This is a genomic window from Roseibium sp., assembly GCF_039982295.1.
Lineage (GTDB): Bacteria > Pseudomonadota > Alphaproteobacteria > Rhizobiales > Stappiaceae > Roseibium.
In genome coordinates, this window is record NZ_JBDWYP010000064.1 from 169,803 (window position 1) to 225,477 (window position 55,675).

Genomic DNA, 55,675 nt, shown 5'->3' on the forward strand with positions numbered 1-55,675 from the left:
AAGGTCGCTGCGAGATTGTCGCCGCCAGATTCGATCAATATGAGATCGAGATCGGGAAACGCCTGATTAAGATCAGCCACGGCCGCCAGATTGATGGAGGCGTCTTCACGAATGGCCGTATGCGGGCAACCGCCGGTCTCCACGCCGCGAATGCGATCGCTGGAGAGCGCCTGGGAGCGCATCAGCGCCTCGGCATCCTCACTGGTGTAGATGTCATTGGTTATGACGGCGAGCGAGTACTGATCGCGCATCGCCTTGCAAAGCTTGTCGGTCAAAGTGGTCTTGCCGGATCCGACCGGGCCGCCAATTCCAACACGCAAAGCACCGTTTGAAGAACTCATGAGCGGAACAACCTCGAGTATTTTGTTTCATGGGCCATGGACGCAATGTCGGCCAAAAAGCTGCAGGTGCCGAGATCGTCCAGACCGGCACCGAGTGCCTCCCCGGTCACTTCAGCGATTGTTTCTTCCAGTGCCGCCAAAATGCGCTGACCGTCAGTTTGTCCAAGTGGAACCGCCCGAACGGCGGCTGAAATGATGTTGGCACTGAAGGCGTGAAGCAGTCCGGTCGCTGTGGCGTCAGTGGGAAGACGCCAGGCGGCTGCAGTCAGTCCGACTGCGACTGGATAAGGCCAGGACTTTGGTGCGCTACCGGACGACAGGTCTGTAAGGTTGTTGAATACGCGAGAGGCTGGGCTGTCGTCCTCTGGTCGCCAGGCCTGCACAACCGCACCGATAAAGGCTGTGCCCTGTGCGCTGGTTTCCAGATGGCGCTCCCTGGAGGGCTGCAGGGCGAGGCCAAGATCGTTCAGGTCGCGAACAGCTGCCTCATCGCCGCGCGACGCTGCAAGCATCGTTTCCTTGGTGAGGATGATGTCGCTGCGGCCTGCGCCAAAGCGCAAGACGTCTTCCAGCCAGGTCTTGAGGCCTTGTGCGTCCGTGACCTCTCCCTCCTCGATCACCTGCTCCAGACCGTGGCTATAGGTATAGGCACCAATCGGAAACGCAGGAGAGAGAAAGGCGAGCAGGCGATAAAGCGCTGCGGAAGACACTGCATCAGTGGTCATGAGAGTGTCCATGATGGTGGCTTTCGTGCCCGTGATCATGGCCCTGGGTCTGACCATGGCCATAGGCACCGCCCTCCGGATCAAACGGCGCGCGCAGGACCGTCAATTTGCCACCAAGGCGGACAACAAGATCTTCGATGACATGATCCCGGCGTATCCGCAGGGTTTGCCCCATCAATTGCGTCGGCAGATGCCGGTTGCCCAGATGCCAGGCGATCTTGACGAGATGACCCATGTCATCCGCCTCGATCTCGACGAGATCTTCGGACGCGCCAACAACCTCGATGATGCGGCCGTCCTCCAGCTCAAGACCGTCACCATGATGCAGATGAACTGCATTGGGCTGGTCGAGCAGGAACGCGGTGCCGCCTGACCCTGTCAGCACGGCCCGGCGCCGATGCCGGTCTTCCCGGTCCAGAGTGATTGTGTCTGAGGGGTTACCTTCCCAGGTTCCAGCAGCAAGAATATCAGCGACGCGGATCATGAACCCTCTTTGAGTTTGGCCATCATTGCCTGGAACGCGGGCCGCTCACGCAAGCGCTTGAAATAGGCAGCGACAGGTCCTTCTCTGGGCTGATCGAACTTTGCGGCTACGGCCCAGCCGGAACAATGCCCGAGAATGATATCGGCAATGGTGAAGGTCTCACCCATGACATAGGGGCCGTCGCCCAGGCGGGTTTCCAGCGTCCTGAGTGCCTGGGAGAATTCGGCCTTGCAGACGGCTTTGATGTCCGGGACACGCACGTCTTTCGGATGAATGAAAGAGTTTTTGGCCGCGGTCCAAAGCGCTCCTTCCAGCTCATCAACGGCGAACTGGGTGAAGCTGTCCTGCCGTGCCCGGTCAATGGTGCCTGCCGGAAAGGTTATCTTGCCGTGTTTGTCCGAAAGGTACGTGCAGATGGCGATCGAATCCGTCAGCACTGTATCGCCATCGATCAGCGCCGGGATCTTGCCGGCCGGGTTGACGGCACGGATGGCATCAGACTGTGGATTGGTCGGATCATGGACATAGGCTTCCCCGAGCTCCTCCAACAGCCAGAGAACCCGCAGTGCTCGCGACTGCAGTGCCCCGATTACCTTGTACATCCTAGTTCTTTCCACACTTGTGTGTTTCGGCATTTGGATCCTCGGGACTTCGCCCGAGGATGACCACGGAGAGGCGCGAATTAAATGCGAGATTTAATCGCATGATCGTTTCAGTCATCTCGCTCGGCACAATCTTATGCAGTAGTGTCGAGAGTATCTGGCGTCATCCTCGGGCGAAGTCCCGAGGATCCACCTAGTGGTTTAGTTGCTCATAGAGATCATGCCATTCCGGGTTCATCTCGTTGATCAAATTGAGCTTCCAGGTGCGGTAGTAGCGTTTGATGTTTTTTTCACGTTGGATGGCACGCCCGATCTCATCGTGAACTTCATACCAGACAAGCTGCTTGCAATTATATTTGCCTGTAAAGCCTGGCACCGCTTCTACCTTATGCTCGTAAACCCTCCTGGCCAAATCCGTGGTGACGCCTGTGTATAGCGTTCCATTTCGGCTCGACGTCAAGATGTAGACAAACGCTGTCACTCGTCCGTTCTGTCAGATTGTTAGAAAAGGAAGTAACGCTGGGCCATGGGGAGCACTTCGGCGGGTTCGCAGGTGAGCAGCTCGCCGTTGGCGCGGACCTCATAGGTCTCGGGATGAACCTCGATCTCGGGCGTCGCGTCGTTAAGCACCATGGATTTTTTCGAGATACCGCCGCGCACGTTTTTGACCGGAAGGACAAGACTGTCGAGTCCTGCCTTGTCCTTGACGCCGTTGTCGAAGGCAGCCTTCGAGACAAATGTCACGCGGCTTTGGGTCATCGCCTTGCCGTACGCACCAAACATGGGACGGTAGTGGACCGGTTGAGGCGTCGGGATGGAGGCATTTGGATCGCCCATGGGTGCGGCGGCAATCGTGCCGAGCTTCAGCACCATGTCCGGCTTTACCCCGAAGAACTTCGGATCCCACAGCACCAGATCGGCAAGTTTGCCGACTTCAACCGAGCCGATGTGCTCATCAAGACCGTGGGCAATTGCCGGGTTGATTGTGATCTTCGACATGTAGCGTTTGACGCGATGGTTGTCGTTCTCGCCGGTTTCTTCGCTCAGACGGCCTCGTTGTGACTTCATCTTATGGGCGGTCTGCATGGTGCGGATGATAACTTCGCCCACGCGACCCATGGCCTGACTGTCGGAGGCGATGATAGAGAACGCACCCATGTCATGCAGAATGTCTTCAGCTGCAATTGTCTCGCGCCGGATCCGGCTTTCGGCAAAGGCAACGTCTTCTGGAATGGAGGAATCCAGATGGTGGCAGACCATCAACATGTCGAGATGCTCGTCGATGGTGTTGACGGTGTAGGGCCGGGTCGGATTTGTCGAAGACGGGATGACATTCAGCTCGCCGCAAACCTTGATGATGTCAGGCGCATGGCCACCGCCGGCGCCTTCGGTATGAAACGCATGAATTGTGCGGTTCTTGAACGCTGAAGTGGTGTTCTCGACGAAACCGCTTTCGTTCAGCGTATCCGTATGGATCATCACCTGGATGTCATATTCGTCGGCGACCGAGAGGCATGTGTCGATGGCCGCCGGGGTTGTGCCCCAGTCCTCATGCAGTTTGAGTGCGCAGGCACCTGCGAGGATCTGTTCTTCCAGGCCGGCTGGAAGTGAGGCGTTGCCCTTTCCGGCGAAGGCCAGGTTCATGGGGAAGCTGTCCGCCGATTGCAGCATGCGCGTGATGTGCCACGGGCCGGGTGTACAGGTGGTGGCGTTGGTGCCTGTGGCCGGACCGGTTCCACCGCCGAGCATCGTCGTGACGCCGGACATGAGGGCTTCTTCGATCTGCTGCGGGCAAATAAAGTGAATGTGCACGTCGAGGGCGCCTGCAGTGAGGATCTTGCCTTCCCCTGCGATGGCTTCCGTACCTGGTCCGACGATGATGTCGACATCCGGCTGAACATCCGGGTTGCCTGCCTTGCCGATGGCGACGATGCGACCGTCCTTCAGGCCCACATCTGCCTTTACGATGCCCCAGTGATCAACGATCAAGGCGTTGGTTATGACGGTATCAACGGCCCCAGCCGAACGTGGGTGCTGGGACTGTCCCATGCCGTCGCGGATCACCTTGCCGCCACCGAATTTTACTTCTTCTCCATAGGTGGTGAAGTCCTTCTCGACTTCGATCACAAGGTCTGTGTCTGCGAGCCGAAGGCGGTCGCCGGTGGTCGGTCCGAACATGTCCGCATAGGCGGCGCGGGGCATTTTATAAGGCATTTATGTCCTCCTGGGCGCAGCGAGAGCTTTTGGGCTCCGCGCGGATCTTCAGTTGCCGAGGCCTTCGGCGAGTTCACTCAGTTCATCGGTGCGCTTGACGGTCAGCGTTGCCAGGCAGCCGTAAATCAGCAATGGCTCCATGGAGCCGCCGCGCGCCAGGAAGCCGTATGCCTCGCACGCCTTGTCGCGATATGGGATCCACGAGCGCTGGGCGTCACGGAGTGCATCCGCCCCGCCCTGCATGTGGTCAGGGAGACTGGCATCGAGGCTGCGCATGGTCGCCATGGCGGCCTGGTAGGTGGCATTCAGCTCAGCGTCGTACTGTTTCCAGGCTTTTTGGGCACAATAGGTCCTCTCCATCTGGTTCAGCGGATAGCCGCAATCGATGTTGTCCTGCGCGCTGAGCCCATCCGTTGATGTCACGAGCGCCAGACTTGCCAGTGCAAGAAGCCGATTTTTCATGATGACGCCCTCCCCGGATCGCCGTCTGCCGCCTAGAGCGAGCCCATGACTTTCTGGTTGAAGCCGTAAACGGCGCGATCGCCGCGATATGGCACAAGCGAGACGGACCGGCTTTGTCCGGGTTCGAAGCGAACAGCGGTTCCGGCCGGAATATCCAGACGCATGCCGCGAGCAGCTTCCCGATCGAAGGAAAGACCTTCGTTGGTTTCGGCGAAGTGATAGTGGCTGCCGACCTGGATCGGACGGTCGCCGGTGTTCGAGACTTCGATGGAAATGGCCTCAAGGCCTGCGTTCAGCTCGATCTCGCCGTCTGCGGGGAAAAGTTCTCCAGGGATCATTTGTCACCTGCCAGGCTGCGGCGGGCCCAGGCAATCGCGCCGACGAAAGACAAGCCGAGTGCGACGATGACCAGTGTCTCGGTCGTGATCATGCCCGCGGCATCCGTGTGCGGGTGTGCATGTTGCTGGGCGCTTGGATGGGCCAGCGCAGAGCCTGCTGATGCGACCAAGGCAGCCGTGAAGAGAGCAATCTTTTTCATGAAAATCTCCTTTGAAACACTAGCGGATAGGTTCGTGAACGGTGACGAGCTTGGTGCCGTCCGGGAAAGTCGCCTCAACCTGAACATCATGGATCATTTCGGCGATGCCATCCATGACCTGGTCGCGTGTCAGAACCTTCGCACCGGTTTCCATGAGATCGGCGACCGAGCGTCCATCCCTTGCGCCTTCAACGACGAAGTCGGTAATCAAGGCGATGGCTTCAGGATGGTTCAGCTTGACGCCACGCTCCAGGCGTCGGCGGGCGACCATGGCGGCGGTGGCAATCAGCAATTTGTCTTTTTCACGTGGCGTGAGATTCAAAGTAACCTCCCCTGAATGATGATTATGGTGTGTTCAGCAGTGCCAGACTCGTGGCAGCGGTGCTGAACGATAGGTTTCAAGAAATGACATCAGCGCGTCACGCAGGGACCGTCCATCGGCTGCAACGAAACGCGCTGTTAGAACTCCGTTCCAGGCGCTGGTGGCGGCTCTGACAGGCGCATCCGGGCTGCAGCCTTCGAGTGCGGTGCGGGCACGATCAAGTCGGGCCTCGGCGTTTGGATCGCAATCAATCAGCGTTGCGAAGGCAAGACCACCTGATGTGGTCGCGGCGCCCTTGAGAATGTCCCTCGTGTTGCCTTCAAGGCGCGCGTCATCGGCAAAGACAAGTTTTCCATCCCGGTGAATGCGCCATCGGTCTCTGAAGGAGACCGTGTCGATCGTTTCACCCATGGCGGTGCGACCAAGGACGATCGACTCAATGCCGAGAAAGCGGGCGTTGTCTTGCAGGTCGACCGTCATCGAGCGATGCAAGGCCGATGCGTTGAACAGGATTGTCTCCTGAGGAAGCCATTCAACAAATGCATCTGCTTCTGCCATCAGCCGTGTCGTGATCGTGCCGTTTCCGGTGGACCGGCGATAGGCGCGCTCGGCGGCCTGGCTTGTAAGGATCGCGTGGCCACCTGCGGCAACTCGGGCAGAATATGTATACTCATCGCCTCCGGTCACACCTCCAGCGGTGTTGATCAGAACAGCGACAGGTATGTTGTCATAGACCCTTGGCAGGCGGAATTTGGCTGAGCCGCGTTGATAAAGGTCATCCAGCCGTGTTTGGGATCCCACCTGTTTGAATGAGATGCGTGCCTCCCCCCGGGCGCGCTGCATTGGCGCGTCCTCCACCTGCGGCGGGGTTGAAACAGCAACGTCAAACATTCGCGAGATGTCTCCCTTTCGAGAATCTGGATGGTTGCCCCGAACCAGGGCGAATGACCGGGCCAACTTGAAACCGCTTCAGGCCGGATTGCAAGCGTCTAGCTCAGACATCAGAAAGCGCTGGGATGCAAACTCAGGGCCACACGACCCGTCTAGCGCGGAACCGGCAGGCGGGTCGTTGCGGGTGCCTTTGTGGACGCACGAAAGGTCCCCGGGAAATCTGTGGTCGATTAAATTTTAATCACATGCACATTTGATGAGCTTGTCGTGACGACAAATGTGAAGGCGAATTTTTTGCAAAGCCGCCCACGTATCGGTTATGCATACGCTCAACATGGGCATCGGAATGTGGGTTTTTGGGCATCGACCAGCGAGGGTATCGTGTTCGCAAGTTTATTTTGCCAAATTTTACGCCGCTTTGGGCTCCTAGGTCTTCTTCTTGTCAGCTCCGCCGCCTTCGGTCCCGCTCTTGCGGATATTGGCGCCTATATCGTCGTGGATGCGAAAACTGGCTCAGTGCTGGATGAAAAGGATGCGACCCGAAAGTGGTATCCAGCCTCCCTGACCAAGATGATGACAGCTTATGTTGCCTTCAAAGCTGTTCGCGAAGGCCGTGCAACGCTGACGTCGGCCGTCACCCAATCGCAGAATTCCCTCTCCGAACCCCCGAGCAAGATGGGCTTCAAGGTTGGCACGCAGCTGACACTTGATGCGGCCCTGAAGATTATCCTGATCAAGTCGGCCAATGATGTTGCGGTTGCGATTGGTGAAGCGATCGCCGGGTCGGAGGCTGGCTTTATTGCGATGATGAATGCCGAAGCGCGCCGGCTTGGCATGCGGGACACAGTGTTCGTCAATCCACACGGATTGCCGGACAACCGGCAGGTTTCGACTGCGCGCGACATGGCAATCCTTGCCATGGCATTGCGGGCAGATTTCCCGGAGGCGCGATCCTACTACAAGCATCCGGGAATCAAATTCGGAAAGAAAACCCTTCGTTCGGCCAACCGTGAATTCCTGCTGAGGGTGCCGGGCGCTGATGGCATGAAGACCGGGTATATTTGCAACGCCGGCTATAATGTTGCTGCATCTGCCACACGGCGCGGACGAACGATCATAGTCGTCGTGCTTGGCGCAGCATCCGGGCTGGAGCGCATTGCATTCAGCCGTGACGCACTGGACAAGGCCTTCAAGAAACGTCCGGGTCGAACAACTGTAACCAACCTGCGTGGCAGTGGTGGAAATCCGCCGGCCGACCGGTATTGCAAGCGCAATCCAAAGCCTGGCGCGGAAGGCGTCATGGCACGTTATGACATGCAGGACAGCAAGAGTTCCGTTCTGTCGTTTTCAGGTGCGAAGAAGCAGGGCGGCATCATCATCCCCGGCTTGCGAACCAATTCTGCCGATACCGACACACCTTCGAAAGTTGAGTCCGTCAAGCTTCCAAACGGAAAGATTGACTGGGTGAAAGTAATGGACAGGACCATCGGCCCGCGCCGGATTGCCTATGCTCCAATCACGGTCAGAACGGGTGTTCCCAAAGGGGCGCAAGCGCCAGCCGCGGCCGGCAATGTGGCTGCGGCGCCTGTTCCCTTGATCGATGTGCCCTTGCCCAACAGGCATCCAGGTCGTGCAGTCACGCTCTCGCCCGCCGCCGAAGCGGCGACACAGACTTCCGGTGCGGTTGCGCAAACCGATTTCTTAAGGTCGGGCCTGGCGACGGATGAGCCTGCGCCGGGGTCTTTGTTCCGGAAAGGGCAGAATTTTGCAATTCCGGTCCCGTCGCCAAGTCCCCAACGCTAAAGCGAAAATCGAAATTCCGCTTTGATTAAAGAAATGTTAACTGTAAATATTAACAATACAGTTACCAATTAAATACCATGTCGTGGCATTATTGCGCTGACAGATGTGATTCTCTTCTGTTGCTTGGAACAGTGGGCGTAGCGGTCTGGATGCCGTCGCTCTATCGGGAGTAGTCTTCAATGATGGTGGAACCGAAAAGCTCCGCGACCATTCTTGCTCTGGCTGATCTTGCGGACCTTTCGGCCAAGCAGCTGGAGGAAGGACGCTCCATCGAAGAAGTGATCGAGACCCTTCGCTCGGCAGCCCTGGCGGTTCGTACCGTGATTGCCCCGGAAGAAGACAGCCTTGATGCCGAGATGGAAACGGCCGATGAAGAGGAAAACAAGAGCGAAGAAGCAAGCGATATTTCCGCCTGACCTTCACCGCCTCTGCCATTTCCCGAAAACGGAGAAACATGGCCTAATCATTCCCGATAGGCTTGTTCTCACATCCCGTACTGGATTTTTCTGACTTGTCGACTTAGGTCATAAGCACCTTCGGCGATCTTTGCCGACTTATGACCAGAGGCAGCGATGACCGATCTTCCCGATTCCGCAGGTGTGCCTGAAGCACCACAGCGAGGCCCCAAGCCGCCGATCCCTTTGTCGGTGATCACCGGGTTTCTCGGATCAGGAAAGACCACCTTGCTCAATCAGATTCTCCAGGATCCGTCGATGGCCGACACGGCGGTTATCATCAACGAGTTTGGTGAGATTGGCCTCGATCATCTTTTGGTGGATCAGGCAAGTGACGGTATTCTCGAGCTTTCCTCAGGGTGTCTTTGCTGCACGATTAGAGGCGATCTTGTCACCACGCTGGAAGATCTTCTGCGCAGGGTCGACAATGGCCGTATGGACCGGCTGGCGCGAGTGGTTATCGAGACCACCGGCCTCGCAGACCCTGCGCCTATCCTGCATACGATCATGCTGCATCCCTATCTGGTGATGCGGTATCGGCTTGAAAGTGTCGTCACCCTGGTGGATGGCATCAACGGTCTCGAGACCATCGAGACCCACGAGGAAGCGCGCCGTCAGGCCGCAGTTGCCGACCGCCTTGTGCTGACGAAAACGGATCTTGTTCAAACACCTGCGCAAATTCAAGGTCTGGCAGCGCTGAAAGCGCGTTTGAACGAACTCAATCCAGGGGCGCTTTTGCTTGATGCGCAGGTGGGTGAAGCGATTCCCGAACGCCTGTTCGATGCAGGTCTCTACGACCCGAAGACGAAAATTCCAGATGTTGCAAAATGGCTGAACGCGGAAGCCTATGAAGGTTCTCATTCGCATGGGCATGACCATGGGGGTGGCCATCATCATCATGACCACCATCATGGTCACTCACATGGACATTCTCACGGGCACGATCATGATCACGACCACGCGCATGATGTGAACCGTCACGATGACAAGATCAGGGCCTTCACACTCGCGACAGATCGACCCATTCCCGCGTCAGCGCTGGAAATGTTCATCGATCTGCTGCGTTCGGCTCACGGGCCAAAGCTTTTGCGTGTGAAGGGTATTGTGCAAATCGCCGAAGATCCGGACAGGCCCGTTGTGATTCATGGTGTTCAGCACGTTTTTCATCCGCCAGCGACCCTGGAAGCCTGGCCGGATGAGGATCACAGAAGTCGTATGGTGTTCATCACCTATGATCTACCAGAGGGCTTTGTCAGGCGGATGTTCGAGGCATTTAGTGGCGCGCTGCTGCCCGATACCCCGGACGCTCAGGCGATGACCGACAACCCGCTTGCGGTGTCCGGATTCACCAGCTCTATCCGGAATTAACCAGGCATTCCTTCCTTGGCCCTTGAGACCTTCCGAATTAGGCCCTCCTGCGCGGTCGATGCGATGAGAACGCCGTCGCGGGTGTAAAGCGAACCACGGTTCATGCCGCGGGAACCTGAGGCGGATGGCGTGTCTTCGGCATAGAGCAGCCATTCGTCGGCCTTGAAGGGGCGGTGAAACCACATTGCATGATCGAGGCTGGCCGCCTGGATGTCCGGGCTGAAGACCGATTTTCCATGTGGGAACAAGGACGTGTCGAGGAGTGTCATGTCTGACGCATAGGCAAGAACGCACTGGTGAATGCGCGCGTCATCCGGCAACGGGTGGCTGGCGCGGACCCAAACGTATTGCGTTGGTGGCAATGGCTTGTCAGAGAAATAGTGGGTCAGATCCACTGGCCTCAATTCGATGGGTCGTTCTCTTTCCCAGTATTTTCGCACGTGTTCGGGCGCGACCTTGAGGAACTTCTCTTTCAGATCCTTTTCACTCGGCAAATCTTCAGGCATCGGGACTTTGGGCATGTCAACTTGATGCTCCAAGCCCTCTTCCATCACCTGAAAAGAGGCAGACATTGAGAAGATGGCCTTGCCATGCTGGATTGCGACCACACGTCTAGTCGTAAAGCTGCCGCCGTCGCGGATCCGGTCAACCTCGTAGACGATCGGCACCGATGGATCGCCGGGACGCATGAAATATCCATGCAGGGAATGAACATGCCTGTCTTCGACAACGGTACGGGAAGCGGCGACAAGCGCCTGACCGATGACCTGGCCGCCAAAAACCCGCTGCCAGCCAACCTGGGGGCTGCGACCTCTGAACAGGTTGTGCTCCAACGGTTCCAGGTCGAGAATTTGAAGAAGGTTGTCAATGGCCGTGTTCATCGGCGCGATCCCTGCTAAATAGGACGTGATTAGGATTTCGTGCGCCACGCGAGGGTGGCAACCTGGAGACTTGGACGCGACTTGACGTATAAGTCAAGTTGCCCAAAGGGAATGGGTCAGATGAAAGTCCGGGAGAAAAAAATGGCCGAGGCCGCTGAACGCAGTTCCATGTTTGACGTCGCGATTGCAGGTGGCGGTTACGTTGGACTGTCCCTGGCGCTGGCGCTCAAGAAAGCCGACGCGACAATGCCTGTTGTCGTGATCGATCCCAAGCCGATGGAAGTCCTCGGCAAGGATCCCAGGGCGTCCGCCATTGCCGCGGCGGCGAGCAGAATGCTCGATCAACTCGGCATATGGTCGAACATCAAGGACAAGGCGCAGCCGGTCAACGAAATGATCGTGACTGACAGCAAGCTGCGGGATGTCGTTCGCCCGGTTTTTCTGACGTTTGGCGGTGAAGCGGCAGATGGTGAGCCTTTCGCGCATATGATGCCCAATGGCGTCATGCTGCCGGCTCTTTACGAAGCGGCGAAAGCGTTGGGAGTCGTGTTTGCAGCACCTGACAGCGCGTCCACCTTCCGCACGACGCCGGATCAGGTTGAAATTGACCTTGCGAGCGGCGACACCGTTTACGCGAGGCTTCTGGTGGCGGCCGATGGTGTTCGCTCCAAGCTGCGTGATTTGGCAGGCATTCGGACCAACCACTGGGACTATGGCCAGTCCGGAATCGTCACGACGGTCAAACATGAGCGGCCGCACAATGGCCGCGCGGAAGAACATTTCCTGCCTGCGGGGCCCTTTGCAATCCTGCCATTGACCGGCAATCGTTCGTCACTCGTGTGGACAGAACGAACGCTGGACGCCAAGCGCCTTGTCGAAAGCGACGATTTTACCTTTGAGCTGGAGCTGGAACGCCGTTTCGGTCATCACCTTGGCAAGGTTGAGCTTGATGGCCCGCGCAATGCCTATCCGCTTGGTCTGACCCTGGCGCGCGATTTCATCAAGCCGCGATTTGCGCTCGCTGGCGATGCTGCGCACGGCATTCACCCAATTGCGGGACAGGGTCTCAACATGGGTTTCAAGGATGTGGCCGCGCTGGCAGAGGTTCTCGTCGAAGCACGTCGCTTGGGTCAGGACGTTGGCGCCTATGATGTTCTGGAGCGATATCAAAGGTGGCGGCGCTTTGATGCGTTTCAGATGGGCGTCGTGACCGACGTCTTGAATCGCCTGTTTTCCAATGACAACGACGTTTTGCGGGCTGCTCGTGATTTTGGCCTGGGGCTGGTCGAGCGGATGCCCAGCCTCAAGTCGCGCTTCATCAAGGAAGCTGCCGGCTTTGCTGGTCCCGTACCGAAATTGCTTTCGGGCGACCCTATCTAGTGGAGCCGGACGACATCCCGCATGCTTGATGAAACGCTGATGTACCAAATGCCTCGATCTGTCCTTATCACTGGATGTTCTACCGGAATTGGGGAGGTTGCTGCGCACCTTATGCGCGGTCGCAATTGGCGCGTCTTCCCGACAGCCCGAAAACAGACCGATGTAGATCGCCTGAAGGAGCAAGGCTTCGAAGCCTTTCTGCTGGACTATGAGGAGCCGGCGACGATCAAGGCGGCGCTGGACTCTATCCTTGAGCTGACGGACGGAAAACTCGACGGCTTGTTCAACAATGGGGCCTATGCGATTCCAGGTGCTCTGGAAGACATGCCCGTGGAAGGGCTCCAGACGCTTTTCCAGGCCAACTTCTTCGGTTGGCATGATCTGACGCGTCAGGTTGTTCCGGTTATGCGTGCCCAGGGGTCCGGGCGGATCGTCCAGTGTTCGTCTATCCTCGGGTTCATTGCCATGAAGTATCGCGGCGCCTACACGGCGTCCAAGTTTGCTCTTGAAGGCTACTCCGACACACTTCGCCAGGAGTTGGCTGGCACTGGCATTCACGTCAGCCTGATCGAGCCGGGACCGATCGAAACGCGCTTCACCGCAAATGCGCTTGCGAACTTTGACCAGTGGATCGGACCCGAAGGTCTGATTGCCTCACCTCATCGTAAGAGCTACGAAAAACGGCGCAAACGGATGGAGCAAGGCGAGCCTGGCTTTTTCAAATTGCCAGCAGAAGCGGTCGTCAAACCACTGATCCACGCGCTGGAGGCAAAAAAGCCAAAGCCGCGCTATTATGTCACCATCCCGACGACGGTGCTTGGTGTGGCAAAACGTTTCCTGAGCACGCGGGCGCTCGATCGGTTTTTGGGCAAGGCCGCCGATGCGGAAGAATGAGAGCTTTTGGGCGGTGCTATCTCCCTCGCAAAGCATTGAATAAGGCAGACCGGCTTCTGCCAGACAGGACTGAGACATGGTTGAACTTTGGAATATTCTGGTGCCGCTCGGAATGGCGGCAGTTGCGGTCGTTCTGGTCCTGGGTATCTGGAACATGGTGCGTGGCGGACCTGGAAACCGTTCGCAGATGTTTATGCGCTGGCGCGTCGGGCTCCAGTTTCTGGTCGTTCTGCTTGTGATGGGTGGTCTGTATCTTTTCGGACCAGTGCGCTGACGGGGACAAAATGGTCGTTCTGAATAAAATCTACACGAAGACCGGTGATGACGGCACGACGGCTCTCGGCTCCGGTGAGCGTCGCCCGAAACACGATCTGAGAATCGAGGCCTACGGTACGGTCGACGAAACCAATGCTGTTGTCGGCCTCGTTCGGCTTCATACCGCCGAGGAAGCGCCCGAGCTGGATGCAGTCCTTGGACGGATCCAGAATGACCTCTTCGATCTCGGTGCAGATCTCGCGACACCAGATACGGGTGAAGATCTTGGATATGAGCTGCTTCGTGTAACGGATGGACAGGTCGAAGCTCTGGAACAGGCCATCGACACGTTCAATGCCGAGCTTTCACCGCTGAGATCCTTTGTGTTACCAGGTGGAACTGCCGCTTCCGCACAGCTGCACCTTGCGCGCACGGTTTCCCGGCGCGCGGAGCGGCTCATGGTTGAACTGGCGGTGCGCGAAAAGGTCACATCTCCTGCTGTGCGCTATATGAACCGCTTATCGGACTTCTTCTTCGTTGCTTCGCGTTTCCTGAATGCGAAGGGTGACGGCGACGTGCTATGGGTTCCGGGAAAGAACCGCTAGTCGGTCTGGCGGAAGACGGAGCTCCGCATGTTTATTCCCCTGCATGACCACAACGGGCTGAAGCATGTGCTGCGGCCGGTCGTCACCTGGAGCCTGATCCTGGCGAATGCTTTGGCCTTTTTGCTGATGCAGAATGGCGGCTTCGGCGATGTGCTCAACGCCTCGGCCTATTCCTACGGTCTGATCCCCTCGGTCTTTTTCGACATGAAAGATCTTTCGCCCGAGCTGCAGAGCGTACCTGAGGGTATGACGATCGTAACGTATGCTTTCATGCACGGGGACCTCATGCATCTGGGCGGAAACATGTTGTTTCTCTGGGTCTTTGGCGACAATGTCGAAGACTGCTTGGGACACGTGAAGTTTCTGCTGTTTTATCTTCTGTGCGCGGCGGCGGGCGGACTGGCCTATACTCTCGTGAATTTCGGCTCCGACGTACCGCTGGTGGGTGCTTCGGGTGCAGTGGCCGGCGTGGTTGCAGCCTATCTGATGCTGCACCCGAAGGTGAAGGTGTGGATCCTTGCCCTGGGCCGAATTCCGCTGCGGCTTTCGGCCCAATGGGTTCTTGGTGCCTGGGTTCTGTATCAGATCGTGAACGCGCTTTTTTCCGAAACGGGCAATGTTGCATGGTCTGCCCATATCGGTGGTTTGGCAGCCGGGGCCATTCTTGTGGTCTTTCTGCGCAGGCGCGGAGTGCCGCTTTTCGATCGCGGAATGCCGGGGTCTTAATTCCAGTCTGTCGGGAGGTCATTCCGCGGATCCGGCAAATCTTCGAAGTTCCCTAGCGCCATCGTTGACACGCGGCGAAGGGACATTTACCGTCCCGCCACATGCGCGATAACTGGCTGAAAACCGCCGTTTAAGCTACGCGGCTGTTTTGTTGGCAAAGCCAAATGGTGCGGCGCGGCGCAAATGTCGCCCAAGCGGAGATTGAACCTTATGAAAATCCTTGTGCCCGTGAAACGGGTGATCGACTACAATGTCAAAGTGCGTGTGAAGCCGGATGGTTCGGGCGTCGATCTTGCCAATGTGAAGATGTCGATGAATCCGTTCGACGAGATCTCCGTTGAAGAGGCACTGCGCCTGAAGGAAGCCGGAAAGGCGACCGAGGTGATTGTTGTTTCCGTCGGACCACAGCAGGCGACCGAAACCCTGCGTACTGGTCTTGCCATGGGCGCGGATCGCGGAATTCTGGTCAAGACGGACGCAACCACGGAGCCGCTTGCCGTCGCGAAGATCCTCAAGGGCATTGTGGAAGCTGAAGAGCCGGGTCTCGTGATCCTCGGCAAGCAGGCGATCGATGATGATTGCAACCAGACGGGCCAGATGCTGGCCGCGCTTCTGGGGTGGGCACAAGGCACCTTTGCTTCCAAGGTCGATCTTGGCGACGACACCGTCGACGTCGTTCGCGAAGTCGATGGCGGCCTTCAGACCGTGGAGCTCAAGCTTCCGGCTATCGTGACCACCGACCTGCGTCTCAATGAGCCGCGCTATGCGTCCCTGCCGAACATCATGAAGGCCAAGAAAAAGCCTATTGATGAAAAGACACCAGACGATTTCGGTGTTGATGTCAGCCCGCGCCTGACCGTGGTTTCCACCGTCGAGCCGGCTTCCCGTCAGGCCGGCGTCAAGGTCGACTCCGTTGCTGAACTGGTCGACAAGCTGAAGAATGAGGCCGGCGTCCTTTAAGGGCCCGTCACACGAGGAAAAATTCATGACAACACTTCTTGTGGCTGAACATGCCGGTGGCGAGCTGAACGATGCGACTGCGAAAGCTCTGAGCGCGGCTGTTGCTCTTGGCTCAGACGTTCATGTGCTGGTCGCTGGCTCCGGGGTGAAGCCGGTTGCCGAAAGCGCCGCAGCGCTGACCGGCGCTGCCAAGGTTCTGGTTGCCGAGAGCGCCGACCTTGAAAATCAACTGGCAGAACCGATGGCGGCACTCATTGTCGACATGGCCGGTGGTTATGAGGCGATCGTCGCACCGGCAACTGCAAACGGAAAGAATATCCTGCCTCGCGTTGCGGCCCTGCTCGACGTGATGCAGATTTCCGATGTGACGGCTGTTATCGATGCCGAGACCTTTGAGCGTCCGATCTACGCAGGCAACGCGATCCAGACCGTCAAGTCCGGTGACCCGAAGAAGGTGATCACGGTTCGCACATCGACGTTTGCGTCCGCTGAAGCTGGTGGGTCCGCTGCGATCGAAGACGTCTCTGCTCCCGCTGCCGCAGGCCTCTCCGAGTTTGCGGGCGAGGAACTTTCCAAGTCCGATCGTCCGGAACTGACCTCTGCGAAGATCATCATCTCCGGCGGTCGTGCGCTGGGCTCCGAAGAGAAGTTCCAGGAAGTGATCATGCCTGTCGCTGATGCTCTTGGCGCCGCTGTCGGTGCATCCCGCGCGGCTGTTGATGCAGGCTATGCACCGAATGACTGGCAGGTCGGTCAGACCGGCAAGGTGGTTGCACCTGATCTCTACATTGCCTGTGGTATTTCCGGCGCCATTCAGCATCTGGCTGGCATGAAAGATTCCAAGGTGATCGTTGCGATCAACAAGGATGAGGAAGCGCCGATCTTCCAGGTTGCAGACTATGGTCTGGTCGCTGATCTCTTCGAGGTGCTACCTGACCTGAAAGCAGCCGTCGAATAAGCCATTTGGCTTCAAAAGGAACTTCCTCGGGGCGGAAATGAGTTTTCCGTCCCGAGGTTCTTGCCGTCTCGCACCAGACTTGTCAAAAATAGCCCGGGCAGGACGGTCGCAGGGACCGTTACTCAAGGATCGGATTGGACGATGGTGGTCGAAATCAAAAAAATCGGCGTAATTGGCTCAGGCCAGATGGGCAGCGGGATTGCGCATGTGTGCGCGCTCTCGGGCTTTGATGTGACCCTGAGCGACTTATCGATGGACCGCATTGAATCAGGTCTGGCTTCGATCAACGGCAATCTCGCCCGGCAAGTTCAGAAGGGTCAGATCAGCGAAGAGGAACGTAGCGCAGCGCTTGGGCGGATTTCTCCAGCTCAAGATCTCGATCTCCTTGCCGATGTTGATCTGGTGATTGAATCTGCGGTCGAGAACGAGCAGGTCAAGCGAAAGATCTTCGCTCAGCTTTGCCCGATCCTGAAACCGGAAGCGATGCTGGCGACCAATACGTCGTCAATCTCGATTACCCGTCTTGCAGCCACGACAGACCGGCCGGAACGGTTTATCGGCATTCACTTCATGAACCCGGTTCCGCTAATGGAGCTCGTCGAGCTGGTCCGCGGTATCGCGACGGAAGATGAGACCTTTGAAGCAGCGAAGGGCTTTGTGAAGACCGTTGGCAAGACCGTTGCTGTTGCCGAGGACTTCCCGGCATTCATGGTCAATCGCATTCTCTTGCCGATGATCAATGAGGCGATTTACACGCTTTATGAGGGCGTTGGTTCGGTTGAATCCATCGATACCGCCATGCGGCTTGGTGCGAACCATCCGATGGGCCCGCTACAGTTGGCCGATTTCATTGGCCTCGACACCTGTCTGTCGATCATGCAGGTCCTTTACGAAGGTCTTGCCGATACCAAGTATCGCCCGTGCCCGCTTCTGGTGAAATATGTCGAGGCTGGATGGCTCGGTCGCAAGACTCATCGCGGGTTCTATGACTATCGCGGCGATGAGCCGGTCCCGACACGCTAACAACGTTTTTTGAGATGAACCTGGCCCGCTACTGCCTGACCAATGCTGCCGCTTCTGATGAGGCTGTGGCATTGGAGGTGATCGGGTCGGATGGCTTGCTGTTGGAGCGGTGGTCCTACGGCGAACTCGAAGACACGATCCTTCGTATCGCTTCGGGTCTTGGTGCGCACGGCCTGAAGCGGTTCGACCGGATTTTGCTGCGGCTTGGACATTCGAGCGACTTTCCGCTGCTTTTCTTTGGCGCGATCGCTGGTGGTTATGTTCCGGTGCCAACATCGGAAATGCTCACCGCCTCTGAATCCGAGGCAATCCTGAGGGACAGTGGTGCCTCGGCGATCATTCATGACGGGAAGACCGTTCTCCCTGACGGTCAGGGGCTGCTGATTGGTCCGCGAGAGATCGAAGCCCTGAAGGTCGACCCGGCTGGCTCTTACGCGCTGACCGAGGCCAACGACCCTGCTTTCCTGATCTACACCTCCGGCACGAGTGGAACGCCTAAAGGGGTTCTGCATGCGCAGCGGGCGGCTGCTGGACGTGCGCCCATGTACGATGGCTGGTATGGGATGCGCTCGAGCGACCGGTTGCTTCACGCTGGTGCCTTCAACTGGACCTACACGCTTGGAGTGGGTCTGATGGACCCTTGGGCCAATGGGGCGACCAGCGTCATTTATGACGGTCCGAGAGATCCGGAAATCTGGCCTGGTCTGATTGACGCCTGCGGCGCGACACTCTTCGCAGCTGTTCCGAGCCTCTACCGTCGCATTCTCAAGTATGGTGATGTTTCGCCAATGTCATTTCCGGCACTTCGCCATGGTTTGACGGCAGGGGAAGCTCTGGCAGCCGATCTGCACGAAGACTGGGCGATGCGAACCGGGCGTCCTCTTTATGAAGCCCTGGGGATGAGCGAGATATCGACTTACATCTCCAGCGGGCCGACAGTGCCGACACGTCCGGGGTCGCCCGGAAAACCGCAAGAGGGCCGGAAGGTCGCCATTCTCAGTGAAACACTGCCAGGCGAGATGTTTGCTGAAATCGGCGAACCGGGTTGGCTCGCGGTGCACGAGAGTGAGACTGGTCTGATGCTTGGATACTGGAACCGTCCTGAAGAAACAGAACGAGCCTTTCGCTCGGGTTGGTTTCTGACGGGAGATCGGGCTCGCGAAGATGAGGACGGCTACTACTGGTATGAAGGCCGGGCCGATGATCTGATGAATGCGTTCGGCTACCGGGTGGCGCCTGAGGAGGTTGAGCGCTGCCTCATTGCTCATCCCGGTGTGTCCGAGGTTGCCGTTACATCCCTTGAGATGGGGCCCGGGATCAGTCTGATCACCGCATTTGTGGTGCCTGCTGGTCCAGATGGTGTGGACGAGACCGCGCTTGCCGCGTGGGCGGGCGAACACCTTGCCGAATACAAACGGCCCAAAGCCTACCGTTTCATCGACACATTGCCGCGCACTCCGTCGGGAAAGATCCGCCGAAAAGTACTGGTTTAACGACCCTGCTAATATCTTGTTAAGGCAATGTTAAGCGATCTTAACCTAGAATTCGGCCAGACAGGAGGTCTTCATGGATTCTACAGGCATAGCTTCAGCGTATGTGACGATGACACAGTCCCAGACTGCGTCGGCTATCCAGACTGAAATCATGAAGATGGCGGCAGCATCCGAAGCGAATGTGGTTGCGCTTCTCGAAGCCGGTGCTCAAAGCCTCGAAGCGACAACATCCACGCCTGCAGCTCCCGGGTCCGGCCTTGGCGGCAACATCGACGTTTCTGCCTGATCTGACGTTACGCACAGTCCTGTTTTTCTAGAAATTATAATTTCGTTTGATTCCAGTGCGTTGTGCTGGGGTTGGTTCAATTTGAATCAAAAACTACTTCCAAGGTTATTTTTCCATCTATCCTGATATCAAGTAACTTATTGTATTTACGGATGTTTACTTCTTTTGACGCCATATAGAGCTCACTCTAGTGGTTCAAGAAATGGATCCGGAAATGCCCGAAGTCACAGGATATGGCTCCGCGCAGGTGTTCAGTCCCAGAGCGGGAGATGCCGGCCCGGAACGAACAGCTGAAAAGCTGCAACAAATTAATGTTCAGCAGGAAAGGGTCGTGGCGGAAACTGTGCAACGCCAAGCTGACCTGAGTAGCAACCGTGCTGAAACCCTCGCCCGTCAGGCAGAACAGATCGAAGGTCGTGTCCAGGCACGAGAGGCACAAGAAGGCCTGGGAAACAGGCTGGATGTCACCGTCTAACGCGCTCTTGGCCCCATCGATGAAGGAGAATGTATCATGGTAGAAATCTCGGGAAGCAGCTCAGCAGCCGCCAGCAACTACAATGTGCGCAGCGAGCTCGCGACAAACGCAGTCAAGGATGCCAACGAACAGGAACGTCAGATTGCTGATCGTCTGCAGGAAGCACAAGAAACCAAGCAGGAAGACCGCCGGGAAACCCGGCAGATTCCCGGCCTTGGAAATGCGGTCGACATCACGGCCTGATGTTTCTTTGTCAAATGCAGTCGCCGGCTAGCCGGCGATTGACTGGAGTGCTGCTTCAATCAGCTTTTTCGCCTCGCCGGATGCCCATTCTGCGGGGCCATACATTGTTCCGATCTCGCAATTTTCGGGCCCGATGAGAATAGTGGTTGGAAGGCCGGTGGCCCTGCCCTTCGCGCGAAGATCGGTCATGAGCTTGTTCGATGCATCGTGATAGAAGCTCAGATCGTCTACGCCGATTTCTTCCAGGAATGCCCTCGGCTTTTCCTCGCCGCCACGGTCAAGGTTGACGGCGACCACCTCAAAATCATCACTTCCCAGGTCAGCCTGTAGCTCATCCAGCGCCGGCATTTCCTTTCGGCAAGGCGCGCACCAGGTGGCCCAGAGGTTCATCAGGATCGTCTTGTCCTTGAATTCCGCCATGGTTGCCACCGTGCCATCCGGCTTCTTGAAGGTCAGCTCCGACAGCGGCAGTGCCTTTTGTGCGGGCAGGAACGCGGCGACTTCACCGGTTGCAAACGGTTTGATGGTCTTTGCGGTTTCCTGCGCCAGCGTGCAGCTTTGCGTTCCGTGTGAGTTGCCATCAGGGCCGACGATCACGTATACCGCCGCAAGAGCGGCTATTGAGCCGGCAACACCTGCTGCGACCAGGCGTCGTTTCGGGCGTTGAGCGGTTTCGGTCGGGTTCGTCATTCTTTCAGACCTCGCAAGGGGCATCTCTCAGGGGCACAGGGCATGAGCAATCGCATGTGGGGCGGCCGGTTCGCCGAAGGACCAGACGCAATCATGGAGGAAATCAACGCCTCCATCGACTACGACCGCAAGCTATATAGGCAAGACATTGCGGGTTCGAAAGCCCACGTGGCCATGCTTGCCGCCCAGGGAATTGTTTCGGGCGACGATGCTGCGAAGATCGCTCAAGGTCTAGACACAATCCTGTCAGAGATCGAAAATGACGAGTTCAAATTCTCGCGGGCGCTCGAAGACATCCACATGAATATCGAAGCCCGTCTGGCCGAGCTGATTGGACCGGCCGCGGGACGCTTGCACACAGGCCGGTCGCGGAATGACCAGGTTGCCACGGATTTTCGTCTTTGGGTCCGCGACACGATGGACACGCTGGATGAGCAGCTGACGGATCTGATGCAGGCTTTGGCTGAAAAGGCAGAGACGCATGCAGGCGATGTCATGCCGGGCTTTACGCATCTTCAGTCTGCGCAGCCGGTGACGTTTGGCCACCATCTTCTTGCCTATGTCGAGATGTTTGCACGCGACCGCAGCCGCGTTCGCGACGCCCGCAAACGGATGAATGAAAGCCCGCTCGGTTCCGCTGCACTGGCGGGAACATCCTTCCCGATCGATCGCAAGGCAACCGCGGAAGCACTTGGTTTTGACCGTCCGATGGCGAACTCTCTCGACGGCGTCTCCGACCGTGACTTCGTCATAGAGGCATTGTCAGCTGCGTCGATTTGCTCGATGCACTTGTCACGTCTTGCCGAAGAGATCGTCATTTGGTGCTCCGCGCAGTTCGGCTTTATCAAGCTGTCCGACAAATTCTCGACCGGCTCGTCCATCATGCCGCAGAAGAAGAATCCGGACGCGGCTGAGTTGGTACGCGCCAAGACAGGACGGATCTATGGATCGCTCAATTCGCTCCTGGTGATGATGAAGGGCCTTCCCCTTGCCTATTCCAAGGACATGCAGGAAGACAAGGAGCAGGCCTTTGACGGTCTCGCCAGTATTTCCCTGGCGCTCGCTGCGATGACCGGCATGGTCAAGGATCTCGAGCCCGTGACGAAAGTCATGAAAAAAGCTGCCGGATCCGGGTATTCGACGGCAACCGACCTTGCCGACTGGCTGGTCCGTGTTCTTGGTCTGCCGTTCCGTGATGCCCATCATGTCACGGGTCGGATCGTTGGAATTGCGGTCGAGCGCGGGATTGAGCTTCACAAGGTCTCTCTGGAAGAGATGCAGGGTGTCGAGCCCAAGATCACACAAGAGGTGTTCTCGGTGCTTTCCGTCGACAAGTCAGTGCGGTCGCGTACCAGTCACGGCGGGACTTCGCCTGTGAATGTGCGGAAGCAGGCGCGCCGCTGGTTGAAGGACCTTTCTAAAGGCTGACAGTTCTCTATCTCTGCAGAGCAGGACCGACGGGGTTGCCGTCTGCGTCCGGTCATGCGAGGAGAGAAGTCGAGTTTTCAAACGGATGAAAAGGGCCAGTCCATGGCGGCAAAACGCTTTGTGAACCCTGTTGTGCTTTGCAGCTTGTTTCTGGCCCTGGCATTTGGTGTCACGGGGTGTGGTCGACGTGGTGCGCTGGAAAGCCCTGCCGCCGCGGATCCTGCCTCCGTCGCCGTTGAAGAGTCAGGGGCCTATCTGAATCCGCCCGGCGCGGGCAGCGCTGTCGAGCGCCCTGGTGAGCCGTCGTCAGCCGTGCCTTCAGGCTTTATTCTGGACGCCCTGATCTAGTCAGGCTCAAGTTTCGAGGAATTCTCGTGCATCATTTTGCGTATCGTGGCGGCGCGCTTCATGCGGAAGGCGTGCCTGTGGAACGGATTGCCGAGCAAGTCGGTACGCCATTCTATTGCTATTCCAGTGCAACGCTTGTGCGGCACTACAACGTATTTTCCGCAGCTTTCGAAGGTGTCGACTCGCTTGTTGCCTTTGCAGTGAAAGCCAACTCCAACCTTGCGGTGCTGAAGACCCTGGCGGATCTCGGCGCTGGCATGGATGTTGTGTCTGAAGGTGAATTGCGCCGCGCCAGGGCTGCTGGTGTACCCGGCGAGCGGATCCTGTTTTCCGGTGTCGGCAAGACCGAGGGCGAGCAGTCCTACGCTCTTGATCAGGACATTCTCTGCTTCAACGTGGAATCCCTGCCCGAACTGGCACAGCTTTCTCGCGTCGCCGGTCAGAAGGGAAAGACCGCCAAGATCTCGCTGCGCATCAATCCGGATGTGGATGCGAAAACCCATTCCAAAATTTCGACGGGCAAGGCCGAGAACAAGTTTGGTATTCCCTGGCAGGACGCCCGCAAAGCCTATGCTGACGCGGCCAAGCTGCCGAATATCGAGATTAGCGGCATCGATATGCATATCGGATCGCAGATCACTCAGCTGGATCCGTTCGATTCTGCGTTTTCTCGCCTTGGCGACCTTATCGGATCGTTACGAGCAGACGGTCATGTGATTGAGCATCTCGATCTGGGTGGCGGTCTCGGTATTCCCTACGTTGTTGATAATGATCCTCCGCCGCACCCTGATGCCTATGCCGAAGTGGTTCGGAAGCATGTTACCAAGCTCGATTGCCGGGTGATTTTTGAACCGGGCCGTCTGATCGCAGGAAATGCCGGGATTCTGGTGACGAAAGTTCTGTTCGTGAAGGACGGAGCGAACAAGGATTTCGTGATCGTTGACGCGGCGATGAATGACCTGATCCGTCCGACGCTTTATGAGGCTCATCATGAGGTCGGACCAGTGCGTGAGCCAGCACCGGAAACCGGACGAATCAAGGCCGATGTGGTCGGTCCTGTTTGTGAAACAGGAGATTACCTGGCTCAGGAACGTGATATTCCAGAAGTGAAGTCCGGGGATCTCCTTGCGGTCTATTCGGCCGGGGCTTACGGTGCCACGCTTTCAAGTACCTACAACAGCCGTCTGCTGATCCCGGAAGTCATGGTAAAAGATGACGAATTTGCGGTCATTCGGCCCAGACCAACCTATGATGACCTGCTTGGTCAGGATGAAATTCCAGGCTGGCTCAAGGGTTCGTGACCCCAAAATCCAAATTTGGTTGTTTCAACAACTTGCCGTGACCGGTCTTATGCCTCACCTTGTTAGAGGGTGAGGCACGGACGGAGGCGCACTCTTGGATCGACGCGGCACGATTGACAGTTCGGGAGAGGCGAGCGCCCGGGAAACACGCCTTTCTTTCATGGCCAAGGCTAACGATCGCTTGAACAAGCTGGTCGCGCGCAGCCGCGCCGCTCTTTTCCTTGAGCGATTCTGGCGTGCCATCTTTCCTGCCATCATCGTCGTCTGCATTTTTGTCGGGTTCTCTCTGATTGGCGGATGGCTTCTTCTGCCTGCCTGGGCGCGGCTTCTCGGTCTTTGTGGTTTTGCTCTTGCGCTTGTCTGGTCGGGACGAGACCTGTTTGTGCTGCGCTGGCCATCCAGAGAAGACGCATTGTCCCGGATCGAAAAGACGACCGGGCAGGTTCATCGACCCCTGACTGCCGTTGAGGACACGCTTGTCAGCGGTGAAGATGACCCGGCGACACGTGCACTTTGGGAGCTTCACAAGAAGCGCATGGCGGCCGCCTTGGCTTCGATGCGCGCCGGACCTCCAAATCCCAAAGCCTATCGTTTGGATCCCTATGCCATCCGCATTGGCGCTGCGATGCTGCTCATCGTTGGTTTCATTTCGAGCGGCGAGGATGGTTGGTCGAGGCTTGGTTCCGCGTTCCGGGCGCCTGTCGATGTTGCTGCGGTCGCAAGCCGCCTCGATGCCTGGGTCACGCCGCCCCTATATACCGACAAGCCGCCGGTCTACCTGACCGGTGAGAGTGCAGCACTGCGCGACCCCGATGCCTGGATCAAGGTTCCTGAAGGTTCTGTCTTTGTCGTGCGAAGCCAGGGTGCGCGCGAATTTCGTATTGAGACCAGCGGTGGTGTCGCGATTGCGGATGCCGAGGCGGGTGCCGACGAAGCGGTCATTCAAGATGATCTGCCGATCGAGCGGGATGCTGTTCTGAACGGATCTGGCCGCATTGACCTTTATTCTGGTGAGACGCGGATCACAGGTTGGACGTTTGATGTCCTTCCTGACGATGCGCCTGAAATACGGCTGACCGACGATCCGGAAGAGCAATTGTCCGGCGCGTTGAAGTTTTCCTATCTCGTGAAGGATGACTACGGGGTGGTCTCGGCGGAAGCGATGATTCGCCCCACGCCACGCACAGGATCAAATTCTTCTGCGCCGCGTCCGTTGGTGGACGCTCCCCGGTTTCCTTTGTCATTGCCGCCGAGAGCTGGAACGGCAAAGACGGGAGAGACCATCAGGGATATTACGTCCCATCCCTGGGCGGGTTCCGAAGTCGAGCTGATCATGGTCGCGCGCGATCAGGCCGGTCAGGAAGGCGTTTCTCCGCCGCATGTCTTTACCCTGCCTCAACGGCCGTTCGTAAAGCCGCTCGCCCGCGCTGTTGTCGAACAACGCAGGGATCTGGCGCTGGATGCCAACAACCACGCGCGGATTCTTACGGCTTTTGATGGGTTGTTGCTGGCTCCGGAAGCCTTCGACATGGCGACGAAAGACTATCTTGGCCTCCGGTTTGCCTACAAACGTCTCGTTTATGCCCAGAGCGACGAGGACCTGAAGGAGCTTCTGCCGCTGCTTTGGGATCTGGCGCTGACTATTGAGGACGGCGATCTGTCCCTTGCCGAACGTGCCTTGAGAGATGCACAGGAGGCTCTGCGCAAGGCGCTCGAAAACGGTGCAAGCGAAGAGGAAATTGCGAAGCTGACCGAAAATCTTCGGAAGGCACTGAATGAATACATGCAGGCGTTGGCGGATCAGATGCGGCGCAATCCGCAGGCGATGCAACCCTTCAACTCGCAACAACAGCAGAGCCTGAATCAGCAAGATCTCAGCGAAATGCTTGATCGGATCGAAGAGCTGGCAAGGACCGGCTCGCGGGATGCGGCACGTGAGCTCCTGGCGCAGATGCAGCAGATGCTGGAAAACCTTCAAGCGGGCCGACCGCAGATGTCACCGGATGGCATGACAAGCGAAATGATGGAGATGCTGAACCAGCTGGGTGAGATGATTCAGAAGCAGCAGCAGCTGATGGACCAGACCCATCAATTCAATCGCAATGAAGGTCAGCAACGCCAGCAGCAACAGGGTCAATCCGGTCAGCAGGGTCAGCAACCAATGACTCCCGAGCAACTCGCCGAGGCTCTCAAGCAGCTACAGCAGGGTCAGGGCGATCTCGCCCAGCAGCTGCAGCAGCTGATGGATCAGCTTGGACAGAATGATCAGGGGCAAGGCCAGTCGAGCGAGCTTGGTCAAGCCGGTGAGGCGATGGGTCAGGCCCAGCAGTCACTCGGTCAGGGACAAGGCGAGCAGGCGCTCGGCCAACAGGGTGATGCCCTCGATGCTCTTCGCCGCGGGGCACAGGGAATGGCCGAACAGATGATGGGTCAGGGCAACGGACCGGGCATGGCACAGGGCCGCTCGCCGCTTGACGAAGACCCACTGGGACGGCCAAGGCGGACGGAGGGCCCTGATTTCGGCAATCAGGTCAAGGTGCCGGATGAAATTGATGTTCAGCGTGCGCGCAGGATTCTGGAAGAGCTGCGCCGCAGGTTTTCCGATCCGTCCCGGCCAAAGCTTGAACTCGATTACCTGGAGCGTTTGTTGAAACGCTATTGAAGTTCGGTGTGATCAGCGTCTTCAGAGTTTGCGAGAGACGAAAAAACCCGGTCATTGCCGGGTTTTTTGCTGAGTTCATTTCAAAATTTTCAGCACGTGGGCCCTAGCTCGCGTAGCGCCTGGTCTGCTCGGGCACGACCCCGGCGATCGCGTTGCGAACGGCAAGGCGAATATCGGCCAGGGAAAATGGTTTGGTGATCACATCATGCACCAAAGCGTCCAGGCCATTCGCGCGCTCTCGCTGATCGGCGAAGCCGGTCATCAGCAGTATCGGAAGAGAGGGCCAATCACGCGCTGTATGGAGCGCGAGGGCAATCCCATCCATCACCGGCATCTTGATGTCCGAGACCAGCAGGTCGAACTTTCCCTGCTCACGCGTGAGCACTTCAACGGCCTCGGCGCCGTCCTCGGCCGCCTTGACCGTATGACCGTCAAGTTCCAACGCACGCTGTACAAAGCTGCGGACTGCTTCGTCATCTTCCGTCAGAAGAATGCGAGCCATATGGTCAGTCTCCTTCGTTCTCCGCGTCGGCTCCGGTCTCCTCACCAGGAACGACGTAGCCGATGAACGGCAATTGCCGCCATGCGTGACCCATATCCATCCCATATCCGACGACGAACTTGTCTGGGCATGCAAACCCAACGTAATCGGCAGAAATGGCAGCTTTACGGCGCTCGGGTTTGTCCAGTAGCGCGACAATCCTCACTGATTTCGCGTCGCGTTTCAAAAGTCGCTCCTTGGCGAAGCTCAAGGTGCGACCGGATTCCAGAATATCATCGACCAGAATTATATCGCGGCCGTTAACGTCACTTTCGACATCGCGTAAAACACGGATATTTTCGGACCCTTCAGTGCCTGCGCCATAGCTCGACAGGTGCATGAACTCCATTTCCGGCGTCAGACCGGAACGATGCATCGCGCGGACAAGGTCTGCGGCAAATATGAAGCTGCCTTTCAGAACAGCGACGACCAGCAGATTTTCCGGTTTGGATTCCGAAATGGCATCAGCAAGATCCGCGACTCGTGCGGCGATCGCGTCTTCATCGAAGAGCGTATTGATATCGACTGTCATTTTATTCGAGTACTACCTGACGTTTGCCGCGGTCTATGAACCGCACCTGGATGTCCGAGGCATCCGATGGAGGATCCGCGAGAATGGTCCTGAAGCGTGTTTCGTCCAGTCCCTTGAGAACCTTGGTTGTCGGTTCCACTGTCCAGGCGTAGATTTCCTGAAGATCGCCGCCCCGTATGGACAGACGTACGGCGGGAACCGATGTGTTCTCGCCCAGTATATTGCGGATCGAACCCTCGACCACAAGTACCTGTTCGCCTTCTTGAAGCTCGTGAAATGTTCTAAGGTCCCTGAATTCCAGGCCGCGCAGGTTCACCTCCAGCCCAACAGCCTCGAAAAGGCTCGCCAAATCAGGAGCTTGTTTGACGATGCTGTCTCGAACCAGAACCATGGAAGCGCAGAGGGTAATTGATCCGGCAAACAGGCCAATACCGGCGACGCGCCGATAGTTTCGGCGCATCAGCCAATTCAGGATCGCACCAATGCGGTTTCGCTTGAACTTGTTTGGGTTGACCTTGATCTTCGGACGCTTGGCCAGCGTCTCGATGTCCACCGGCTTGTCGTCGTCTTCGCCATCCGGGTCGGCGACATCGGACTCTGCCTGCCTCGAAGGCGGAGGTGGTGGCGGAGGCGACGGGGTATCGTCTTCCTCTTCTTCCTCGTCGGGAACATCGTCAGCGGCAGACTCGCGGTCTTCTTCTTCGCCATCGGCGGCCCAGTTGGCGGCATCCTCGTCCTCTGGTTCTTCATCCAGAGGGAGATCTTCGTCCTCGGGTTCCTGTTTGGGGGAAACGAACCAACGGTTTCCACAGCGTGCGCACTTGACGCTGCGTCCCTGGTCGCCCAGGACTTGGGGCTTGATGTCGTAAGAGGTGCTGCAGTCCGGACATTTGATCTTCATCTGCGAAGACCCTTCGCCTAAATTTGATGTGACGGCCAAAACAAAGTAGCCGTTTGCGGTAAGATCCGGCAAAGATCCCCAGCTAAGTTGTCTGTTTTGTCCAGCCGGGCTCACTGCCTCCTACAGGACATTTATATGTTTAATGAAGAGTTAACACAGGCCCGTTAGCGTGCGGCCTTTCCAAGGAGGACACAGGTGATCCGCTTCGAGAACGTCGGTTTGAGATATGGCATGGGTCCGGAGATCCTGCGCGACCTGACGTTTCGCATCGAACCGCAGTCGTTTCAGTTTCTGACCGGGCCATCAGGTGCCGGCAAGACCAGCTTGATCCGCCTCCTATTCATGTCTTTGAGGCCCACACGTGGGCTTATCCGTGTTTTCGACAGGGACCTTTCAGTCATAAGCAAACAGGAGCTGCCGGAACTGCGCAGGAAGATTGGCGTCGTGTTCCAGGATTTTCGCTTGCTTGACCACCTGACCACCTACGAAAACGTCGCCTTGCCGCTTCGCGTGGTGGGGAAAGACGAGTCGGACTATCGATCTGATGTGGTTGAACTGCTGAAGTGGGTCGGCCTTGGCGAGCGCATGCATGTTCTGCCGCCGGTTTTGTCGGGTGGAGAGAAGCAACGCGCTGCGATCGCGCGCGCATTGATCACCCGCCCGGATGTTCTCCTGGCTGATGAGCCGACGGGAAACGTTGATCCGCCGCTGGCAAGACGGCTGCTGCGACTGTTCATGGAGCTCAACAAACTGGGAACGTCTGTTGTCATCGCAACACATGACATTGCCCTTCTCGAGCAGGTCAACGCGCGCCGAATGGTTCTGGCCGACGGCCGTCTCGAGATCTTTGATTGAGGCGCGGCATGGCAAAAGAGACCAAGAAAGTGCCCGCATCAAAAAAGCCAGCGCCCCAGGTGAAGGCGGCGCGCAAACCGAACCGGCCAAAGCTGCCGCGCCAGAAGACGCAGAAGAAACCAGCAGGTGAGAGGAGCAGCGCGCCGAAGTTCCGGTCGTTGACGCCGATTGTTCCGCCACAGTCGGTTGCTGGCCGCGCGCTGACGCTTGTCGTGGCGATCATGAGCTTTCTTGCCTGTTTGACCGTCGGCGGCGTGTCCGTGGTTTGGGATGCGGCGGACGATTGGCAAAACGATCTCGTCCGCGAGGTTACGATCCAGATCCGCCCTGCCGAGGGTATCGATATGCTGCGCGAGATCGACAAGGCCGTTGCCCTGACACAAGAGTTTCCCGGTGTCGAAACGGTGCGCGCGCTCTCCGATGATGAAACGCGGGCGTTGCTGCAACCCTGGCTGGGAGATGGGCTCGAGCTTGAGAGTCTTCCCGTCCCCAGGCTGATCCAGATCACGGTGGATGATCCCGAAGCGCTTGATCTGTCCCAATTGAGAGCGGCGCTCGAGCAGGAGGTGATCGGCGCAAGCCTGGATGATCACTCAATCTGGACGTCCCGTCTTTCGGCCATGGCGGGGGCGGTCGTCTTGGGGGGCTTTGCGATCTTGGCCCTTGTCCTCGGCTCGATGGTGCTCAGTGTCGTCTTTGCGACCCAGTCGGCGATGGCGGGGAACAAGGATGTCGTGTCGGTGCTGCATTTTGTGGGGGCCGAGGACAGTTTTATCGCGCGCGAATTCCAGCGGCATTTTCTCGTTCTGGGGCTCAAGGGCGGCATTTCAGGTGGCGCCATTGCATCGCTGGCGTTCCTGATGCTCGACCTGTTCACCCGCCGTGGCTCCGGACAGGCGGGTTCGGATCAATTGTCCGCTCTTTTTGGAACGGTGTCGGTGAGCCTTCCGGGCTATCTCGGCGTCATCGCTGTCGTCTTTCTTGTGGCTGTTCTGACGGCCTTGACGTCGGGTCTGGCCGTAAAGGCACACTTGAAGCGTGCCGACTGAGGTTTTGCCTTGTGTTTGCCTCCAAATATTCCGAATCACCTATGATACTGGTGACAGAAAGCCGTTAGACGATGCTAGGGAAAGGTCCGGTCGAGGTGGAAACCGCGTCTGGTGAAAGCGGGCAAATGCCGCAAGCGGTCGATACGACCCCCGAGACCGGAGCGCCAAAGCGCCCGCCGGTGCGACGGCGCGCGCTCACTTGCCTGTTGGTCGGCGTGCTCTGTCTGGCGCTTCTTGTGTCGTTTCTCGATTTCGCGCAACGGGTTGGAAGCATTTCGATGCCCGGTGATCCGCGTGCGGATGCCATTGTCGTTTTGACCGGCGGCACAGAGCGTGTGGAGCGGGCTGTCTCGCTCTTGTCGGAAGGGCGCGCGATGCGCCTGCTTATCTCTGGCGTCCACCCTGGGACGACGCGCAAACAGATTGCCTCCATCACCTCCGCCGACATGCCCTTGTTCGATTGTTGTGTGGATCTCGACCGCCTCGCCCTGAATACGGCCGGCAATGCGACCGAGACAGCCGCCTGGGCGCAGTCTCACGCCTTTCGTTCCCTGCTGGTGGTGACGAGTGCCTATCACCTTCCGCGGGCCCAGGCAGAACTTGCAGAAGCCCTGCCGGATGTGGATCTCGTGGCCTACCCGGTCTATCCGTCCGGGCTTGACCTGAAAGCTTGGTATCTCAGCCCGAAGACGATCCACCTTCTCATGCGCGAATATGTGAAGTATACCCTCGCTCGTCTCAGGATCGTCGCGACGCACCTCACGTCCTTTTAACAAGACGTGTGATGTCTCCCGGCGTTCGCCGTGCTCCCTTTTGTCCGCTGCAAACGGCCAGGTAACATGCTTCTTCTGCGCTCGACGCTTTTCCAGATCCTGTTTTATCTCTCGACCTTTGTCCTGATGGTCCTCTTTTCGCCGGTGTTTTTGTTGCCGCGCCGTTGGGGCTGGTGGATTGTTCCCTTCTGGTCCTGGTTCAATCTGGCGCTGCTCAGGTTCATCGTTGGTCTGAAGGTCGAGGTTCGGGGACGGGAGAATATCCCGGAGGGCGGCTATATCGTCGCCTCCAAGCATCAGTCGGCCTGGGAAACCTTCGCGCTTATTCCCGAGTTTCCAGATCCGACATACATCTTGAAGCGAGAGCTGCGATGGATCCCGATTTTCGGCTGGTACACGGCGAAATTTCGCCAGATCCCGATCAATCGTGGCAAGCGCTCTGCTGCTCTGGCCGAAATGATGATTGCTGCCAAGAAAGCGATTTCCGAGGATCGTCAGATCATGATTTTCCCGGAAGGGACCCGGCGTCCTGTGGGTGCCGAGCCGAAATACAAATTCGGCATCGCCCATCTCTATCGGGATCTCGACTGTCCGGTCCTGCCGGTCGCACTCAATGCCGGTCTTTATTGGCCACGGGCGTCCTGGATGCTCTATCCGGGGACGGTCCTGGTGAACATCCTGCCGCCCATTCAGCCAGGGTTGGCACCGGATGTGTTTCACGCAACGCTTGTGGAGACGATTGAGAGCGCCACCGAAGCGCTGTGTGAGGAAGCCCGGGGAGAAGCTCGCCCGTCACCCTTGCTCGCCGACTTGCGGCCGGTGGCTGCAGATTGATCAGCCGCGCCTAGCGGGTTTCGTCCAAGCGTGAGGCCAGCCAGGCGACATTGTGGTCCTGGATGCCGAGCTCCCCGAGATGGCTGGCCGTGTTCAGAACATATTCCGGATTTCGACCGGATTTGCCGACGGCTTCCAAAACGATGCCAAGCTGCTCGTCCAGTGGTAGGGCGCCTGCATATTGGGGATGTTTTCGGTCGACCATATAGGTCAGAGCGTTCACGGTTTCGCCGTCTTGCAATGTGACTTTACGCCAAGCCTCGACATAGACCATCGTCACTTGTTCGCGGGCACGCAGATATTCGATGGTTTGATCCCGGTCGGAGGCCGACACTCTATAGGCCATGCCGCGGCAAGCGCCGCCGCGATCAAGGCCAAAGACAAGACCGGGTCTTTCCTCCGTTCCGCGATGGACCCAGGAGTAGACGCAGAGCGAGCGATGGGCGCCACGCAGCAGGGCCGTCTGGCTTCTTGTATGATCAAAGCCGGGGTTCCACATCAAAGAACCATAGCCAAACACCCAGAAATCGCTCATATCCGTCCTTTGCATTGCCATCCAAGGCGTTCGAATAACAATGGCGCCTGCCGGTTGCAATGCAGGGATGGCAAACAGAACCGTGAACCGTAACGACAGACTGACTCAAATGGGAGAATCGTCTTGGACGCAGGGCCAAAGCGCAACTTGAAGATCCGCTACATCTTGCTCGCAGGGGCGGTTCTCATGACCATTTTGGTGTGGAGCGGCGGTTGGTTTTACATGCAGGGCGTGCTGCGCGACCAGATCGATCACCAGATGGCTCGTCTCGCCCAGACGGGTCAGGCTGTTTCGTGCACAGACATGCCGATTGGCGGCTTTCCATTTCGCTTTGAAGTCAGTTGCGCGGAACCGGTTCTTGCCGATGCGCGCGGGCGAACCGCAGACTTCAAAGCGCTGAGGACAGTCGCTCTTGTCTACAAACCCTGGCATGTCATTGCCGAAGCGGACGGACCGGCGCGGTTTGAAGATCCGCTGACCGGATTGATGGGGGAAGCGAACTGGGAAAGTGCGCGCTCGAGCGTCATCTATTCGACCTCCTCCGTTGAGCAAATCGATGTGGTGATGGAAAATGTATCTTTGGCTATCGCCGGAGCGAGGCCAGAGGCTGGCCTCCTTGCCGATGGAGCTTCATTTCACCTGAGGCCCCTCCCCGGCGCGCTGGAGACGCTGGAGGTGTTTCTGTCGCTCAATCGAGCCGATTCAGACATGTTGCCTTCTCTTCCGGAGCCGCTTGATGCGAAATTGCATTTGCAGCTGGAGAATGGAATGAGCCTTCTTCAAGGTGCGCCCTTCGAAAGGCTGAGAAACCTGTCTGATGGATCCTTGCCGTTTCGTGTGGCGTGGGCCTCCGTTGGAAATCAGGAAATGGCCGTTTCAGCGACGGGAGATCTCGTTTTGGACAGGGAGGGCCGGCTTTCCGGCAAACTGGATCTTTCGCTAGCTGGTGTGGATCAGCTGGCGAGGTTTGCCGCGGCGATCTTTCCAGGGGCAGCTGCCAACCTGGATGCCATGCGCGGGGCTGCATTGTCGTTTGGGCAACAGGCCGCTGATGAAAATGGCCGACCTGTGGTCCGCCTGCCGTTGAATCTGCGCGATGGTCAGGTCAATCTTGGATTTTTGCCCCTGGGCGTTCTCCCGCCAATTTCACTCGGCGGGAGATAGAAAGTCACGTCAGCTGCCTGCAACCCGGTCGATCGGGATGATGTAGCTGCGCACGCGGTCCGGCTCGGCGATCTTCTCGTAAAGCGCGACGGCCGGCGCTTCCTTGTCGCGCACCAGCCAGCGCAGGTGCAGCCAGCCGCGCTTCTTGCCTTCAGCTTCCAGAGACTCGATCATCTTTCTGCCGACACCCTGATTGCGGAAGCTCGGCAGAACGTAGATATCGTCCAACTGGCCGATCCGTAGGCCGGTGGTCAGCTCCGGAAGGTCGAAAAACACCGAGAACCCGATCAGTTGGTCGCCCTCATAGGCACCAATGACTTCGGCGGTTTTGTCTGCAAGAATCCGTTCTGCGTAGAATTCATCCGGGCGCCGTGGGGCACCACGTTTCAAGGCCTGTGCATTCTCGGCAATCAGTGGAGCAAGCTTGTGAGCGTCTGCTGAGCTGAGGGTCTTGATTTCCGTTTTGCTCATGGTGTCTCCGGATCTTTTCGGTCCATTTCGATGTCTGCAAGATGTCCTGAAACGCCTCGCACAATCAAGCAGAACCGGTCGGTAGGCAGTGCAACGATTGTCGCATATAAGGTGCTTGGTGCATTCTGGGTTTATATCCCTTACCCGAAAGTCATCCTATTGTGAGAGATTGAGTATGGCCGAAGAAGCTGCCCGTATGCGGGCAACCATTATTGGGCTGAGCGCCGTGTTGATGTGGGCGACACTGGGATTGTTCGGAGCTGGTTCTGGGTCTGTCCCGCCATTTTTACTCAATGCGCTCTGTTTTGGTCTTTCCGGCTGTCTGGCGATGGTTTGGCTCGCTATTCGGGGCAAGCTGTCGCTGATGAAGCAACCACTTAAAGTCTGGGCCTTGGGGACGATCGGGCTGTTCGGTTTCCACTTTTTCTATTTCACGGCGATCCGCAACGCACCCCCTGTTGATGCCAATCTGATCAACTACATGTGGCCCCTACTGATCGTGGTCTTTTCGGCACTGCTGCCGGGTGAAAGCCTTAGGCTTCATCACGTTATCGGCACCTTGCTGGGGTTGTTTGGAGCTGCCCTGCTGATCACGGGCGGTGAGGGTTTGTCATTTACCGGCGGATCGGTTCTTGGATATGGGGCAGCGGTCGCGTCTTGCCTGTTCTGGTCCACCTATTCGGTTCTTTCCCGGCGCCTGGGTGAGGTACCGACCGAAGCTGTTGCAGGGTTCTGCCTGATGACTGCTCTCTTGTCGGCCGTGTGCCATGTCTTCCTGGAAGAAACCGTCTGGCCCGCGCAAGCGACGGAATGGATGTCTGTGGTGGCGCTCGGCCTGTTTCCGGTCGGTCTGGCTTTTTTTACCTGGGATATCGGCGTCAAACGAGGAGATATTCAGGTGTTGGGAGCTGCTGCCTATTCTGCGCCGCTGCTCTCGACCTTGTTGCTGATCGCATTCGGTTTCGGGTCGTTTACGCTTTCCGTTTCTCTCGCCTGTATCGCGATTACCGTTGGCGCGTTGATTGCCGCGAAGGACATGATTTTCCGCCGTTCGTCTTGAGCCCCGGTTTCGGGCTTGGAGTGATCCAAAAGGCGAGTGGAAAAGGTCGAATGCTGCCTGTAGCTTGCTGCAAAGCAATATGATGACATGTCTCCGGGAGTTTTCGCATGACACAGTCCTACCAGCCACGCCGATCCGCTCTCTATATGCCTGGGTCAAACGCGCGGGCCTTGGAAAAAGCGAAAACACTCGACGTTGACTGTCTCATTCTTGACCTTGAGGACGCTGTCGCGCCGGATTCGAAGGCCATGGCGCGTGATCAGATCGTTTCAGCTGTCTCTGGTGGCGGCTATGGCGAACGCGAGGTGGTGATCCGGATCAACGCCCTCGACACGCCCTGGGCCAACGAAGACCTGGCTGCAGCTATAAAAGCAGGCCCTGATGCGATCCTCGTTCCCAAGGTGAACACGCCGGCGGATCTGCAGCAGGTCGCACACCGATTGGCAGTTGGACAGGCTTCCGTGAACATAAAGCTATGGGCGATGATGGAGACGCCGCTTGCGATGTTGAATGCCGCCTCAATAGGCGCCTGTGGTCGTGACCCGGAAGTGCGTTTGTCCTGTTTCGTAATGGGCACTAATGATTTGGCGAAGGAAACACGTGCGCAATTGAACCCCGGCCGTGCCGTCATGATGCCCTGGTTGATGACATGTGTCGCTGCGGCGCGTGCAGGTGGGATTGATGTTCTCGACGGTGTCTACAACGCCTTCAATGACCTGGAAGGATTCGACACTGAGTGCGCGCAGGGCGTCGAGATGGGTATGGACGGCAAGACGCTGATCCATCCGAAGCAGATCGAGGCCTGTCATGCGGCGTTCAGCCCTTCGGCGGAAGAAATCGCCTGGGCGCGAAAGATCAACGATCTGTTTGATTTGCCTGAAAATGCCGATAAGGGTGCAATCCAGGTGGACGGGAAGATGGTGGAACGCTTACATGCGGATTTGGGGCTTCGATCCATCGCAATTGCCGATGCGATTGCTGCCCGTTCCAAGGCTTGAGTGAGACTATGAAACTCTATCGTTTTATCACCGGTCCGGACGACAGCGAGTTCTGTCATCGCGTGACCCAGGCGCTAAACAAGGGATGGGAGCTTTCCGGCTCACCGTCGCTCACTTTTGACGCCGAGCGTGGCCGTACAATGTGCGGTCAGGCTGTGACCAAGGATGTTCCAGGCGATTATGCGCCGGACATCAAGCTTGGCGAATATTGATTTTGGCCAACTCTGAATTGAAAGAGCCTCGGAGGTTTACCGTCGGGGCTTTTCTTTTGTCTGGCTGGTTAGAGTGCGAACATGTGGTTATCCCAGGCAACACCTGCGGGACGCGCGAGCACGTCCGGGTATGAGCTTGGTTCCTCAAGGTAACTCAATCCGCCCCTGCCGTCCGAAATCAGGAATGCGCTTTCGTCGATCGGAGCAAGGCCGCAGCCATCGATGACATTCTGTGTGCCGAGGAGCTCTCCGGTCGCAGCCGACCAGAACATGACCTTGCCGCCGCGCGGGGCCGAGGTGGCAACAATGTCACCGCTCGCATTTGCAACGACTGAGCCGATATAGCTCTCGAGACCGGACGCGATTGGGCCAGGAATTTCCGTCAGTCGGGGTGCTTGGTCACGGGTCATTCTGGCGACGAGCGGAGGGGTGAGCGAGAGATCACCCTCGAATTGCCCGCCGACCCAGACCTGCCCCATGCTGTCCATTGCCATGTGCCGAAGAGAAAGCTGATGCAGATCCTTCTCAAGGGCATGATTGGCAAGAAGGTCGCCATTTTCGAGGTCGAGATAGACCACTGACGGCGTCATGGTGTCGATATTCAGCTTCTCTCGGGGTCTGCCGGGGTGGGTTTGTATGCCACCGTTGGCGACGACCAGAGTCTTGCCGTCATCGGTCAGAAGCAGATCATGGGGGCCAATGCCGCCGGTTTCGAGCTCGCCAACGCGCCGGATTTCGCGGCCGCTGACGTCATAGACCCCGATGACGCCGCGCACCGCCTCATAATCGTTTTCAACCGCGTAAACGAGACGGCCGTCTGCGGAAAAGCATCCGTGTCCATAAAAGTGCCGCCCGGGGATTGAGCTCAGAACCTGGGGTTCGCTGCGCTGAAAGGGATCGATCAGCAAGGCAAACGTGCCGGGGCGGCGTGCAAAGGCGATCAGACGGTTCTTGTCCGGCGAAACTGCCATGCCGTGACCGCGTCCCGGCAAGGGGACACGCGCGATATCCTGGCCAGCATCATCCATGATCGAAAGGGTAAAGGAGCCGTCCGCTTCCCGGCGTGGGCTGGCGAAGAGCGGAACATCCAGTTGTGTGCGGTCCAGGAGTCCTTCCGCCAATGCGGTCTGATTGAGGCTGGTGCCGGCGAGCACCGCAAGGCCCCCAAGCCCTGTCAGAAAGGCGCGGCGTGAGAAGGGTGTTCGGTCAGTCGCCGTCCAGGGCATTGAAGCCTCCTGAAAGGCCAAGGGCACCTGCCAGCTCGAGGGCAATTGTGTCGCGCAGACTGTTCATGGTGATGACCAGCAGGGTCAGTTTTTGATACGTTTTTTCGTTTTTCAACGATTGACGGATTGGCGCATCGAGGGACTCAAGATTGGCGATGCCATTTGCGAATTCAAAGTGAATCGAATCCGGGATCCAGAGAAACTCCTCGTCCAGGTTCTGCTCAAAATGCGCAGCGCGCAGGGCGGTTTCGATGCCCTGCAATTCCGCAATCAGATATGCCCTGCCATCGCCTGAGCGTGAAAAGGGCAAGCGATGCGCCTTGGCTTTCTTGATCTCGGAGCCAAGTGTTGGCAGGAGCTCTTGATCCTTGACGATAATCAGACCGGTCACGAGCGCGTTGAAAATCGTTTCTATGGCTTCCTTCGACGTCCGGATCTGACCGTTGTCCGGGCCAGGATTGAGCAATCGGGCGCTGTAGCCGTCCTCATCGAGCCAACCGGTCTCAATTTCCGTAGCAATACGATCAACATTCTGCGCGATCGCCGAGGCATAGCTGCAGATGTAGTCTCGATCTTCGCCCGGGTCCCCGAGCACGACGTCACCGTCTTTGTTGAACGCAATGAGTTGCAGCGCCGTCAGACCCTGCAGCGCGACGCTCTTGCCGGAAAGCTGATCCGGGTCGGTGATTGACGGGTCTTTCTTGGCAAAGGTTCGGCGGATCTGCCGCTGGGCGATTCCTCTTGCGTCCGGCATAAAGGCAAGGCTGTCGAGGCGATGATCATCTATCGTCGGGCCAAAGCGCAGAAAGCTCACGCCTCCGAACGCTGTCACGACGTCTCGATATCCGTCGGCAAAATCCTCCTTGGTCTGCGCAGTTGCAGTTGTGCAAAGAGCGTCGATCGTTGGCGGCAAGGCACTTGCCTGCCTCGCGAACGCGCTGGTCGCAGGGCGGATATAGCCGTCAATGACTTGTCTGACATTGGCTGTGTAGGTATCGGCGGCCAATGCCGTGCCCGTCTCAAGGCAGGCGGTGGACAAAACTGCAGCGGCGATCAGAAAGTTACGCATCAAAGGGACTCCAGGAAGCGGATCAGGGCGGCGCGATCATCGGGCTCAAGGGCTACTACGGCATTTCTAGCGGCCTCTGCCTCTCCACCATGCCACAGAACGGCTTCAAGCAGACTGCGTGCTCTGCCGTCATGGAGAAAGCGGGTGTGGCCATTGACGGTTTCCGTGAGGCCAATTCCCCACAGCGGCGGCGTTCTCCATTCGCGCCCTGAAGCATCCCCGACGGGGCGGTCATCAGCCAGATCTTCGCCCATGTCATGCAGGAGCAAATCGGAATAAGGCCAGATCAATTGAAAGCGGTGCGCCTTGTTCGCGGCCTCTCGGCTGGTTACGAACTTGGGTTGATGGCAGTCTGCGCATCCGGATTGATGGAAAACTTCTTTGCCCTTGAGAACCTCAGGGTCGTCAAAATCACGCCGGGCGGGGACTGCCAGGTTTTCGGAATAAAATGTCACCAGATCCAGCACCGGATCAGGTGCTTCGGTCGAGCCAAGGCGTTCCTGTTCGCCATGGCGCATCTCGCGGCAGGCGGTCTGGTTTTCCGTACAATCCCCCCATGGGGCGGGCTTGTCGGGCGAACCGATGCCGATGTCTCCCGAGAAAGCGTCTGCTGTCTGCGCGCGGACGTTGGCGTTTGACGCTTTCCAGCCGAAGCGACCCTGGGTCAGGTCTCCGGTTTTGGGGTCGCGAACCACACTGACCTTGCCGGAGATCCCGTCGCCGTCCAGATCCTCGGGATCAGCAAGTTGCTCGATATCGCCGGGGTGAATCGCTTCCAGCAGGCCCATGCCTATCATTGGTGGCGCGACGCGGGGCGAGATCAGGGTCTCGGGATGCATTGGACCATAGCCAAGATCCCGGACGACATAGGTGGGCTTCTGCAATACCGCGACTTCATCACCATTCAAGGGAACGGTGATGTCCTCAAGCATGATGTCGAAGCGGCCCTCGCCAGCGGCGCCGGGCACAGCGAAGGCCTGAAACTGGCCGCCATAAGTTGGCTCTGGAATGCGCAGCAGTTCCCTGGAGTCGAGCATGACTTGCTGCTCAGGCGTTTGAGCCGGGATGGAAAGGCGCAGAAAAAGGGAAACAGCCTCGTGTCCTGGGAGCGGCGGCCGACCTCTGCCGTCTTTCAGATGGCATCCCTGGCAGGAGCGGGCGTTGTAAAGTGGTCCGAGGCCATCCGAAGCCTGCGTTGAAGAAGGCGAGGAAACCCAGAGCTTCTTGAACAAGCCATTGCCGACCCTGAAGGTCTGTTCTTCTTCGAACGTGATATTTGCGGAGGCATGGGAAAAGGAATCGCGATTGGCCCGTTTTCGCGAGGTCGCAGCTCCGCCGGACATGGGCTCGAACTGTTCCGGTTTGGAAAAGTCTTCGCTGTTGGCGACAATCCGCGCGACACGCTTGCGGTCTTTCGGTGTCAGGTCATCTCGGTGGGGCAGGATTTCATCTGCGGTGGCGGGCAGGGCAATTGCCAAAGCCGCGAGCGCAGACAAACACCATCTGGTCGGTGTCATGTCAGTGCGTAGCCATAATGTTCGCGTCTCTTCGTTGATGCGGTGTGCCCCAATTCTAACACTGCATCAAGGCTGACACCGGCGGGCAAATGGAAACTGCGTCCATTCGCCCGCCGGTGATGCTGGTTCTTACTGGAATACAGCGTTCGGGTTGTCGAGGCTGTCCGAACCTTCAAAGGCGATTGCTTCGAGGTTCAGAGTTTCGACGACACGTTCGATGGACTTGGTCTGATCGACAAGCGCGTCAACCACGGCCTGAACGACTGCGTTGCCTTCATCGTTGCCTTCGCCGATCATCTGGTCATAAGCTTCGCCACCTTCGGCGCGTGCTTTCATGACTTCAAATGCGGCCAGAGTGGCGTCGAGCTTTGCTTTCATTTCTTCGGCCAGGGCTGCGTCCTTCTCGGCGACGAGATCGGCAAGCGAAGCACCGTCAACGTCGTTTCCTGCAACGCTCTTGTAAGAGCCGAAGTAGACGTTCCGGATGCCGACAACATCATTGTAGTGAGACATGTGCGTGTTGTCGGAGAAGCAGTCATGCTCTTCTTCCGGATCATGCAGCATGAGGCCGAGCTTGATACGTTCGCCGGCGAGTTCGCCGTAGGACAGGGAGCCCATGCCGGTCAGGATGGTGGCGAGACCGCCAGCTTCGCCCTTGGCGCCGAGTTCTTCACGCGCTGCGCCCCCATCGGACCATGCAGCAACCATTTCCTCAAGATCGGTGATCAGAAGCTCGGTTGCGGCCTTCAGGTAAGCAACACGGCGGTCGCAGTTGCCGTTTGTGCAGTTGGCCGGGTCGAAGTCGGTCGCAGGGCGGTTGCCGGCGCCAGCTTCGGTTCCGTTCAGGTCCTGGCCCCAGAGCAGGAATTCGATGGCGTGGTAGCCGGTTGCGACGTTGGACTCGACTTCACCGGCTTCCTGCAGCTGCTCAGCCAGGAATACAGGGGTAATTGCCGTCGCATCGATGGTTTCGCCGCCGACCTTGAGGCTTGCGTTTGCGATCACATTGGCCGCGTAGAAAGCGTTCTCTTCGGATTCTTCACCATAGGACGCATCAACATAGTCGATCAGACCTTCGTCCAGTGGCCAGGCATTCACTTTGCCTTCCCAGTCATCAACGATGGCGTTGCCGAAGCGGTAAGCTTCAGTCTGCTGATAAGGGTTACGTGCGGCGATCCAGGCTGTGCGGGCTGCAGCAAGTGTTTCATCGCTCGGGTTTGCAATGAGAGCATCGATTGCGGTCTTGAGTTCCTTGGCAGTGACCAGGGAGTCAGTGAAGGTTGCTTCGGCGACGTCGCCGTATGTGCTCAGGACGTCGGCTGGGGTTGCGGCCAGAGCCGGCATCGCGAACAGGGCCGTTGCGGCAAGAAGGCCGTACTTGATGGATTTCATGGTCAGTTTCCTCATTTTATCAGGAGGCCGCGCTGCTGCTGCGGTCAGTGGTGAAATCGAGAGTTGAGTTGCTTCAAGGGGCACTCATCCAGCGTCATGCCGGACAAGTCGACCGTCTTGAGAAGAAGACCGCAGTCCTTGAGGGACGCGGCGAATTCGGTTGCGGCGAAAATGGTTTCTTCACGCCCTTCCTGCGCCACAAGCACTGCGCTGATGCGTGAAACGGCCTCTCGGTCGTCAGCCTGTGCTGCCGCAACAAGGGCGGCCAGGAGACACTCATCCTGACACAGCTTCTTGCATTCGTAGGGGAAGAGGCAGAAATGGCGTGCTGCATGAGTGTTGAGGGCGCGGGTGTAACAGGAGAGCTCGGATACAGGCCGCCGGGCGCGGTTTTTGCCGAGTTCGTCGGCGTAAAGGTCCCAGGCCATTTCCCAACAGCTGATGTCGCCGGTCGAAAATCCCGTCATGTAACGGCGCACACCTTCGACCACGAGCCACTCTGCTCGTTCCTGAATGTCGATTGGCAATGCCGATCCGGTCATGCCGGTGTCTCCTGAGGTCTTTCGCGCCCGAAATCTCCTAGCGGCAGAAATCATTTTATGAATATCAAAGTCAAGTATAAAGCACAGAAAAAACAATAGATTAGAATTGTTAAAAACAGGAGCCTTGCGATCCGGTTTGGGAACGCTGCAAAAATTAGAACGTTGTAAACCTGAAACGAACTCCTAGCTTATAAAGTCTGTTTGCCTCTCTTGAAGCGAACTCGTAGCTTCGAAAGCGGTCGGCTTGGTCATATGCTTGGCCAGTCGTGAGGAAACACAGATACTGGTCGGACGTTATTCATGCTCACTGCCCTCAGACAATTTCTTCGTGAAGTAACTACCGGCGACAGCGGCAAAGTAGAATTTGCCGAAGACGACAAACGTCTTGCCGCCGCCGCTCTTCTTTTTCACCTGATCGACGTTGATGGCGTGATCGAGGAAGCCGAAAGTCAAAAGCTTCGAGAGATTTTGCAGGCCCGCTACGGGCTCAACGATGCAGAAACGACCGAATTGATCGAGGCTGCGAAGCAGCGCGACAGCGAAGCCGTCGATCTCTACGGCTTCACCTCGGTGCTCAAGCGGACCACTGACGAGAGCGAGCGTCTGGCGATCGTGGAGATGATGTGGGAAATCGTCTATGCCGACGGCCATGTCCACGAATTTGAGGACAACACGATCTGGCGGGTGGCAGAGTTGCTCGGCATCTCTACACGTGACCGGATGGTGCTTCGGCAGAAGGTCGCCAAGACAGCGCCGGAAAGCGGTGACGGCTCTTAAGGTTGGGCGAGCAAGCGTTTTGCTTGCTGCGCGCTTGCCTAATTTATGGGTTCGAACATTGGTATGAACTTGCGAAAAGGCTCGACCGGTTTTCAAAATGGACTACAGTTGGATGCCATGAAACTGGATTCCTTTAAACGCTCTTCCCGCCCCAAAATTCTTATCGTTCTGCATCAGGAGAACTCGTCCTCCGGGCGCGTCGGTCAGGAACTGGTCAAGCGTGGGTTTGCGCTGGATGTTCGAAAGCCTCGCTTCGGCGATAGCCTTCCGGAGACCATGTCTGACCATGCTGGCGCCGTTATTTTCGGCGGACCGATGAGCGCGAATGATCCGGACGCGTTTGTTCTCAAGGAGATTGACTGGATCAAGGTGCCGCTTCGCGAGCAAAAGCCGTTTCTCGGCATCTGCCTTGGAGCGCAGATGATGGTGAAACAGCTGGGTGGTTCAGTGTCGTCACATCGGGATGAGCTGGTTGAAATCGGTTATTATCCGCTTCAGCCGACGGCCACTGGCAAATCAATGATGACCTGGCCTGAAAAGGTCTATCAGTGGCATCGGGAAGGTTTCGATCTGCCTGCCTCCTGCGATTTGCTGGCGTCAGGGCCGACTTATGCCAACCAGGCCATCCGTTATGGTGCCAGCGCATTCGGGATCCAGTTTCATCCGGAACTGACACATTCGATGTTGGTACGATGGACGACCAGGGGTGCGCCTCGTATGTCTTTGCCAGGTGCACAGCAACGCGGAGACCATTTCGCGGGGCGCTACATCTATGATGCAGCGGTGCAAGCCTGGCTGGATCGCTTTCTGGATTTGTGGATCGGCACGGCAGAAGCGCCAGTGGCCTGCAGACTTCACGACCGCACGGCAGCCGAGTAGACTTCGCACCTTGTTCTGATTGCAGGTTCGCAGCCAATGGGGAAACCAGCGCCGACATGATGCCGGCGCTCGCTTTCACTCAGGCCTCAAAGACGATCAGCAGGTCCTTGGCGTCGATTTGTGCGCCCGGGCTCACAAGAATCTCGGCGACCACACCGTCTTTTTCCGCGTGTAGCGCGGTTTCCATCTTCATCGCCTCGATGGAAAGCAGCACGTCACCTGCCGAAACGTTCTGGCCAGCTTTGACTGCGACGGTTGAGATGACGCCCGGCATCGGTGCTCCGAGGTGGCTTTCGTTGTCGTCTTCTGCCTTGCGCTTTGCACCCGCACCAGCGGCACCATGGGCGCGATCCGGCACCTTGATGATCCGTGGCTGGCCGTTCAGCTCGAAGAAGACCTTCTTTTCTCCATCCTCATTGGTCTCGCCTATGGCCTGGCAACGAACAACAAGGGTTTTGCCGGGCTCCAGTTCGATAAGGATTTCATCACCTGCTTCCAGTCCATAAAAGTAGACCGGTGTAGGCAGGACGGATGTTGGGCCGTATTGCTGCTGGGCCTTGTCGAAGTCGAGAAAGACCTTCGGATACATCAGATAGGCAGCAAGATCCGTGTCATCGATCTCGCGTCCTGCGCTTTCTGCAGCATCTGCGCGCTGGGCCGCAAGATCGGCCTCGGGCAGGAGCGAGCCCGGGCGGACGGTGATCGGGTTTTCGCCCTTGAGGACCTTTGCCTGGATTGCCGCCGGCCAGCCGCCTGGAGACTGTCCAAGGTCCCCGCGCAACATTTGAACAACGGAATCCGGGAAGGCGACTTCCTTCGCCGGGTCTTTGACGTCGGAAATTGTCAGTCCCTGCGAGACCATCATCAACGCCATGTCGCCCACAACCTTGGAGGAAGGCGTGACCTTGACGATATCACCGAACATCATGTTGACGTCCGCATAGGTCTGCGCAACCTCATGCCAACGGGCTTCGAGGCCGAGAGAGCGTGCCTGTTCTTTGAGGTTGGTGAACTGGCCACCGGGCATCTCGTGAAGGTAGACCTCTGAAGCGCCTGAGCGCAGATCGCTCTCGAACGCACGATATTGGGTTCGGACCGCTTCCCAATAGAAGGAAATCTGCCGAATTGTCTTGGGATCAAGGCCGGTTTCGCGATCGGATCCGCGCAATGCTTCGACGATCGAGCCGAGGCATGGTTGTGACGTTAGTCCGGAAAGTGCATCCATCGCTGCATCCACCGCATCGACGCCAGCTTCGACTGCTGCAAGAACGGTCGCTGCGGCGATGCCGGACGTGTCATGGGTGTGGAAGTGGATCGGCAGGCCGGTTTCCTGCTTCAGCGTGCTGACCAGAATCCGCGCAGCTTCAGGCTTCAAGAGACCTGCCATGTCCTTGATTCCAAGGATGTGGGCGCCAGCGGCTTCCAGTTCCTTGGCAAGGCCTACGTAGTATTTCAGGTCATATTTGGGCCGTGCGCTGTCGAGCATGTCTCCGGTGTAGCAGAGGACACCTTCGCAGAGTTTGTTGGCTTCCTGGACTGCGTCCATGGAAACACGCATGTTTTCAACCCAGTTGAGGCAGTCGAAGACACGGAACAGGTCGACACCGTTTTCCGCGGCCTGCGCGACGAAGAACTTCACCACATTGTCGGGGTAGTTGGTGTAGCCGACGCCGTTCGAGCCGCGCAGCAGCATCTGCAGGAGGATATTGGGCGCCTTCTCGCGGATCAGGCGCAGACGTTCCCAGGGACATTCGGTGAGAAAGCGCATGGAGACGTCAAAAGTGGCACCGCCCCAGCACTCCAGCGAGAAGAGATCCGGCAAGCCGGACGCATAGGCATCTGCAATCCGGACAATGTCGTTGGTTCGCATTCGGGTCGCCAGAAGCGACTGATGCCCGTCACGCATTGTGGTGTCGGTGACCAGGGTGCGGGTTTCAGCCTTCATCCAGTCGGCAAAGCCCTTCGGGCCAAGCTGATCGAGAAGCTGGCGGGTGCCGCCTGGCTTTTCGTCGCCGAAGAAAGGCACTTCCGGCAGCATGGCGTCTTGTGCCGGACGCGCACGAGAACGGGTTTCCGGGTGACCGTTGACGGACACATCGGCGATGTAGGTCAAGAGCTTGGTTGCCCTGTCCTGCCGCTTGGTCTGTTCGAACAGTGCCGGTGTGTCGTCAATGAAGCGGGTCGTGTAGTTGTTCGCGCGGAAATCCGGGTGATCGATGATGTTTTCGAGGAAGACCAGATTGGTTGCGACGCCCCGGATCCGGAACTCGCGCAGTGCGCGGTCCATACGCTTGCAGGTTTCTTCAGCGGTGGGCGCCCAGGCGGTTACCTTTTCCAGAAGCGGGTCATAGAACCGGGTGATGACCGCACCGGAATAGGCGGTTCCGCCATCGAGGCGAATGCCGAAGCCTGTCGCGCCGCGATAGGCCGTGATCCGGCCATAGTCCGGAATGAAGTTCTGCTCAGGATCTTCAGTGGTGATCCGGCATTGAAGGGCGTGGCCGTTCAGGCGAATTTCTGATTGGGTCGGCACACCGCTTTCCGGCTGTCCGATTTTCGCGCCGCCGGCGATCTGGATCTGCGCCTTGACGATGTCGATGCCGGTGACTTCTTCAGTCACGGTGTGCTCGACCTGAACGCGCGGATTGACCTCGATGAAATAGACCGCGCCCGTGTCCGCATCCATCAGGAATTCGACCGTTCCGGCGCCGCGGTAATTCACTTCGCGGCCGATCTTCAGACCGTATTCGCAGAGTTCGGCGCGCTTCTCATCGCCGAGATAGGGAGCCGGGGCACGCTCGACGACTTTCTGGTGCCGGCGCTGGATGGAGCAGTCACGCTCAAACAAGTGAACCAGGCCACCCTCGCCGTCGCCCAGGATCTGCACCTCGACATGGCGCGCACGCTGGACCAGCTTTTCCAGGTAGATCTCGTCCTTGCCGAAAGCTGCCCGTGCCTCGCGTTTTGCCGCAACGACATCGCGCAGAAGCGTTTCCTCGTCCGGAATGACGCGCATGCCGCGGCCACCGCCGCCCCAGGACGCCTTGAGCATGACCGGGTAACCGATGCCTGCCGCGAGGCGTTTGACTTCATCCATGTCGTCTGGCAGCGGATCTGTCGCCGGCATGACCGGGACACCCGCCTCGATCGCCAGATCGCGCGCAGCCACCTTGTTGCCGAGGCGCCGCATGGTTTCAGGTCTGGGGCCGATGAAAATAATACCTGCTTCTTCGCAAGCCTCGACAAATTCCGGGCTTTCGGAAAGCAGGCCATAGCCGGGGTGGATGGCGTCTGCGCCGGACAGTTTGGCAACTCTGATGATCTCGTCGATGGCCAGATAGGCTTCAATCGGACCAAGTCCCTTGCCGACCTGATAGGCCTCATCGGCCTTGAAGCGGTGCAGCGCCAACTTGTCCTGCTCGGCGAAGATCGCAACCGTCTTCAGTCCGAGTTCATTTGCGGCCCGAAACACGCGGATAGCGATTTCAGACCGGTTTGCGACGAGAATCTTGCGAATTGCCAAAAGCATCCCTCCCAATGGTTTGCCAGCGCCGCCCCTGCAGCTCTGATCATGGGATTTCTACTTTGGTCGGCGACATAAGAAAAGGGGCAGCGATTATGCCCTATTAACTTTTTAAAAATTTGGCCTGGAGTTTCCTTAGCGTTTTTGTTCTAGGCAATAAACCTTAGTCTCATGGCCTCAGCAACCGCATGGGTTCGGTTGCCCGTTCCAAGTTTTAATGTGGCCTCCTTGATATACCAGTCTGCCGTATGCCGTGAGATGCCAAGGATTGACGCAATATCGGAGCTGGTCTTGCCGGCTGCTGTCCACTTCAGACACTCTATTTCGCGGTTTGTCAGGGAAATGTTATCTTGTTCTAACTTGACGGGAGTCTGGGCGATCTTCACCGTGTGGGCGTAAACGTAGAGACCCGCGAGATGTAGCGCTTTCAAGTCTTCCGGCCCGAGATTAGCCTGTTCGCCGCCAAGGGCAAGAGAACCTTCCATGCCTTTCGGACCATAGACTGGTATGAAAACGCCGTTGTTGAGTGAAAAGCTTCGCGCCTCTTCGAGGATTTCCAGTCCACGCGGCGTGACACCCGGATCATTTTTCGAGTCGTTCCATAAAAATGGGTCTGATCCTCGAGCTGCTCGCAGAACCACAGGATCATCGACGATATATTGCTGTCCAAGGTAGCGGTCTTGCCATTCAGGGTTCCAACCGGACGCAAACAGATAAGGGTCTGTGAGCGAGCCAGGGCCGGTAAAGGTTGCGAGGACATAGATCGAGAAGCCGTAATCCGCGGCGAGCTGGCCGAGGCATTTCTTTGCGTCGTGAATCGTCTGGGTCTTGGCGACCGTCTCGGTAAAATCGAGGGCGCGGTTAAAACGCTCCTTGTTCATTTTAGGTCCCATTTCTCGAAATTATGGTCGCCGGATGCATTTTCAAATTCTGAATATTGGGTAGAAGCTGTCCCAAATAGAAACAATAAAGTAAATAATTTTTATTAGATTACGAACGATTTTGAGTCACAGATGCAATATGTAGACTGCTCTGCGATGAAACTGACTATACCTTGCGTGAACAAATCAAAAACTAGGCAGAATAAGTGATTCGTGCAGTTTCTGTTCTCTTTCCGTATCGCCCGTGTCGGAAAGGCTCTGGATCTTTGTTTTGCCTCTTAACGGTAAGTCAACGTTTGACAGGTTTCGGGTCGTTGAATCGATCTGGCAATATTTTCTCCCAAGACTCTGCTCCGATTCAGCATTTCGTGGCTCGTGGCTCTGGGAAATCCACATGTCGTAGAGAACGAAACCTGAATCTGCGAGAGTCGCCGATTCGATCAAGTTTTGTTCCAGAGTCGTTCTTTTCTCGGTCTGCGGGAGGCAAAACGTCGACAAATGAAGGGGGGACATGTCTTCGCCCAGTGTGCTAGACAGCCTCCATCTTGAAGCCATGGCCGCGTTCCGGGGCGCTTGCCGAACCGAACTGACATTGTAGCCTCTCCATGCCACGTTCCCCATACATGCACTTGCCGCCTGCGGCGCGGTCCAGAACGGTCACGGCGGTTCTGGGGCCGACGAACACGGGCAAGACCCATCTCGCAATCGAGCGCATGCTTGCGCACAAATCAGGGCTGATCGGCCTGCCTTTGCGGCTGCTTGCGCGCGAAGTGTACGGCCGTATCGAGGAGCGAGCCGGCACGGACGCCGTTGCCCTGATCACGGGCGAAGAAAAGATCATTCCGAAGGCGCCACGATATTGGGTGTCGACCGTCGAGGCCATGCCGCTCGATCTGGAGACCGATTTCGTTGCGATCGATGAAGTCCAGTTGGCCGGCGATCTCGACCGCGGGCATGTCTTTACCGACCGGCTGCTGAACCTGCGCGGCCAGTCGGAGACTTTGCTGCTTGGCGCTGCAACGGTCCGTCCCCTTCTGGAGAAGCTTCTGCCCGGCTTGAACGTGGTGACCCGGCCGCGCATGTCGGTCTTGACCTACGCGGGCTCAAAGAAGGTGTCGCGCCTGCCGCCACGCTCGGCGATTGTCGCTTTCTCCGCTGATGAGGTCTACGGCATCGCCGAGTTGATCCGCCGTCAGCGCGGGGGCGCTGCCGTCGTCCTTGGCTCGCTCAGTCCTCGTACGAGAAATGCCCAGGTCGAGCTGTTTCAAAACGGTGATGTCGAGCATCTTGTTGCTACCGACGCGATCGGCATGGGACTGAACCTCGATGTCGACCATGTGGCGTTCGCGGGCAATCGAAAATACGACGGATATCAGTACCGGCAACTGACTGCTGCCGAGATGGGCCAGATCGCTGGCCGTGCCGGCCGTCATACACGTGACGGCACCTTCGGAGTGACTGGTCGGGTCGATCCTCTCGACGACGAGCTGGTCGAGCAGATCGAAAATCACCATTTCAACAGTCTAAAAGTGCTGCAATGGCGCAACAGTCGTCTGGATTTTGCATCTTCGGCGAGCCTGCGCGCATCGCTTGATGTTGTGCCTCGAGAGGATGGGTTGGCGCGTGCTCCGATCGGCGATGATATCAATGCGCTTGAGCATTTGTTGCGCGATTCAGGCATTTCAACCATGGCAAAGGGTCCAAAAGCGGTCGAATTGCTCTGGGATGTGTGCCAGGTGCCGGACTATCGGAAGATCGCGCCTGCCAATCATGCAGAGCTTTTGAGTACGATCTACACCCATCTGATGCAAGACGGCGCGATTGCAGATGATTGGTTTACCCGTCAATTGGCCTTCGCAGACCGGGCGGATGGTGATATCGACACTCTGGCAAACCGGATTGCTCACATCCGGACTTGGACATATGTCGCGAACAGACCTGACTGGCTCGCCGATCCGGCGCACTGGCAAGGTGTCACACGCGGCATTGAAGACAAACTATCTGATGCGCTTCACGATCGCCTCACGAAGAGGTTCGTGGATCGGCGCACAAGTGTATTGATGCGACGTTTGAGAGAGAACGCCATGCTGGAAGCGGAAATTACATCGAGCGGCGATGTGCTCGTTGAAGGTCAGCACATCGGGAATCTGCTTGGCTTCCGGTTTGCTCCTGACGCGGCGGCCGAAGGGCCGGACGGGAAAACGGTGCGTGCAGCAGCCCAAAAGGCTCTGGCAACCGAAATCGAGGGCCGGGCCGACAAGCTCTCCCGCTCTGAAAATGCCGACTTCATATTGACCGCCGATGGGGCGATTCGCTGGCGCGGCGAAGCGGTCGCCAAGGTGGCCGCGGGTGAGGAAGTGCTGACGCCCTCCGTGTTGTTGTTAGCCGATGAGTATTTGACTGGTCCTGCACGCGAGAAAGTGCAGCAGCGTCTGGATCTTTGGATCAATGCCCAGATCGAAACGCTGCTGAAGCCGCTGGTCGATCTGAAGTCGTCGGAAGGCCTTGAAGGGCTTGCCCGCGGCGTTGCCTTCCGGATCGTTGAAGGCCTGGGCATTCTCGAGCGGCAGGAAGCTTCTGACGAGATCCGGCAGCTCGACCAGGACATGCGGGCATCCTTGCGGAAGCATGGTGTTCGTTTCGGCGCTTACAACATTTATGTTCCTGCGCTCTTGAAGCCGGCTCCGAGCCAGCTGCTTTCCCAGCTCTGGGCATTGAAGCATGGCGCTTTGGACATGAATGGTCTGAGCGACCTGCCCCAGCTTTCAGCTTCGGGCAGAACCTCCATTCCGGTCGATGAAACCATCGACAAGGCTCTCTACAAGGTTGTCGGTTTCCGGGTTTGCGGTCCGCGTGCGGTTCGCGTTGATATTCTGGAGCGGCTTGCAGATCTAATCCGGCCACTTGTCGCCTGGAAACCGCTCGATGCCGAAGTAAGCCCTCCTGAAGGTGCGATTGCCCAGGGAGGCGGTTTCACGGTTACCGTGGCCATGACCTCGCTGCTTGGCTGCGCCGGTGAAGACTTTACAGCAATTCTGAAGTCGCTCGGCTATCGCCTGGAGACCAAAGAAGTCGAACGCCCTGTGGCACCCAAGGCTGAAGAAGCGACAAAGTCTGAGGCTGATGCGGAAACTTCAGTCGATGCCGTTGCGGCTCCTTCGGAAACTGTTGAGGCTCCTGCAGAAGCGTTGGCGGGTGAAGCTCCCGACAACAGTCCTGTAGCTGAAGATGTCTCGACCGAGACGGTAGCGCCTTCCGAAAGCGCTGGTGAGGCAACTGAAGCAGTCGAAGAAGCTTCAGCGGATGCTGGTGAAGCCGTTGAAACGGAAACAGTTACCATCGAGATTTGGCGTCCGGGCCGCGGCGACCGTCGCCCTCGACCACGCGGTCAGGACAACCGGCGAGGTGGGGACAATCGCAAGGGCGGTCAGGCACGTGGTGACCAGGGCCGCGGCGATCAGCGTGGCGAGAAGCGTCACGGTGGCCCCCGGAATGGTCCTAAAGGTGGCAAGGGTGGCGGTTCCAAGTCCTTTGGCGGTCCGGCGCGAAACGATCGGGCACCCAAGAAAGACAAGCCGCTCGATCCGAATTCACCCTTTGCAGCGCTCATGGCTCTCAAGGAGGGCATGGACAAGAAGGACAAGTCCTGACCTCGGCGAACAGGGACACGATTAAGCCGCCCGGAGGTTCGGGCGGCGCCCTTCGCGTCGACAAGTGGCTCTGGTTCGCCAGGGTCACCAAGTCGCGATCACTGGCACAGAAGCTTGCGTCTGGTGGCCATGTCCGTATCAACAAGGACAAGATTGCTTCTGCCAGCAAGACAGTGAAGGTTGGTGACGTTCTGACAATCGGTCTGGAGCGTCGTATTCTGATCCTCAAGGTTGTGGCTCTTGGCACGCGGCGTGGACCCTACGCGGAAGCACAGCTCCTGTATGAGAACATGTCGCCACCTCCACCTGAGAAAACCGAAAAACCAGCAGCTCCGGCACAGCGGGAAGCCGGCGCGGGACGGCCTACAAAGCGTGATCGCCGCCGTATGGATGCCTTCCGGGAGCCTGATTGAAACGAGAATCCGGCCGACCGCCAATCTTGAGCAAGAGTTTCCAGGCAGGGACATTTTGCGCAGTTGGCGACGCTTGCGCCCGTCGCCTAAACGGGATACCCAACGCGATCAGATAAAGGTGTTTTCCCGGAACCGTTTTTGAAGCGGTGATACGGGATGGCAAAACCGCCGTCATTAGAGGATTGCGATGACCTACGTCGTCACCGATAACTGTATCAAGTGCAAGTACACGGATTGTGTCGAAGTTTGCCCCGTCGATTGTTTCTACGAGGGTGAGAATATGCTCGTGATCAATCCGGATGAATGTATCGACTGTGGCGTCTGTGAGCCGGAATGTCCTGCCGAGGCAATTCTGCCCGATACCGAGCCTGGCCTTGAAAAATGGATCGAGCTCAATGCCGAGTATTCTGAAAAGTGGCCCAACATCACTGAGATGAAAGACGCTTTGCCTGAGGCCAAGGAATTTGACGGCAAGAAAAACAAACTCGAAGAGTATTTTTCTCCCGAGGCTCCGGCAGACGCCTGATTAACGTTTGAGGCTGCGGGATTCCGGGGCCTTTCATGAGCTGGAAGTGCGCAGAAAGCAGCCATTCCGATGATGCATGGCTTTGGTGACGCATGCGTCATCGTCTCAAAGCTTTAAATTTCCGCAAAGCTGTGTTATATTTACCAGATAGTCGTTCAACCACTGGCTGATCTCCCGGTTGGGAGGTTTTTGGCAACCGCAATCCGAGTGGGATTGTGAGCAGGATCACGCGTTTCGTATGACTGATCAAACTTGTAGAGTGGATTGCAACGGCTGACCACCCAGACGCGCCCGATATCAACAGGCGTTCCAGCAGGGACCGCCAGTGACTTTGCGTGCGTTAAGAGAAGAACATTGAGCCGCATCCAGCGGTCCAAATAACGGTCTGGCAGACCGGCAACTGCGCAGGAGTAATAACGAGAATGGCAACAGGTACAAAGAAGGCCGCGCAGCGTCAGGGGTTCAAAACTGGAGAACATATCGTTTATCCGGCACATGGCGTCGGTCAGATCACTGCCATTGAAGAACAGAATGTAGCAGGACACAGCCTGGAACTGCTGGTTATCGTCTTCGAGAAAGACAAGATGACCCTCCGTGTTCCGGTTGCGAAAATTGCTTCTGTCGGCATGCGCAAGCTGGGCGATCCTGCTGCGGTCAAGAAAGCTCTTGAGACTGTACGCGGCCGCCCGCGGGTCAAGCGCACAATGTGGAGCCGCCGCGCGCAGGAATATGAAGCGAAGATCAATTCCGGCGACCTCATCGCAATCTCGGAAGTTGTTCGCGATCTTTTCCGTTCGGAAAGCCAGCCCGAGCAATCTTATTCCGAGCGTCAGCTCTATGAGGCAGCTCTTGATCGTATGGCTCGCGAAATTGCAGCCGTCGACAAGTGCTCCGAAACGGAAGCTGTCAAGCAGATTGAGCAGAATCTCGCCAAGGCACCAAGCCGTTTGAAAGCGGCCGCTGAGGCTGCTGCAGCAGCTGAGGCCAGCGATGACGACGATGGTGATCAGGAAGAAGCTGCCTGATAGGCTTCAGACATAAATCCTGGCTTTTTCAGGCAATCGATTTTGAAGACCCGGCTTTGGCCGGGTCTTTTTTTATGCTCGCTCGATCTGCCCTGCCGAGTGTCGTCAGGTGCCGCTGGTTCACGTCATCGTGTGGCACTCGTCTCCATTGCAAGTCCGAGAGGTGATCCAGGAAGGCGCTCGTGACGTAAGGTATCCAAACAACACTGGAGCGGCTATCACATGTCCACTTCTCAGACAGAAAGACGCCAGATGGTTCGGGCTGCCATGAAGGCGCCCTACCTTACCCGCGAAGAAGAACACGATCTGGCTGTCCGTTGGCGGTCACAGCGCGATGAAAAAGCGCTTGAGAAACTGACACTCGCCCACATGAGGCTCGTCATTTCCGTCGCTACACGCTTCAGGAACTTTGGCCTGCCACTCGGGGACATGATCCAGGAAGGCCATGTTGGGTTGCTCGAGGCTGCGGCACGGTTTGAACCGGAACGGGAAGTGCGTTTCTCAACCTATGCGACCTGGTGGATCCGCGCCTCTATACAGGATTACATCCTCAGAAACTGGTCTATCGTTCGTGGCGGGACATCCTCGTCGCAAAAGTCGCTGTTTTTCAACTTGCGACGTCTCCGTGCCAAGCTTTCCAGCAATCAGCAGACGATGACCGACTCGGAACTGCATCAGAAGATTGCCAATGCGATTGGTGTGAAACAGTCCGATGTTGCCCTTATGAATGCCCGGCTTTCCGGGCCGGACACATCCTTGAATGCACCAGTGTCCGACGCCGATGGGTCGAGCGCTGATCGTCAGGATTTTCTGGTATCAGAGGCTCCGCTTCAGGATGAAGTCGTGTCTCGCAGCATCGATGAAGAGCGTCGCAGCGTGTGGCTCAAATCGGCTTTACAGGTTTTGTCGGAGCGTGAACTGAAAATCGTTCGGGAGCGGCGCTTGTCCGAGGAAGGTGCCACGCTTGAATCCCTCGGCCATAAACTTGGAATTTCGAAGGAACGTGTGCGGCAAATCGAAAGCCGTGCCATGGCGAAACTGAAAACCGCGCTGATGGAGAGCCAGCCAGACAGGGCTGCCTACTCATTATAAAAACACGGCGCAACAACAAGAAAAGCCAATCGGCCCCATCCGACTCCTTGGCCGGGCCGGCATAGAGCAAAGCGTTGATATCTAGTCGACGACGAGCTTGATTGCCGTGCCCGGCTCAATTTTTTCGTTTCGCCCCAAACCGTTCAGAACCAGGAAGAATGCCAGCCGCCGGGAAGGTTCGACGCCGCTCATGCCTATGGCGAGTTGTCGGCTGGTGTCGCCTGCCTTGGCCTGTACGACCTTGATTCTGAGTGATTGCAAGCGAGCACGTTCTGTCGGTGTCAGCTGCCGGAAGGTCTCCAGGGTTTGACGATATTCCTTTTCAAAGTCGTCGCTGGGGTTACGGCTCGCGAAGATGAAGCGATAGCCGGTGCGGCCGATGCGCAATACGGCAATCCGGAACGACCAGCCCTGGGTGATGGCGG

The 55,675-nt window shown here is 57.4% G+C and carries 60 protein-coding genes (2 of these 60 only partly in view); 34 read left to right on the forward strand and 26 right to left on the reverse strand.

Annotated elements, in window-relative coordinates; genetic code table 11:
* The 11 genes from ureG to ABJZ52_RS13750 form a co-directional block, all read right to left on the reverse strand.
* A protein-coding gene (ureG, locus tag ABJZ52_RS13700; protein ID WP_348191949.1) for an urease accessory protein UreG crosses the window boundary here: on the reverse strand, positions 1-341 show its 5' portion. Its footprint begins 271 nt before the window's first position; the window shows 341 of its 612 coding nt (coding positions 1-341); the start codon lies at positions 339-341; its stop codon lies off the left edge, out of view.
* Entirely contained in the window at positions 338-1,066 is a 729-nt protein-coding gene (locus tag ABJZ52_RS13705) for an urease accessory protein UreF (RefSeq protein ID WP_348191946.1), read from the reverse strand. Before ABJZ52_RS13705 ends, ureG begins: the two co-directional genes overlap by 4 nt.
* The gene (locus ABJZ52_RS13710) at positions 1,056-1,550 is read right to left on the reverse strand and encodes an urease accessory protein UreE (protein WP_348191943.1); all 495 of its coding nucleotides are present in this window, start codon (positions 1,548-1,550) and stop codon (positions 1,056-1,058) included. Before ABJZ52_RS13710 ends, ABJZ52_RS13705 begins: the two co-directional genes overlap by 11 nt.
* Complete coding sequence (locus ABJZ52_RS13715; protein ID WP_348191940.1) at positions 1,547-2,152, reverse strand: glutathione S-transferase family protein; 606 nt, start codon at positions 2,150-2,152, stop codon at positions 1,547-1,549. Before ABJZ52_RS13715 ends, ABJZ52_RS13710 begins: the two co-directional genes overlap by 4 nt.
* A 193-nt stretch (positions 2,153-2,345) precedes the next feature.
* Positions 2,346-2,633, reverse strand: coding sequence for a GIY-YIG nuclease family protein (locus ABJZ52_RS13720; protein ID WP_348191937.1), 288 nt, complete (start codon positions 2,631-2,633; stop codon positions 2,346-2,348).
* A 20-nt stretch (positions 2,634-2,653) separates the two neighbouring features.
* The gene (gene ureC / locus ABJZ52_RS13725) at positions 2,654-4,366 is read right to left on the reverse strand and encodes an urease subunit alpha (protein ID WP_348191935.1); all 1,713 of its coding nucleotides are present in this window, start codon (positions 4,364-4,366) and stop codon (positions 2,654-2,656) included.
* Positions 4,367-4,414: 48 nt separating this feature from the next.
* The gene (locus ABJZ52_RS13730; RefSeq protein ID WP_348191932.1) at positions 4,415-4,828 is read right to left on the reverse strand and encodes a lysozyme inhibitor LprI family protein; all 414 of its coding nucleotides are present in this window, start codon (positions 4,826-4,828) and stop codon (positions 4,415-4,417) included.
* A 32-nt stretch (positions 4,829-4,860) separates the two neighbouring features.
* On the reverse strand, positions 4,861-5,166 hold the full coding sequence (locus ABJZ52_RS13735; protein WP_348191929.1) for an urease subunit beta: 306 nt from the start codon (positions 5,164-5,166) through the stop codon (positions 4,861-4,863).
* Positions 5,163-5,366, reverse strand: a complete 204-nt coding sequence (locus ABJZ52_RS13740; protein ID WP_348191926.1) for a hypothetical protein — start codon at positions 5,364-5,366, stop codon at positions 5,163-5,165. The genes ABJZ52_RS13735 and ABJZ52_RS13740 overlap by 4 nt, the downstream gene beginning before the upstream one ends.
* Positions 5,367-5,385: 19 nt before the next feature.
* A complete protein-coding gene (locus ABJZ52_RS13745; protein WP_153771603.1) occupies positions 5,386-5,688 on the reverse strand; it encodes an urease subunit gamma in 303 nt (100 codons plus the stop codon).
* A gap of 33 nt (positions 5,689-5,721) precedes the next feature.
* The gene (locus ABJZ52_RS13750) at positions 5,722-6,579 is read right to left on the reverse strand and encodes an urease accessory protein UreD (RefSeq protein ID WP_348191923.1); all 858 of its coding nucleotides are present in this window, start codon (positions 6,577-6,579) and stop codon (positions 5,722-5,724) included.
* A gap of 381 nt (positions 6,580-6,960) precedes the next feature.
* Between ABJZ52_RS13750 and ABJZ52_RS13755 the strand changes: the two genes are divergently transcribed.
* From ABJZ52_RS13755 to ABJZ52_RS13765, 3 genes are all read left to right on the forward strand, one after another.
* Positions 6,961-8,382 (forward strand): D-alanyl-D-alanine carboxypeptidase family protein, encoded by a 1,422-nt coding sequence (locus ABJZ52_RS13755; RefSeq protein WP_348191920.1) that lies wholly within the window; start codon positions 6,961-6,963, stop codon positions 8,380-8,382.
* 179 nt (positions 8,383-8,561) lie between these two features.
* Positions 8,562-8,798, forward strand: a complete 237-nt coding sequence (locus ABJZ52_RS13760) for a hypothetical protein (RefSeq protein WP_348191917.1) — start codon at positions 8,562-8,564, stop codon at positions 8,796-8,798.
* 156 nt (positions 8,799-8,954) lie between these two features.
* Positions 8,955-10,205, forward strand: coding sequence for a GTP-binding protein (locus ABJZ52_RS13765; RefSeq protein WP_348191914.1), 1,251 nt, complete (start codon positions 8,955-8,957; stop codon positions 10,203-10,205).
* Here the strand turns inward: ABJZ52_RS13765 and tesB are convergent.
* Complete coding sequence (gene tesB, locus ABJZ52_RS13770; protein WP_348191911.1) at positions 10,202-11,086, reverse strand: acyl-CoA thioesterase II; 885 nt, start codon at positions 11,084-11,086, stop codon at positions 10,202-10,204. The genes ABJZ52_RS13765 and tesB overlap by 4 nt on opposite strands.
* A gap of 141 nt (positions 11,087-11,227) precedes the next feature.
* Here tesB and ABJZ52_RS13775 point away from each other — a divergent pair, with 141 nt between their 5' ends.
* The 12 genes from ABJZ52_RS13775 (at position 11,228) to ABJZ52_RS13830 (ending at position 20,384) form a co-directional block, all read left to right on the forward strand.
* Positions 11,228-12,466, forward strand: a complete 1,239-nt coding sequence (locus ABJZ52_RS13775) for a ubiquinone biosynthesis hydroxylase (protein ID WP_348191909.1) — start codon at positions 11,228-11,230, stop codon at positions 12,464-12,466.
* Positions 12,467-12,487: 21 nt separating this feature from the next.
* Positions 12,488-13,360 carry an SDR family oxidoreductase gene (locus ABJZ52_RS13780; protein WP_348191906.1) on the forward strand — a complete coding sequence of 291 codons (873 nt, stop codon included), beginning with the start codon at positions 12,488-12,490 and terminating at the stop codon, positions 13,358-13,360.
* A 76-nt stretch (positions 13,361-13,436) separates the two neighbouring features.
* The gene (locus ABJZ52_RS13785; protein WP_153771597.1) at positions 13,437-13,634 is read left to right on the forward strand and encodes a twin transmembrane helix small protein; all 198 of its coding nucleotides are present in this window, start codon (positions 13,437-13,439) and stop codon (positions 13,632-13,634) included.
* A gap of 10 nt (positions 13,635-13,644) precedes the next feature.
* Entirely contained in the window at positions 13,645-14,220 is a 576-nt protein-coding gene (locus ABJZ52_RS13790) for a cob(I)yrinic acid a,c-diamide adenosyltransferase (protein ID WP_348191903.1), read from the forward strand.
* Positions 14,221-14,247: 27 nt separating this feature from the next.
* Entirely contained in the window at positions 14,248-14,946 is a 699-nt protein-coding gene (locus ABJZ52_RS13795; protein WP_348191900.1) for a rhomboid family intramembrane serine protease, read from the forward strand.
* Positions 14,947-15,156: 210 nt separating this feature from the next.
* A complete protein-coding gene (locus ABJZ52_RS13800; RefSeq protein ID WP_348191897.1) occupies positions 15,157-15,906 on the forward strand; it encodes an electron transfer flavoprotein subunit beta/FixA family protein in 750 nt (249 codons plus the stop codon).
* A 25-nt stretch (positions 15,907-15,931) separates the two neighbouring features.
* A complete protein-coding gene (locus tag ABJZ52_RS13805) occupies positions 15,932-16,864 on the forward strand; it encodes an electron transfer flavoprotein subunit alpha/FixB family protein (protein ID WP_348200049.1) in 933 nt (310 codons plus the stop codon).
* Positions 16,865-17,005: 141 nt separating this feature from the next.
* Positions 17,006-17,887: a 3-hydroxybutyryl-CoA dehydrogenase gene (locus ABJZ52_RS13810; RefSeq protein WP_348191892.1), complete on the forward strand. Its 882-nt coding sequence runs from the start codon at positions 17,006-17,008 to the stop codon at positions 17,885-17,887.
* Positions 17,888-17,901: 14 nt separating this feature from the next.
* A complete protein-coding gene (locus tag ABJZ52_RS13815; RefSeq protein WP_348191889.1) occupies positions 17,902-19,380 on the forward strand; it encodes an AMP-binding protein in 1,479 nt (492 codons plus the stop codon).
* 73 nt (positions 19,381-19,453) lie between these two features.
* Positions 19,454-19,666 carry a hypothetical protein gene (locus ABJZ52_RS13820; protein ID WP_348191886.1) on the forward strand — a complete coding sequence of 71 codons (213 nt, stop codon included), beginning with the start codon at positions 19,454-19,456 and terminating at the stop codon, positions 19,664-19,666.
* A gap of 214 nt (positions 19,667-19,880) precedes the next feature.
* Positions 19,881-20,141, forward strand: a complete 261-nt coding sequence (locus tag ABJZ52_RS13825) for a hypothetical protein (RefSeq protein ID WP_348191883.1) — start codon at positions 19,881-19,883, stop codon at positions 20,139-20,141.
* A gap of 36 nt (positions 20,142-20,177) precedes the next feature.
* Positions 20,178-20,384 (forward strand): hypothetical protein, encoded by a 207-nt coding sequence (locus tag ABJZ52_RS13830; protein WP_348191880.1) that lies wholly within the window; start codon positions 20,178-20,180, stop codon positions 20,382-20,384.
* 27 nt (positions 20,385-20,411) lie between these two features.
* On the opposite strand, the gene ABJZ52_RS13835 is transcribed toward ABJZ52_RS13830, so the two are convergent.
* A complete protein-coding gene (locus ABJZ52_RS13835) occupies positions 20,412-21,074 on the reverse strand; it encodes a TlpA disulfide reductase family protein (protein WP_348191878.1) in 663 nt (220 codons plus the stop codon).
* 42 nt (positions 21,075-21,116) lie between these two features.
* Between ABJZ52_RS13835 and argH the strand changes: the two genes are divergently transcribed.
* The 4 genes from argH to ABJZ52_RS13855 all read left to right on the forward strand — a co-directional run bounded on the left by argH (position 21,117) and on the right by ABJZ52_RS13855 (position 26,813).
* Positions 21,117-22,502 (forward strand): argininosuccinate lyase, encoded by a 1,386-nt coding sequence (gene argH / locus ABJZ52_RS13840; RefSeq protein ID WP_348191875.1) that lies wholly within the window; start codon positions 21,117-21,119, stop codon positions 22,500-22,502.
* Positions 22,503-22,604: 102 nt separating this feature from the next.
* Complete coding sequence (locus ABJZ52_RS13845) at positions 22,605-22,850, forward strand: lipoprotein (RefSeq protein ID WP_348191872.1); 246 nt, start codon at positions 22,605-22,607, stop codon at positions 22,848-22,850.
* Between the two features lie 26 nt (positions 22,851-22,876).
* Positions 22,877-24,151, forward strand: coding sequence for a diaminopimelate decarboxylase (gene lysA, locus ABJZ52_RS13850; protein WP_348191869.1), 1,275 nt, complete (start codon positions 22,877-22,879; stop codon positions 24,149-24,151).
* Positions 24,152-24,245: 94 nt separating this feature from the next.
* On the forward strand, positions 24,246-26,813 hold the full coding sequence (locus ABJZ52_RS13855; protein WP_348191866.1) for a TIGR02302 family protein: 2,568 nt from the start codon (positions 24,246-24,248) through the stop codon (positions 26,811-26,813).
* Positions 26,814-26,916: 103 nt separating this feature from the next.
* On the opposite strand, the gene ABJZ52_RS13860 is transcribed toward ABJZ52_RS13855, so the two are convergent.
* The 3 genes from ABJZ52_RS13860 to ABJZ52_RS13870 are packed head-to-tail and all read right to left on the reverse strand — an operon-like array spanning position 26,917 to position 28,787.
* Positions 26,917-27,315, reverse strand: a complete 399-nt coding sequence (locus ABJZ52_RS13860) for a response regulator (RefSeq protein ID WP_192109988.1) — start codon at positions 27,313-27,315, stop codon at positions 26,917-26,919.
* A gap of 4 nt (positions 27,316-27,319) precedes the next feature.
* Entirely contained in the window at positions 27,320-27,886 is a 567-nt protein-coding gene (gene hpt / locus ABJZ52_RS13865) for a hypoxanthine phosphoribosyltransferase (RefSeq protein ID WP_348191862.1), read from the reverse strand.
* A 1-nt stretch (position 27,887) separates the two neighbouring features.
* Positions 27,888-28,787: a zinc-ribbon domain-containing protein gene (locus ABJZ52_RS13870; protein WP_348191859.1), complete on the reverse strand. Its 900-nt coding sequence runs from the start codon at positions 28,785-28,787 to the stop codon at positions 27,888-27,890.
* Between the two features lie 195 nt (positions 28,788-28,982).
* Between ABJZ52_RS13870 and ftsE the strand changes: the two genes are divergently transcribed.
* From ftsE to ABJZ52_RS13890, 4 genes are all read left to right on the forward strand, one after another.
* The gene (gene ftsE / locus ABJZ52_RS13875) at positions 28,983-29,642 is read left to right on the forward strand and encodes a cell division ATP-binding protein FtsE (RefSeq protein ID WP_348191856.1); all 660 of its coding nucleotides are present in this window, start codon (positions 28,983-28,985) and stop codon (positions 29,640-29,642) included.
* Positions 29,643-29,650: 8 nt separating this feature from the next.
* Complete coding sequence (locus ABJZ52_RS13880) at positions 29,651-30,691, forward strand: ABC transporter permease (protein WP_348191853.1); 1,041 nt, start codon at positions 29,651-29,653, stop codon at positions 30,689-30,691.
* Between the two features lie 71 nt (positions 30,692-30,762).
* Positions 30,763-31,464, forward strand: coding sequence for a YdcF family protein (locus ABJZ52_RS13885; RefSeq protein ID WP_348191850.1), 702 nt, complete (start codon positions 30,763-30,765; stop codon positions 31,462-31,464).
* A gap of 66 nt (positions 31,465-31,530) precedes the next feature.
* A complete protein-coding gene (locus ABJZ52_RS13890) occupies positions 31,531-32,298 on the forward strand; it encodes a 1-acyl-sn-glycerol-3-phosphate acyltransferase (protein WP_348191847.1) in 768 nt (255 codons plus the stop codon).
* Positions 32,299-32,308: 10 nt separating this feature from the next.
* On the opposite strand, the gene ABJZ52_RS13895 is transcribed toward ABJZ52_RS13890, so the two are convergent.
* Positions 32,309-32,833, reverse strand: coding sequence for a gamma-glutamylcyclotransferase (locus tag ABJZ52_RS13895; RefSeq protein ID WP_348191844.1), 525 nt, complete (start codon positions 32,831-32,833; stop codon positions 32,309-32,311).
* A gap of 123 nt (positions 32,834-32,956) precedes the next feature.
* Between ABJZ52_RS13895 and ABJZ52_RS13900 the strand changes: the two genes are divergently transcribed.
* Positions 32,957-33,997: a DUF2125 domain-containing protein gene (locus ABJZ52_RS13900; protein WP_348191841.1), complete on the forward strand. Its 1,041-nt coding sequence runs from the start codon at positions 32,957-32,959 to the stop codon at positions 33,995-33,997.
* A gap of 9 nt (positions 33,998-34,006) precedes the next feature.
* Here ABJZ52_RS13900 and ABJZ52_RS13905 read toward each other — a convergent pair whose 3' ends face one another.
* Positions 34,007-34,468: a GNAT family N-acetyltransferase gene (locus ABJZ52_RS13905; RefSeq protein ID WP_348191838.1), complete on the reverse strand. Its 462-nt coding sequence runs from the start codon at positions 34,466-34,468 to the stop codon at positions 34,007-34,009.
* A 175-nt stretch (positions 34,469-34,643) separates the two neighbouring features.
* Here ABJZ52_RS13905 and ABJZ52_RS13910 point away from each other — a divergent pair, with 175 nt between their 5' ends.
* The 3 genes from ABJZ52_RS13910 to ABJZ52_RS13920 all read left to right on the forward strand — a co-directional run bounded on the left by ABJZ52_RS13910 (position 34,644) and on the right by ABJZ52_RS13920 (position 36,738).
* A complete protein-coding gene (locus ABJZ52_RS13910; protein WP_348191835.1) occupies positions 34,644-35,528 on the forward strand; it encodes an EamA family transporter in 885 nt (294 codons plus the stop codon).
* Positions 35,529-35,635: 107 nt separating this feature from the next.
* A complete protein-coding gene (locus tag ABJZ52_RS13915; RefSeq protein WP_348191833.1) occupies positions 35,636-36,526 on the forward strand; it encodes a CoA ester lyase in 891 nt (296 codons plus the stop codon).
* A gap of 8 nt (positions 36,527-36,534) precedes the next feature.
* The gene (locus ABJZ52_RS13920; protein WP_348191830.1) at positions 36,535-36,738 is read left to right on the forward strand and encodes a DUF1737 domain-containing protein; all 204 of its coding nucleotides are present in this window, start codon (positions 36,535-36,537) and stop codon (positions 36,736-36,738) included.
* 68 nt (positions 36,739-36,806) lie between these two features.
* Here ABJZ52_RS13920 and ABJZ52_RS13925 read toward each other — a convergent pair whose 3' ends face one another.
* From ABJZ52_RS13925 to ABJZ52_RS13945, 5 genes are all read right to left on the reverse strand, one after another.
* Complete coding sequence (locus tag ABJZ52_RS13925) at positions 36,807-37,964, reverse strand: DUF1513 domain-containing protein (protein WP_348191827.1); 1,158 nt, start codon at positions 37,962-37,964, stop codon at positions 36,807-36,809.
* Complete coding sequence (locus ABJZ52_RS13930; RefSeq protein WP_348191824.1) at positions 37,945-39,033, reverse strand: imelysin family protein; 1,089 nt, start codon at positions 39,031-39,033, stop codon at positions 37,945-37,947. The genes ABJZ52_RS13925 and ABJZ52_RS13930 overlap by 20 nt, the downstream gene beginning before the upstream one ends.
* On the reverse strand, positions 39,033-40,550 hold the full coding sequence (locus ABJZ52_RS13935) for a di-heme oxidoredictase family protein (protein ID WP_348191821.1): 1,518 nt from the start codon (positions 40,548-40,550) through the stop codon (positions 39,033-39,035). Before ABJZ52_RS13935 ends, ABJZ52_RS13930 begins: the two co-directional genes overlap by 1 nt.
* Before the next feature lie 129 nt (positions 40,551-40,679).
* On the reverse strand, positions 40,680-41,942 hold the full coding sequence (locus ABJZ52_RS13940; RefSeq protein WP_348191819.1) for an imelysin family protein: 1,263 nt from the start codon (positions 41,940-41,942) through the stop codon (positions 40,680-40,682).
* A 44-nt stretch (positions 41,943-41,986) separates the two neighbouring features.
* Entirely contained in the window at positions 41,987-42,484 is a 498-nt protein-coding gene (locus tag ABJZ52_RS13945; protein ID WP_348191817.1) for a hypothetical protein, read from the reverse strand.
* Between the two features lie 300 nt (positions 42,485-42,784).
* Between ABJZ52_RS13945 and ABJZ52_RS13950 the strand changes: the two genes are divergently transcribed.
* Positions 42,785-43,261 carry a TerB family tellurite resistance protein gene (locus ABJZ52_RS13950; protein WP_348191815.1) on the forward strand — a complete coding sequence of 159 codons (477 nt, stop codon included), beginning with the start codon at positions 42,785-42,787 and terminating at the stop codon, positions 43,259-43,261.
* Between the two features lie 117 nt (positions 43,262-43,378).
* Positions 43,379-44,140, forward strand: coding sequence for a glutamine amidotransferase (locus ABJZ52_RS13955; RefSeq protein WP_348191963.1), 762 nt, complete (start codon positions 43,379-43,381; stop codon positions 44,138-44,140).
* Between the two features lie 79 nt (positions 44,141-44,219).
* On the opposite strand, the gene pyc is transcribed toward ABJZ52_RS13955, so the two are convergent.
* Positions 44,220-47,669 (reverse strand): pyruvate carboxylase, encoded by a 3,450-nt coding sequence (pyc, locus tag ABJZ52_RS13960; protein ID WP_348191812.1) that lies wholly within the window; start codon positions 47,667-47,669, stop codon positions 44,220-44,222.
* 143 nt (positions 47,670-47,812) lie between these two features.
* Positions 47,813-48,544, reverse strand: coding sequence for a LuxR family transcriptional regulator (locus ABJZ52_RS13965; RefSeq protein ID WP_348191809.1), 732 nt, complete (start codon positions 48,542-48,544; stop codon positions 47,813-47,815).
* Positions 48,545-49,149: 605 nt separating this feature from the next.
* Between ABJZ52_RS13965 and ABJZ52_RS13970 the strand changes: the two genes are divergently transcribed.
* From ABJZ52_RS13970 to ABJZ52_RS13990, 5 genes are all read left to right on the forward strand, one after another.
* Positions 49,150-52,194: a helicase-related protein gene (locus ABJZ52_RS13970; RefSeq protein ID WP_348191806.1), complete on the forward strand. Its 3,045-nt coding sequence runs from the start codon at positions 49,150-49,152 to the stop codon at positions 52,192-52,194.
* 20 nt (positions 52,195-52,214) lie between these two features.
* Positions 52,215-52,607: an RNA-binding S4 domain-containing protein gene (locus ABJZ52_RS13975; RefSeq protein ID WP_348191960.1), complete on the forward strand. Its 393-nt coding sequence runs from the start codon at positions 52,215-52,217 to the stop codon at positions 52,605-52,607.
* Positions 52,608-52,794: 187 nt separating this feature from the next.
* Positions 52,795-53,133, forward strand: a complete 339-nt coding sequence (fdxA, locus tag ABJZ52_RS13980) for a ferredoxin FdxA (protein WP_348191803.1) — start codon at positions 52,795-52,797, stop codon at positions 53,131-53,133.
* Between the two features lie 422 nt (positions 53,134-53,555).
* A complete protein-coding gene (locus ABJZ52_RS13985) occupies positions 53,556-54,158 on the forward strand; it encodes a CarD family transcriptional regulator (protein ID WP_348191800.1) in 603 nt (200 codons plus the stop codon).
* 222 nt (positions 54,159-54,380) lie between these two features.
* Entirely contained in the window at positions 54,381-55,250 is an 870-nt protein-coding gene (locus tag ABJZ52_RS13990) for an RNA polymerase factor sigma-32 (RefSeq protein WP_348191797.1), read from the forward strand.
* An 81-nt stretch (positions 55,251-55,331) separates the two neighbouring features.
* On the opposite strand, the gene ABJZ52_RS13995 is transcribed toward ABJZ52_RS13990, so the two are convergent.
* On the reverse strand, positions 55,332-55,675 hold the final stretch of the coding sequence (locus ABJZ52_RS13995; protein ID WP_348191795.1) for a M48 family metalloprotease. The gene runs 1,039 nt beyond the window's last position; only the last 344 of its 1,383 coding nucleotides appear in the window; its start codon lies beyond the right edge, outside the window; it ends in the stop codon at positions 55,332-55,334.

Bases quoted from the DNA above. Each gene is read 5' to 3' on its own strand.
- ABJZ52_RS13705 (WP_348191946.1), bottom strand. From the start codon at position 1,066: ATGACCACTGATGCAGTGTCTTCCGCAGCGCTTTATCGCCTGCTCGCC.
- ABJZ52_RS13710 (WP_348191943.1), bottom strand. From the start codon at position 1,550: ATGATCCGCGTCGCTGATATTCTTGCTGCTGGAACCTGGGAAGGTAAC.
- ABJZ52_RS13715 (WP_348191940.1), bottom strand. From the start codon at position 2,152: ATGTACAAGGTAATCGGGGCACTGCAGTCGCGAGCACTGCGGGTTCTC.
- ureC (WP_348191935.1), bottom strand. From the start codon at position 4,366: ATGCCTTATAAAATGCCCCGCGCCGCCTATGCGGACATGTTCGGACCG.
- ABJZ52_RS13730 (WP_348191932.1), bottom strand. From the start codon at position 4,828: ATGAAAAATCGGCTTCTTGCACTGGCAAGTCTGGCGCTCGTGACATCA.
- ABJZ52_RS13735 (WP_348191929.1), bottom strand. From the start codon at position 5,166: ATGATCCCTGGAGAACTTTTCCCCGCAGACGGCGAGATCGAGCTGAAC.
- ABJZ52_RS13740 (WP_348191926.1), bottom strand. From the start codon at position 5,366: ATGAAAAAGATTGCTCTCTTCACGGCTGCCTTGGTCGCATCAGCAGGC.
- ABJZ52_RS13750 (WP_348191923.1), bottom strand. From the start codon at position 6,579: ATGTTTGACGTTGCTGTTTCAACCCCGCCGCAGGTGGAGGACGCGCCA.
- ABJZ52_RS13760 (WP_348191917.1), top strand. From the start codon at position 8,562: ATGATGGTGGAACCGAAAAGCTCCGCGACCATTCTTGCTCTGGCTGAT.
- ABJZ52_RS13765 (WP_348191914.1), top strand. From the start codon at position 8,955: ATGACCGATCTTCCCGATTCCGCAGGTGTGCCTGAAGCACCACAGCGA.
- tesB (WP_348191911.1), bottom strand. From the start codon at position 11,086: ATGAACACGGCCATTGACAACCTTCTTCAAATTCTCGACCTGGAACCG.
- ABJZ52_RS13775 (WP_348191909.1), top strand. From the start codon at position 11,228: ATGGCCGAGGCCGCTGAACGCAGTTCCATGTTTGACGTCGCGATTGCA.
- ABJZ52_RS13780 (WP_348191906.1), top strand. From the start codon at position 12,488: ATGCTTGATGAAACGCTGATGTACCAAATGCCTCGATCTGTCCTTATC.
- ABJZ52_RS13785 (WP_153771597.1), top strand. From the start codon at position 13,437: ATGGTTGAACTTTGGAATATTCTGGTGCCGCTCGGAATGGCGGCAGTT.
- ABJZ52_RS13790 (WP_348191903.1), top strand. From the start codon at position 13,645: ATGGTCGTTCTGAATAAAATCTACACGAAGACCGGTGATGACGGCACG.
- ABJZ52_RS13795 (WP_348191900.1), top strand. From the start codon at position 14,248: ATGTTTATTCCCCTGCATGACCACAACGGGCTGAAGCATGTGCTGCGG.
- ABJZ52_RS13800 (WP_348191897.1), top strand. From the start codon at position 15,157: ATGAAAATCCTTGTGCCCGTGAAACGGGTGATCGACTACAATGTCAAA.
- ABJZ52_RS13805 (WP_348200049.1), top strand. From the start codon at position 15,932: ATGACAACACTTCTTGTGGCTGAACATGCCGGTGGCGAGCTGAACGAT.
- ABJZ52_RS13810 (WP_348191892.1), top strand. From the start codon at position 17,006: ATGGTGGTCGAAATCAAAAAAATCGGCGTAATTGGCTCAGGCCAGATG.
- ABJZ52_RS13815 (WP_348191889.1), top strand. From the start codon at position 17,902: ATGAACCTGGCCCGCTACTGCCTGACCAATGCTGCCGCTTCTGATGAG.
- ABJZ52_RS13820 (WP_348191886.1), top strand. From the start codon at position 19,454: ATGGATTCTACAGGCATAGCTTCAGCGTATGTGACGATGACACAGTCC.
- ABJZ52_RS13825 (WP_348191883.1), top strand. From the start codon at position 19,881: ATGCCCGAAGTCACAGGATATGGCTCCGCGCAGGTGTTCAGTCCCAGA.
- ABJZ52_RS13830 (WP_348191880.1), top strand. From the start codon at position 20,178: ATGGTAGAAATCTCGGGAAGCAGCTCAGCAGCCGCCAGCAACTACAAT.
- ABJZ52_RS13835 (WP_348191878.1), bottom strand. From the start codon at position 21,074: ATGACGAACCCGACCGAAACCGCTCAACGCCCGAAACGACGCCTGGTC.
- argH (WP_348191875.1), top strand. From the start codon at position 21,117: ATGAGCAATCGCATGTGGGGCGGCCGGTTCGCCGAAGGACCAGACGCA.
- ABJZ52_RS13845 (WP_348191872.1), top strand. From the start codon at position 22,605: ATGGCGGCAAAACGCTTTGTGAACCCTGTTGTGCTTTGCAGCTTGTTT.
- ABJZ52_RS13860 (WP_192109988.1), bottom strand. From the start codon at position 27,315: ATGGCTCGCATTCTTCTGACGGAAGATGACGAAGCAGTCCGCAGCTTT.
- hpt (WP_348191862.1), bottom strand. From the start codon at position 27,886: ATGACAGTCGATATCAATACGCTCTTCGATGAAGACGCGATCGCCGCA.
- ABJZ52_RS13870 (WP_348191859.1), bottom strand. From the start codon at position 28,787: ATGAAGATCAAATGTCCGGACTGCAGCACCTCTTACGACATCAAGCCC.
- ABJZ52_RS13880 (WP_348191853.1), top strand. From the start codon at position 29,651: ATGGCAAAAGAGACCAAGAAAGTGCCCGCATCAAAAAAGCCAGCGCCC.
- ABJZ52_RS13885 (WP_348191850.1), top strand. From the start codon at position 30,763: ATGCTAGGGAAAGGTCCGGTCGAGGTGGAAACCGCGTCTGGTGAAAGC.
- ABJZ52_RS13890 (WP_348191847.1), top strand. From the start codon at position 31,531: ATGCTTCTTCTGCGCTCGACGCTTTTCCAGATCCTGTTTTATCTCTCG.
- ABJZ52_RS13895 (WP_348191844.1), bottom strand. From the start codon at position 32,833: ATGAGCGATTTCTGGGTGTTTGGCTATGGTTCTTTGATGTGGAACCCC.
- ABJZ52_RS13905 (WP_348191838.1), bottom strand. From the start codon at position 34,468: ATGAGCAAAACGGAAATCAAGACCCTCAGCTCAGCAGACGCTCACAAG.
- ABJZ52_RS13910 (WP_348191835.1), top strand. From the start codon at position 34,644: ATGGCCGAAGAAGCTGCCCGTATGCGGGCAACCATTATTGGGCTGAGC.
- ABJZ52_RS13915 (WP_348191833.1), top strand. From the start codon at position 35,636: ATGACACAGTCCTACCAGCCACGCCGATCCGCTCTCTATATGCCTGGG.
- ABJZ52_RS13920 (WP_348191830.1), top strand. From the start codon at position 36,535: ATGAAACTCTATCGTTTTATCACCGGTCCGGACGACAGCGAGTTCTGT.
- ABJZ52_RS13925 (WP_348191827.1), bottom strand. From the start codon at position 37,964: ATGCCCTGGACGGCGACTGACCGAACACCCTTCTCACGCCGCGCCTTT.
- ABJZ52_RS13930 (WP_348191824.1), bottom strand. From the start codon at position 39,033: ATGCGTAACTTTCTGATCGCCGCTGCAGTTTTGTCCACCGCCTGCCTT.
- ABJZ52_RS13935 (WP_348191821.1), bottom strand. From the start codon at position 40,550: ATGACACCGACCAGATGGTGTTTGTCTGCGCTCGCGGCTTTGGCAATT.
- ABJZ52_RS13940 (WP_348191819.1), bottom strand. From the start codon at position 41,942: ATGAAATCCATCAAGTACGGCCTTCTTGCCGCAACGGCCCTGTTCGCG.
- ABJZ52_RS13945 (WP_348191817.1), bottom strand. From the start codon at position 42,484: ATGACCGGATCGGCATTGCCAATCGACATTCAGGAACGAGCAGAGTGG.
- ABJZ52_RS13950 (WP_348191815.1), top strand. From the start codon at position 42,785: ATGCTCACTGCCCTCAGACAATTTCTTCGTGAAGTAACTACCGGCGAC.
- ABJZ52_RS13955 (WP_348191963.1), top strand. From the start codon at position 43,379: ATGAAACTGGATTCCTTTAAACGCTCTTCCCGCCCCAAAATTCTTATC.
- pyc (WP_348191812.1), bottom strand. From the start codon at position 47,669: ATGCTTTTGGCAATTCGCAAGATTCTCGTCGCAAACCGGTCTGAAATC.
- ABJZ52_RS13965 (WP_348191809.1), bottom strand. From the start codon at position 48,544: ATGAACAAGGAGCGTTTTAACCGCGCCCTCGATTTTACCGAGACGGTC.
- ABJZ52_RS13970 (WP_348191806.1), top strand. From the start codon at position 49,150: ATGCCACGTTCCCCATACATGCACTTGCCGCCTGCGGCGCGGTCCAGA.
- fdxA (WP_348191803.1), top strand. From the start codon at position 52,795: ATGACCTACGTCGTCACCGATAACTGTATCAAGTGCAAGTACACGGAT.
- ABJZ52_RS13985 (WP_348191800.1), top strand. From the start codon at position 53,556: ATGGCAACAGGTACAAAGAAGGCCGCGCAGCGTCAGGGGTTCAAAACT.
- ABJZ52_RS13990 (WP_348191797.1), top strand. From the start codon at position 54,381: ATGTCCACTTCTCAGACAGAAAGACGCCAGATGGTTCGGGCTGCCATG.